The 52,720-nt window shown below is 67.9% G+C and carries 62 protein-coding genes and 1 pseudogene (1 of these 63 cut by a window edge); 31 read left to right on the forward strand and 32 right to left on the reverse strand.

What is annotated here, in order from left to right:
* The 3 genes from LY44_RS17980 to LY44_RS12270 all read left to right on the forward strand — a co-directional run.
* The coding region (locus tag LY44_RS17980) for a hypothetical protein (protein WP_161805953.1) at positions 1-390 on the forward strand (390 nt) is incomplete at its 5' end.
* Positions 390-2,474: a recombinase family protein gene (locus LY44_RS12265; RefSeq protein ID WP_170126690.1), complete on the forward strand. Its 2,085-nt coding sequence runs from the start codon at positions 390-392 to the stop codon at positions 2,472-2,474. The genes LY44_RS17980 and LY44_RS12265, both read left to right, overlap by 1 nt.
* Positions 2,471-2,689, forward strand: coding sequence for a DUF3734 domain-containing protein (locus tag LY44_RS12270; protein WP_055212746.1), 219 nt, complete (start codon positions 2,471-2,473; stop codon positions 2,687-2,689). The genes LY44_RS12265 and LY44_RS12270 overlap by 4 nt, the downstream gene beginning before the upstream one ends.
* A 73-nt stretch (positions 2,690-2,762) precedes the next feature.
* Here LY44_RS12270 and LY44_RS12275 read toward each other — a convergent pair whose 3' ends face one another.
* Positions 2,763-3,476, reverse strand: a complete 714-nt coding sequence (locus LY44_RS12275; protein ID WP_201778597.1) for a LuxR C-terminal-related transcriptional regulator — start codon at positions 3,474-3,476, stop codon at positions 2,763-2,765.
* Positions 3,477-3,783: 307 nt separating this feature from the next.
* Between LY44_RS12275 and LY44_RS12280 the strand changes: the two genes are divergently transcribed.
* The gene (locus LY44_RS12280) at positions 3,784-4,329 is read left to right on the forward strand and encodes a DUF1269 domain-containing protein (protein ID WP_055212748.1); all 546 of its coding nucleotides are present in this window, start codon (positions 3,784-3,786) and stop codon (positions 4,327-4,329) included.
* Positions 4,330-4,439: 110 nt separating this feature from the next.
* Positions 4,440-6,962 carry a cation-translocating P-type ATPase gene (locus tag LY44_RS12285; RefSeq protein WP_081024521.1) on the forward strand — a complete coding sequence of 841 codons (2,523 nt, stop codon included), beginning with the start codon at positions 4,440-4,442 and terminating at the stop codon, positions 6,960-6,962.
* 88 nt (positions 6,963-7,050) lie between these two features.
* Here LY44_RS12285 and LY44_RS12290 read toward each other — a convergent pair whose 3' ends face one another.
* Both LY44_RS12290 and LY44_RS12295 read right to left on the reverse strand, forming a co-directional pair.
* Positions 7,051-7,446 (reverse strand): PRC-barrel domain-containing protein, encoded by a 396-nt coding sequence (locus tag LY44_RS12290; protein WP_055212749.1) that lies wholly within the window; start codon positions 7,444-7,446, stop codon positions 7,051-7,053.
* Positions 7,447-7,602: 156 nt separating this feature from the next.
* A complete protein-coding gene (locus LY44_RS12295; protein WP_055212750.1) occupies positions 7,603-7,998 on the reverse strand; it encodes a hypothetical protein in 396 nt (131 codons plus the stop codon).
* A gap of 422 nt (positions 7,999-8,420) precedes the next feature.
* Between LY44_RS12295 and LY44_RS12300 the strand changes: the two genes are divergently transcribed.
* The 10 genes from LY44_RS12300 to LY44_RS17985 all read left to right on the forward strand — a co-directional run bounded on the left by LY44_RS12300 (position 8,421) and on the right by LY44_RS17985 (position 13,323).
* A complete protein-coding gene (locus LY44_RS12300) occupies positions 8,421-8,585 on the forward strand; it encodes a DUF3309 family protein (RefSeq protein ID WP_065118429.1) in 165 nt (54 codons plus the stop codon).
* 47 nt (positions 8,586-8,632) lie between these two features.
* Positions 8,633-8,911, forward strand: a complete 279-nt coding sequence (locus LY44_RS12305) for a hypothetical protein (protein WP_055212751.1) — start codon at positions 8,633-8,635, stop codon at positions 8,909-8,911.
* Between the two features lie 10 nt (positions 8,912-8,921).
* The gene (locus tag LY44_RS12310; RefSeq protein WP_055212752.1) at positions 8,922-9,533 is read left to right on the forward strand and encodes a DUF1523 family protein; all 612 of its coding nucleotides are present in this window, start codon (positions 8,922-8,924) and stop codon (positions 9,531-9,533) included.
* Between the two features lie 22 nt (positions 9,534-9,555).
* On the forward strand, positions 9,556-9,768 hold the full coding sequence (locus LY44_RS12315) for a hypothetical protein (protein ID WP_055212753.1): 213 nt from the start codon (positions 9,556-9,558) through the stop codon (positions 9,766-9,768).
* 317 nt (positions 9,769-10,085) lie between these two features.
* Positions 10,086-10,277: a hypothetical protein gene (locus tag LY44_RS12320; protein WP_055212754.1), complete on the forward strand. Its 192-nt coding sequence runs from the start codon at positions 10,086-10,088 to the stop codon at positions 10,275-10,277.
* Between the two features lie 72 nt (positions 10,278-10,349).
* Entirely contained in the window at positions 10,350-10,856 is a 507-nt protein-coding gene (locus LY44_RS12325; protein WP_055212755.1) for a hypothetical protein, read from the forward strand.
* Positions 10,857-10,979: 123 nt separating this feature from the next.
* Positions 10,980-11,639 (forward strand): BON domain-containing protein, encoded by a 660-nt coding sequence (locus LY44_RS12330; protein WP_055212756.1) that lies wholly within the window; start codon positions 10,980-10,982, stop codon positions 11,637-11,639.
* A gap of 223 nt (positions 11,640-11,862) precedes the next feature.
* A complete protein-coding gene (locus LY44_RS12335) occupies positions 11,863-12,696 on the forward strand; it encodes a DUF481 domain-containing protein (protein WP_055212757.1) in 834 nt (277 codons plus the stop codon).
* A 212-nt stretch (positions 12,697-12,908) separates the two neighbouring features.
* Entirely contained in the window at positions 12,909-13,082 is a 174-nt protein-coding gene (locus LY44_RS12340; protein WP_055212758.1) for a CsbD family protein, read from the forward strand.
* Between the two features lie 100 nt (positions 13,083-13,182).
* Positions 13,183-13,323 (forward strand): hypothetical protein, encoded by a 141-nt coding sequence (locus LY44_RS17985; RefSeq protein WP_162838701.1) that lies wholly within the window; start codon positions 13,183-13,185, stop codon positions 13,321-13,323.
* A 381-nt stretch (positions 13,324-13,704) separates the two neighbouring features.
* Here the strand turns inward: LY44_RS17985 and LY44_RS12345 are convergent, their stop codons facing one another.
* The 3 genes from LY44_RS12345 to LY44_RS12355 form a co-directional block, all read right to left on the reverse strand.
* Positions 13,705-13,917, reverse strand: a complete 213-nt coding sequence (locus LY44_RS12345; protein ID WP_146707236.1) for a hypothetical protein — start codon at positions 13,915-13,917, stop codon at positions 13,705-13,707.
* A 29-nt stretch (positions 13,918-13,946) separates the two neighbouring features.
* A complete protein-coding gene (locus LY44_RS12350; RefSeq protein ID WP_055212760.1) occupies positions 13,947-14,153 on the reverse strand; it encodes a cold-shock protein in 207 nt (68 codons plus the stop codon).
* Between the two features lie 226 nt (positions 14,154-14,379).
* Positions 14,380-15,636 (reverse strand): MgtC/SapB family protein, encoded by a 1,257-nt coding sequence (locus LY44_RS12355; protein ID WP_055212761.1) that lies wholly within the window; start codon positions 15,634-15,636, stop codon positions 14,380-14,382.
* Between the two features lie 126 nt (positions 15,637-15,762).
* On the opposite strand from LY44_RS12355, the gene LY44_RS12360 reads away from it, so the two are divergent.
* Genes LY44_RS12360 through LY44_RS12370 form a run of 3 tightly spaced genes read left to right on the forward strand, consistent with a single transcriptional unit; the run spans position 15,763 to position 18,712 of the window.
* Positions 15,763-16,839 (forward strand): efflux RND transporter periplasmic adaptor subunit, encoded by a 1,077-nt coding sequence (locus tag LY44_RS12360; RefSeq protein WP_111396023.1) that lies wholly within the window; start codon positions 15,763-15,765, stop codon positions 16,837-16,839.
* Positions 16,839-18,041, forward strand: coding sequence for an ABC transporter permease (locus LY44_RS12365; RefSeq protein WP_055212763.1), 1,203 nt, complete (start codon positions 16,839-16,841; stop codon positions 18,039-18,041). The genes LY44_RS12360 and LY44_RS12365 overlap by 1 nt, the downstream gene beginning before the upstream one ends.
* Positions 18,038-18,712 carry an ABC transporter ATP-binding protein gene (locus tag LY44_RS12370; RefSeq protein ID WP_055212764.1) on the forward strand — a complete coding sequence of 225 codons (675 nt, stop codon included), beginning with the start codon at positions 18,038-18,040 and terminating at the stop codon, positions 18,710-18,712. The genes LY44_RS12365 and LY44_RS12370 overlap by 4 nt, the downstream gene beginning before the upstream one ends.
* Before the next feature lie 79 nt (positions 18,713-18,791).
* Here LY44_RS12370 and LY44_RS12375 read toward each other — a convergent pair whose 3' ends face one another.
* Positions 18,792-18,983 (reverse strand): hypothetical protein, encoded by a 192-nt coding sequence (locus LY44_RS12375; RefSeq protein ID WP_111396024.1) that lies wholly within the window; start codon positions 18,981-18,983, stop codon positions 18,792-18,794.
* 534 nt (positions 18,984-19,517) lie between these two features.
* Between LY44_RS12375 and LY44_RS12380 the strand changes: the two genes are divergently transcribed.
* Positions 19,518-19,754: a hypothetical protein gene (locus LY44_RS12380; RefSeq protein ID WP_055212766.1), complete on the forward strand. Its 237-nt coding sequence runs from the start codon at positions 19,518-19,520 to the stop codon at positions 19,752-19,754.
* Entirely contained in the window at positions 19,747-20,322 is a 576-nt protein-coding gene (locus LY44_RS12385; RefSeq protein ID WP_055212767.1) for a sigma-70 family RNA polymerase sigma factor, read from the forward strand. Before LY44_RS12380 ends, LY44_RS12385 begins: the two co-directional genes overlap by 8 nt.
* Positions 20,323-20,395: 73 nt before the next feature.
* Here the strand turns inward: LY44_RS12385 and LY44_RS18450 are convergent, their stop codons facing one another.
* The 4 genes and pseudogenes from LY44_RS18450 to LY44_RS12400 form a co-directional block, all read right to left on the reverse strand.
* The gene (locus LY44_RS18450) at positions 20,396-20,530 is read right to left on the reverse strand and encodes a hypothetical protein (protein ID WP_262985642.1); all 135 of its coding nucleotides are present in this window, start codon (positions 20,528-20,530) and stop codon (positions 20,396-20,398) included.
* A gap of 76 nt (positions 20,531-20,606) precedes the next feature.
* Positions 20,607-21,413, reverse strand: a complete 807-nt coding sequence (locus LY44_RS12390) for a transglutaminase-like domain-containing protein (RefSeq protein WP_055212887.1) — start codon at positions 21,411-21,413, stop codon at positions 20,607-20,609.
* A 101-nt stretch (positions 21,414-21,514) separates the two neighbouring features.
* A pseudogene (locus LY44_RS18565) lies at positions 21,515-21,761 on the reverse strand (DUF1003 domain-containing protein).
* Positions 21,762-21,939: 178 nt separating this feature from the next.
* Complete coding sequence (locus tag LY44_RS12400) at positions 21,940-22,467, reverse strand: DUF1269 domain-containing protein (protein ID WP_055212768.1); 528 nt, start codon at positions 22,465-22,467, stop codon at positions 21,940-21,942.
* Positions 22,468-22,899: 432 nt separating this feature from the next.
* Between LY44_RS12400 and LY44_RS12405 the strand changes: the two genes are divergently transcribed.
* Entirely contained in the window at positions 22,900-23,253 is a 354-nt protein-coding gene (locus LY44_RS12405; protein ID WP_055212770.1) for a hypothetical protein, read from the forward strand.
* Between the two features lie 77 nt (positions 23,254-23,330).
* Complete coding sequence (locus LY44_RS12410) at positions 23,331-23,648, forward strand: hypothetical protein (RefSeq protein ID WP_055212771.1); 318 nt, start codon at positions 23,331-23,333, stop codon at positions 23,646-23,648.
* A gap of 127 nt (positions 23,649-23,775) precedes the next feature.
* Here LY44_RS12410 and LY44_RS12415 read toward each other — a convergent pair whose 3' ends face one another.
* Both LY44_RS12415 and LY44_RS12420 read right to left on the reverse strand, forming a co-directional pair.
* Positions 23,776-24,594, reverse strand: a complete 819-nt coding sequence (locus LY44_RS12415) for a DUF6544 family protein (RefSeq protein ID WP_055212772.1) — start codon at positions 24,592-24,594, stop codon at positions 23,776-23,778.
* A complete protein-coding gene (locus tag LY44_RS12420; protein ID WP_074552604.1) occupies positions 24,591-25,004 on the reverse strand; it encodes a cupin domain-containing protein in 414 nt (137 codons plus the stop codon). Before LY44_RS12420 ends, LY44_RS12415 begins: the two co-directional genes overlap by 4 nt.
* Positions 25,005-25,193: 189 nt before the next feature.
* Here LY44_RS12420 and LY44_RS12425 point away from each other — a divergent pair, with 189 nt between their 5' ends.
* Positions 25,194-25,427: a hypothetical protein gene (locus LY44_RS12425; RefSeq protein WP_074552605.1), complete on the forward strand. Its 234-nt coding sequence runs from the start codon at positions 25,194-25,196 to the stop codon at positions 25,425-25,427.
* On the opposite strand, the gene LY44_RS12430 is transcribed toward LY44_RS12425, so the two are convergent.
* Positions 25,394-26,125: a Crp/Fnr family transcriptional regulator gene (locus LY44_RS12430; protein WP_055212775.1), complete on the reverse strand. Its 732-nt coding sequence runs from the start codon at positions 26,123-26,125 to the stop codon at positions 25,394-25,396. The genes LY44_RS12425 and LY44_RS12430 overlap by 34 nt on opposite strands.
* Before the next feature lie 171 nt (positions 26,126-26,296).
* On the opposite strand from LY44_RS12430, the gene LY44_RS12435 reads away from it, so the two are divergent.
* On the forward strand, positions 26,297-26,530 hold the full coding sequence (locus tag LY44_RS12435; RefSeq protein WP_055212888.1) for a hypothetical protein: 234 nt from the start codon (positions 26,297-26,299) through the stop codon (positions 26,528-26,530).
* Positions 26,531-26,839: 309 nt separating this feature from the next.
* Here LY44_RS12435 and LY44_RS12440 read toward each other — a convergent pair whose 3' ends face one another.
* The 6 genes from LY44_RS12440 to LY44_RS12465 are packed head-to-tail and all read right to left on the reverse strand — an operon-like array spanning position 26,840 to position 34,036.
* A complete protein-coding gene (locus tag LY44_RS12440) occupies positions 26,840-28,432 on the reverse strand; it encodes an ABC transporter ATP-binding protein (RefSeq protein WP_055212889.1) in 1,593 nt (530 codons plus the stop codon).
* Position 28,433: 1 nt separating this feature from the next.
* Positions 28,434-29,543, reverse strand: coding sequence for an ABC transporter permease subunit (locus LY44_RS12445; RefSeq protein WP_055212776.1), 1,110 nt, complete (start codon positions 29,541-29,543; stop codon positions 28,434-28,436).
* On the reverse strand, positions 29,536-30,459 hold the full coding sequence (locus tag LY44_RS12450) for an ABC transporter permease subunit (RefSeq protein WP_055212777.1): 924 nt from the start codon (positions 30,457-30,459) through the stop codon (positions 29,536-29,538). Before LY44_RS12450 ends, LY44_RS12445 begins: the two co-directional genes overlap by 8 nt.
* Before the next feature lie 57 nt (positions 30,460-30,516).
* Positions 30,517-32,100 carry a peptide ABC transporter substrate-binding protein gene (locus LY44_RS12455; protein ID WP_055212778.1) on the reverse strand — a complete coding sequence of 528 codons (1,584 nt, stop codon included), beginning with the start codon at positions 32,098-32,100 and terminating at the stop codon, positions 30,517-30,519.
* Entirely contained in the window at positions 32,097-33,116 is a 1,020-nt protein-coding gene (pip, locus tag LY44_RS12460; protein ID WP_055212779.1) for a prolyl aminopeptidase, read from the reverse strand. The genes LY44_RS12455 and pip overlap by 4 nt, the downstream gene beginning before the upstream one ends.
* Complete coding sequence (locus LY44_RS12465; RefSeq protein ID WP_055212780.1) at positions 33,113-34,036, reverse strand: serine hydrolase; 924 nt, start codon at positions 34,034-34,036, stop codon at positions 33,113-33,115. The genes pip and LY44_RS12465 overlap by 4 nt, the downstream gene beginning before the upstream one ends.
* Before the next feature lie 98 nt (positions 34,037-34,134).
* Between LY44_RS12465 and LY44_RS12470 the strand changes: the two genes are divergently transcribed.
* Positions 34,135-35,001 carry a LysR family transcriptional regulator gene (locus LY44_RS12470; RefSeq protein WP_055212781.1) on the forward strand — a complete coding sequence of 289 codons (867 nt, stop codon included), beginning with the start codon at positions 34,135-34,137 and terminating at the stop codon, positions 34,999-35,001.
* Between the two features lie 52 nt (positions 35,002-35,053).
* On the opposite strand, the gene LY44_RS12475 is transcribed toward LY44_RS12470, so the two are convergent.
* Complete coding sequence (locus LY44_RS12475; protein WP_055212782.1) at positions 35,054-35,845, reverse strand: helix-turn-helix transcriptional regulator; 792 nt, start codon at positions 35,843-35,845, stop codon at positions 35,054-35,056.
* 122 nt (positions 35,846-35,967) lie between these two features.
* On the opposite strand from LY44_RS12475, the gene LY44_RS12480 reads away from it, so the two are divergent.
* From LY44_RS12480 to LY44_RS12500, 5 genes are read left to right on the forward strand one after another with little or no spacing between them, the layout of a single operon-like run.
* The gene (locus LY44_RS12480; protein ID WP_055212783.1) at positions 35,968-37,095 is read left to right on the forward strand and encodes an ABC transporter ATP-binding protein; all 1,128 of its coding nucleotides are present in this window, start codon (positions 35,968-35,970) and stop codon (positions 37,093-37,095) included.
* A gap of 24 nt (positions 37,096-37,119) precedes the next feature.
* Positions 37,120-38,274 (forward strand): ABC transporter substrate-binding protein, encoded by a 1,155-nt coding sequence (locus LY44_RS12485; RefSeq protein ID WP_055212784.1) that lies wholly within the window; start codon positions 37,120-37,122, stop codon positions 38,272-38,274.
* Positions 38,275-38,284: 10 nt separating this feature from the next.
* Positions 38,285-39,142 carry an ABC transporter permease gene (locus LY44_RS12490; protein ID WP_055212785.1) on the forward strand — a complete coding sequence of 286 codons (858 nt, stop codon included), beginning with the start codon at positions 38,285-38,287 and terminating at the stop codon, positions 39,140-39,142.
* A gap of 7 nt (positions 39,143-39,149) precedes the next feature.
* On the forward strand, positions 39,150-39,956 hold the full coding sequence (locus LY44_RS12495) for an ABC transporter permease (RefSeq protein WP_055212786.1): 807 nt from the start codon (positions 39,150-39,152) through the stop codon (positions 39,954-39,956).
* Between the two features lie 10 nt (positions 39,957-39,966).
* On the forward strand, positions 39,967-40,731 hold the full coding sequence (locus LY44_RS12500; RefSeq protein WP_055212787.1) for an SDR family NAD(P)-dependent oxidoreductase: 765 nt from the start codon (positions 39,967-39,969) through the stop codon (positions 40,729-40,731).
* Between the two features lie 25 nt (positions 40,732-40,756).
* Here LY44_RS12500 and LY44_RS12505 read toward each other — a convergent pair whose 3' ends face one another.
* Genes LY44_RS12505 through LY44_RS18295 form a run of 7 tightly spaced genes read right to left on the reverse strand, consistent with a single transcriptional unit; the run spans position 40,757 to position 46,566 of the window.
* On the reverse strand, positions 40,757-41,701 hold the full coding sequence (locus LY44_RS12505) for a glycoside hydrolase family protein (protein ID WP_055212890.1): 945 nt from the start codon (positions 41,699-41,701) through the stop codon (positions 40,757-40,759).
* A gap of 11 nt (positions 41,702-41,712) precedes the next feature.
* Positions 41,713-42,621: a glycosyltransferase family 2 protein gene (locus LY44_RS12510; protein WP_055212788.1), complete on the reverse strand. Its 909-nt coding sequence runs from the start codon at positions 42,619-42,621 to the stop codon at positions 41,713-41,715.
* Positions 42,618-43,604, reverse strand: coding sequence for a hypothetical protein (locus LY44_RS12515; RefSeq protein ID WP_055212789.1), 987 nt, complete (start codon positions 43,602-43,604; stop codon positions 42,618-42,620). Before LY44_RS12515 ends, LY44_RS12510 begins: the two co-directional genes overlap by 4 nt.
* 4 nt (positions 43,605-43,608) lie before the next feature.
* The gene (locus LY44_RS12520; RefSeq protein WP_055212790.1) at positions 43,609-44,268 is read right to left on the reverse strand and encodes a sulfotransferase family protein; all 660 of its coding nucleotides are present in this window, start codon (positions 44,266-44,268) and stop codon (positions 43,609-43,611) included.
* Positions 44,265-45,176, reverse strand: a complete 912-nt coding sequence (locus LY44_RS12525; protein WP_146707237.1) for a class I SAM-dependent methyltransferase — start codon at positions 45,174-45,176, stop codon at positions 44,265-44,267. Before LY44_RS12525 ends, LY44_RS12520 begins: the two co-directional genes overlap by 4 nt.
* A gap of 51 nt (positions 45,177-45,227) precedes the next feature.
* On the reverse strand, positions 45,228-45,878 hold the full coding sequence (locus LY44_RS12530; RefSeq protein ID WP_055212792.1) for a WbqC family protein: 651 nt from the start codon (positions 45,876-45,878) through the stop codon (positions 45,228-45,230).
* 19 nt (positions 45,879-45,897) lie between these two features.
* Complete coding sequence (locus tag LY44_RS18295) at positions 45,898-46,566, reverse strand: acetyltransferase (RefSeq protein WP_223230668.1); 669 nt, start codon at positions 46,564-46,566, stop codon at positions 45,898-45,900.
* A 15-nt stretch (positions 46,567-46,581) separates the two neighbouring features.
* On the opposite strand from LY44_RS18295, the gene LY44_RS12540 reads away from it, so the two are divergent.
* Complete coding sequence (locus LY44_RS12540) at positions 46,582-47,721, forward strand: DegT/DnrJ/EryC1/StrS family aminotransferase (RefSeq protein ID WP_223230667.1); 1,140 nt, start codon at positions 46,582-46,584, stop codon at positions 47,719-47,721.
* Between the two features lie 23 nt (positions 47,722-47,744).
* Here the strand turns inward: LY44_RS12540 and LY44_RS12545 are convergent, their stop codons facing one another.
* The 4 genes in view from LY44_RS12545 to kdpB are tightly spaced (at most 12 nt apart) and all read right to left on the reverse strand, a layout consistent with a single transcriptional unit that may run on beyond the window.
* On the reverse strand, positions 47,745-48,437 hold the full coding sequence (locus LY44_RS12545; RefSeq protein ID WP_055212794.1) for a response regulator: 693 nt from the start codon (positions 48,435-48,437) through the stop codon (positions 47,745-47,747).
* The gene (locus LY44_RS12550; RefSeq protein ID WP_055212795.1) at positions 48,434-51,136 is read right to left on the reverse strand and encodes a sensor histidine kinase; all 2,703 of its coding nucleotides are present in this window, start codon (positions 51,134-51,136) and stop codon (positions 48,434-48,436) included. Before LY44_RS12550 ends, LY44_RS12545 begins: the two co-directional genes overlap by 4 nt.
* Positions 51,137-51,148: 12 nt before the next feature.
* Entirely contained in the window at positions 51,149-51,709 is a 561-nt protein-coding gene (gene kdpC, locus LY44_RS12555) for a potassium-transporting ATPase subunit KdpC (protein ID WP_055212796.1), read from the reverse strand.
* A 10-nt stretch (positions 51,710-51,719) separates the two neighbouring features.
* Positions 51,720-52,720, reverse strand: the 3' portion of a protein-coding gene (kdpB, locus tag LY44_RS12560; RefSeq protein WP_055212797.1) for a potassium-transporting ATPase subunit KdpB. The gene runs 1,048 nt beyond the window's last position; only the last 1,001 of its 2,049 coding nucleotides appear in the window; the start codon falls outside the window, past its right edge — the gene reads right to left on this strand; the stop codon is at positions 51,720-51,722.

The raw sequence follows: 52,720 nt of genomic DNA on the forward strand, positions 1-52,720 counted from the left end.
CGAACGAAGGTGTTTGGGGATACCCCCTTTGGTGATGCTGACGAATCTTTTCCAGAGGAGGTTCAGGTCCTTGATCCGCGCCATCCGCTCTTTGGGCGCAGGTTCCAAGTTCTTGGCCGATCGTTGTTTCGCAGGGGCAGTTCTTTGCCGTTCTACGAGGTCGCGTATCGCGATGGCGTGACACTGAATGTTCCGGTGGCGGTGACCGAGCCGTTTGCCTTGCTGACTGCCCCCACCAAACTGAGCGTGGAAGCTTTGCTGGATTTACTAAATGTGGTAAGTTTGGATCATGAGCACGGCACCCGAAGATCTTTGGACGACGCTGCCGGTGACGCTGAGGCGCCAGATCGTCGACGATATTGCCGTGGTTCTGGCGGAGGTCTTTCGTGATGTCCGAGTTGATCCAACTGGCGCATCTGAAGCGCAAGGCCGTCGTCTACATCCGGCAATCGACGCCGCATCAGGTCGTGAGCAACCAAGAGAGCCTGCGGCTGCAATACGCGCTCAGCCAACGCGCCCGCGAGCTTGGATGGCATGAAGCCGACATTGACGTGATCGACGCCGATCTCGGTCTGAGCGGCGCCTCGGCCGCACATCGCAGCGGGTTTCAGGAACTTGTCGGTCGGGTCGGGCTCAGCGAAGTGGGGCTGATCCTGTCTGTCGACGTGACGCGGCTCGCGCGCAACTGCTCGGATTGGTATCCTCTTCTGGACATCTGCGGGCTGCGGGGGTGTCTGATCGCCGATCGCGATGGCGTTTATGACCCCGGCAGTGCCAACGGACGCCTTCTGCTGGGCCTCAAGGGCACCATCTCCGAACTCGAACTGCATACGATCCGCAGCCGCCTGACGACCGGCTTGATGGCCAAAGCACAGCGCGGGGAGCTCGCCCTCACCTTGCCGGTCGGCCTCGTCCGGGAGACCGGCGTCGTGCTGAAGGATCCCGACAGGAGTGTTCAGGACCGGCTTGGTCTTGTGTTCGACCTCTTTCTGAAGCTGCGCAGCATCGCCAAGGTGATGCGCATACTGAATGCGCGTGGTCTCGACCTGCCACGCAGGGACCGGCACGGCGCGTTGCACTGGGCGCGCGCGACGGTTTCCGCGGTCGCTGCGATCTTGAAGAATCCCGCCTACGCAGGCGCTTTCGTCTATGGCCGAACCCGCATGCGGGACACCGCGCCGGACAGCCGGTCTGCGGCAAAGGCGAAAGTGGCGAGACCTCTCGAGGAATGGCGTATCGTCGTGAAGGACCGATATCCGGCCTATATCGATTGGCAGACCTATGAGAAAATCCGCAGCATCGTGAGCGACAACCGGGCCGAATACATGCGCACCAAGACACGAGGCATCCCCCGCGACGGCGACCTGCTCTTGCATGGCATCGTGTGGTGCGGGCGGTGTGGCCACAAGATGTATGTGCGATACAAGGGCGGCGGCGAATATGTCTGCAACCACTTGCGCACCCACTCCGGGTTGCCCGCCTGCCAGCACATCCGGGCCGAGGCAGTGGACGCCGCTGTTGCCGAGGCCTTCCTGTCCGCGCTGGCCCCTGCGGAACTCGATGCCCTGTCGCGCGCCCGCCAGGCTCAGAGCAAAGTCGACAGCGCCTTGCTTGCAAACGCAGAACGCGAAGTCGAGCGCAAACGCTATGCGGCGGCCCTGGCGCAGCGACAGTATGACCGCGTCGATCCGGACAACCGTCTTGTCGCCACCGAACTTGAGCGCCGCTGGGAAAGCGCGCTGATGGAGGTTCGCGCGGCGGAGGCCGCGCTGGCCGAGCAGTCCGCACAACAGCCGACCGCGCCCATGGCAATGGGCAAGGCTTTCACGGGCAAGGTGGTGGCCCTGGCGGGACGCCTGCCGCAAATCTGGGCGGATCCCGCCACCACCGACGCACATCGCAAGTCGCTCCTGCGCTGCCTGGTGGACAAGGTGGTGCTGGACCGGACGCCCGAGAGCGCGCTGGTCCGCATCGTATGGCGCGGCGGGGCGGTGACCGAACTTGACGTCAAGATGCGGGTCACTGCGATCACGAAGCTCGCACGGGGCGCCGAAATGCGGGTGCGCCTGCTTGAATTGGCAAAGACAGGCATGCCCGACGATGAAATCGCCCGTCTTCTCACCACCGAGGGACATCGCGCGGCAAACTGTGCCGACAAGGTTCTGCCTGTCACCGTGCAGCGCATCCGGCTGGCCGAGGGCATCAAGGCACCTCCCTCGTGTCGGCGGTGGAACCACGACCCCGGCTACCTGAGCACAACGGCTCTTGCTGCAAAGCTGGGGATCCCGGTCAACTGGCTCTATGTCCAGATCAGGGAAAAGCGGCTGCTCATCAACCCTCAGCCAACCGGTGCCTATCTGTTTCCCGACACGTCAGTCGTGTTGGACGGGGTGCAGAACCTACGAAATCACGTGATCGGCGAACTGGATTTGAGAATCTGTCAGCCTGACAATGGGGGGTATCAACATGGGTGATCGATCGCTTTCGGCAGTTGCAGGCGATCCGCGCCGAGACCTTCGAAAGCCATTCGAAAGACTATGATTTTTCGCGGCTGACGATGCTGGGCCATTGGGTGGCGGGCTGCGGCTATGTCAGCCAGACCTTCTCGCGCAAGGCCTGGAAAGCGCGCGGCGCGTCCCCGTCCGGCTTGCGGATCTTCGATCCGGGGATCGGCAGCAAGGAGATCTGACCGGCGCCTTGCCGCCGCGCGCGGGCCGCTCCGGGGCCGTTAGAGGCGCGCGATCGGGGCTTTTGCCGTGCGCTCACGGCTCCGGTGCAGAGCCGGAACGGAAATCCGTGCCGCGCGCCGAGCCAAGCGCGATCCGGGCCAGGGCGGGCAGGGAGGTGGCGCCGGTCTGCCGCATCACCGCGGCGCGGTGGTTTTCGACCGTGCGTCGGCTGATGCCCAGATCCTCGGCGATGTTCTTGCTCGGATACCCCGCCAGAACAAGCTCCATCACCTGCCGTTGCCGTGCCGTCAGCCCCGACAGACGCGGCGACGCCTGCCCGGCCTCGGCGGTCGGGCCCTGCGGCAAGAGCAGCACGATCACCCCCGACACCGTCCCCGCACCGCTCGGATGCGGCTGCAGGTTGCACCGCCAAAGCGCCCCATCCCGGCCCGCGGCAAGCCTTGTCCGGGGCTTGCCCGCGCGGCAAACCGCCGCCAGTTCGGCAAGGGGAACCGTCGGTCCGTGGGCCTGCGGCCCGAGCATTGCGGCGCTCCGCCCCAGATCGGCCGCGCCGATGCCCCAGACCGGCATGGCCGCCGTGGTGAAGTCGCGCAGCCGCAGGTCGCGACCGAAGAGCAGGATCGGCAGGTTCAGGCTGCGCAGGACCGAGGTCATGGCCTCGGTCGCGGCGATCTGGCGGGCCAGCAAGCTGCGCAGGATCAGGTTCTGCTCGGCGATCCGCGCGCCCTCGGCCTCGGCGCCGCCCACAGTGCCCCGGTCGGTGGGATGCGATGTGACTGGTGACATGACTTTGCCCTTTTCTGCGCGAAGCCCCGGCTCGAGGCCTGGCGGCAAGATAGCCCGGTTGCGCCAAGGCGTCTTAACGTGGGTCAGCCCGGTGCTGAGTAGTTTCCGACCCTGCCCCCGCGGGCGGCGCCGCGCTACGCTTCCGACCGGGGTGCCTGTGTCCCTTCGCGCCCGCCCCGTCCGTCGCAAGATCGTGGCCGACACGGGCTGCGCCCCGGCGATCCCGTTGCCCAAGGCCGCAGGCCGAAGAGATGTTGTCAACCGTCCGCCTTGCCGGAATGGCGGCGGGCCAGCCAAGGAGCGTAAAATGTCGGAACTCATCGTCATCGGTCACGACAGTGTCGAACAGGCCGAAGCCGCGCGCACCGCCCTGTTCGCCATGGTGCGTGAAGACCTGCTGGAGGTGACCGATGCGGTCGTCGCCACGGTGGATGCCAAGGGCACGATCCGGCTGCATCATATGGTCGATTTCTGGACGCTTGGCGCCGGTGGCGGCGCGTTCTGGGGGCTTCTGGCGGGGCTTCTGGTCCTGCAGCCGATCGCGGGCATGCTGCTTGGCGCGACCGCGGGGGCGCTCTCGGGGGCGATGACGGATTTCGGCATCAGGGACGAATTCATGCGCGAGGTCACGGCGACGCTGGCGCCCGGCAAGGCGGCGCTCTTCGTGCTGCTGCGGGTTTCGGCCTCGGACATGGTGATCGCCCGGCTTGGCGAAAGCGGCGGCAAGATCCTGCGCACCGATCTCGACCCGGCCGCCGAAGACCGCCTGCGGGCGACCTTTGCCCTGGCCCATGCCGAAGCCGCCAAGGTCAAGACCGCAAACCCGGTCCCCACACCCGAGCCCGCGGTCTGAAAGACCCGCAAACGGCCCGCAGGCCGCCGAAGCTGCGGCGGGGCTGATGCAGGTCAATGTCGGCGCCTCCGGCGGATCGCAGACTGACGGACCGCTGAAAGGTCCCGCCCATGCGCAAGCGTTCCTCTGACGACCTGTCCCGAAACCTGCGGCCCGAGGGTCCGCCTCTTGCGGCCGGGTTGACCGCGGCCGAGGCCGCCCGGCGGCTGCGCGCCGAAGGGCCGAATGCCCTGCCGCGCCCGAGACCGCGCGGGGCGGTGCGTCTGGTTCTGGATGTGCTGAAAGAGCCGATGCTGAGCCTGCTTCTGGCGGGCGGGGCGATCTATCTTCTGCTGGGGGATCGCGCCGAAGGGGCGATCCTGCTGGCCTTTGCCGGGCTTTCCGTCGGCCTGACCGTGGTGCAGGAGGCGCGGACGGAACGCGTGCTGGACGCGCTGCGCGATCTGACCAGCCCGCGGGCGCTGGTGATCCGCGACGGGCAGCGGCGGCGCATTGCCGGGCAGGATCTGGTCCGGGGCGATCTGATCGCGCTGAGCGAAGGCGACCGGGTGCCCGCCGATGCGCAGCTGCAATCGGGGGCAGAGCTGACCCTCGACGAGTCGCTGCTGACCGGCGAGGCGGTGCCGGTGCGCAAAAGCGCCGCCCGCGCCACAGCGCGGGTGTTTTCGGGCACGCTGGTCGTGGGCGGCAGCGCCGAGGCGCGGGTGATCGCCACCGGCGCGGCCAGCGAGATCGGCCGGATCGGCACCTCGCTGGCGCTTCTCGATCCCGAAACCCCGCATCTGCAACGGCAGATGCGCGGGCTGGTGCTCTGGTTCGCGCTGATCGGCGGGGCGGTCAGTCTGGGGGTGGTGGCGCTTTACGGCCTGACCCGGGGCGGCGACTGGTTGCAGGCGCTGCTGGCCGGGATTGCCGTCGGCATGTCGATGCTGCCCGAGGAATTCCCGATGGTTCTGGCGGTCTTCATGGCGATGGGGGCGTGGCGGATCTCCAAGGCGGGGGTTCTGACCCGCCGCGCCAGCGCCATCGAGACCCTGGGCGCGGCCAGCGTGCTGTGCACCGACAAGACCGGCACGCTGACGGAAAACCGGATGGCGATCGCCAGCCTGCAGCTGGCCGATGGCTGCGCATGGGAGGCCGGGGCCGCGCTTGCGCCCGCCTTTCAGGGGCTGGCGCAGGCGGGCACGCGGGCCTCGGCGCCTGCGCCCTTCGACCCGATGGAGGCGGCCTTTCACCGCCTTTCGCCGCCGGGTGCGGGCAAGCTGATCCGCTCCTATCCGCTCGGGCCGGAGCTTCTGGCGATGACGCAGGTCTGGCGGCAGGGCGATGCGGTCACCGCCTATGCCAAGGGCGCCCCCGAGGCGATCGCGACGCTTTGCGGTCTCGCCCCCGAGACCCTGCGCGCGCGGGTGGACCGGCTTGCCGCGACCGGGCAGCGGGTGCTGGCGGTGGCGCAGGCCGAGACCGAGGCGGCCGATCTGCCCGACCGGCAAAGCGGCTTTGCGTTTCGATTTCTGGGGCTGGTCGGGCTGATCGACCCGCTGCGCGCCAGCGTGCCGCAGGCGATGGCCACCTGCAAGACGGCCGGGATCCGGGTGATCATGATCACCGGCGACCATCCCGCCACCGCCGAGGCGATCGCCCGACTTGCGGGGCTGGGCGATCACCGGGCGCTCACCGGTGACGATCTGGACGGGATGACCGATCCGGCGCTGCAAAAGGTGCTGGCGGGCGCCGCCGTCTTTGCCCGCATCCGGCCCGAGCAGAAGCTGCGCATCGTGCAGGCGCTGAAAGCCTGCGGCGGGATCGTGGCGATGACCGGCGACGGGGTGAACGATGCGCCCTCGCTCAAGGCGGCGCATATCGGCGTGGCGATGGGCGGGCGCGGCACCGATGTCGCGCGCGAGGCCGCCGCGATCGTGCTCTTGACCGACGATTTCGGCGCGATCGTCCGCACCATCGCCTTGGGGCGGCGGATTTACGACAATCTGCGCAAGGCGATGAGCTTCATTCTGGCGGTGCATGTGCCGATTGCCGGTCTGGCGCTTCTGCCGCTGATCCTTGGCACGCCGCTGCTGTTCGGGCCGCTGCATATCGCGCTTTTGGAAATGATCATCGACCCGGTCTGCGCGCTGGTCTTCGAGGCCGAGGAAGAGGAGGCGGGCCTGATGGCGCGTCCGCCCCGCCCGGTGGCCGAGCCGCTGTTTTCCGGCCCGACGATCCTGTGGAGCCTGACGCAGGGCGTCGTGGCCTTTGCCGCGGTGGCCGCGATCCATCTGGCCGCGCCGCAGTTCGGCATGGCCGAGGCGCAGACCCGGGCGCTGAGCTTTGCCGCCCTGGTGATGACGATCCTGGCGCTGATCCTGGTGAACCGGGTGCGCTCGGCCTCGGTCCTGACCGCCCTGTCCAGACGCAACCGGGCGCTTGGCGTGATCCTGGCGGCGGTGACAACGGTTCTGGCGCTGGTCTTGGGCGTGGCGCAGATCCGCGCCCTGTTCGGCTTCGAGCTGCCGCCGCCCGTGGCGCTGGCGGTGCCTTTGGCGGCGGGGGCGGCGGTGCTGGTGCTGCTCGAGGCGCTCAAGGCGCTGTGGGCGCGGTTCGGCCCGGCAAGACCCGCCCCGGCGGCAGGCTGACCCAGCGGCGGCCGCCCGTTCCCGCATGACGCATGACGCTTGGCGCGCATGGGAAAGGCCCCCCTTTCGGGGGGCCTTTCGTCTTGTCTCAGGAGCCGAAGGTGAAATTCGGCAGGGCCTTGAGCGACTCCTTGGTGGCGCCGTGCAGGGTCAGTTTCTTGCCCATCAGCTGCAGCGCGCTGCCCGCGACCACGACGTGATGCGCGTTCATCCCCAGAAAGCCGCCGACCGAAACCACCGCATAGGGCACGGTGCCCGAGGTGGTGACGATCATGTCCTCGAGCGTGCCGACCTTTTCGCCCGCATCGTTGTAGACATCGGCCTTGAGGATCTCCGAGGCGCGGTAGCCGGTGGCCAGCACGGTCGGATCGACCTCGGTCAGGGTGACCGTCGTCGGCATCGGGGTTTCGGCGCGGGCGGGCAGACCGCCCGCAAGGCCGGTGGCCAGAACGGCGGTCGTCAGCAAAATCGCACGATACGTCATGGGGGTATCCTTCATGAAAGAGAGAGGGATCGGGCAGAGATCCTCCACCCGACGGGGTCGGCGGCAGGCGGTCGGGGCCGCCGCAGTGTCCGGCAAGGCCGGAGAGGGACCACGCTGCCCGGGACGCAACTGCGGGCGGCGTGGCCAGGGATCCGGTCAGACCGGTTCCTTTTTCGGCGCGATCGCCGCCGCCGCCCGGGTGCGCAGATCCGAGATCGTCTCCTTGGTGGCCTGCGCCGCGTGCTGGGCGCCCTCGCGCAGCGATGCCCCGGCCGCGTTGATCCCCTCGCGGACCTCGCTCACCTTGTCTTCGGCCTGCAGGGCGGCGACGCCCATCCGATCCTTGGCCCGGTCGATCTCGGCCCGGACTTCCTGGGTCCGGGTCTCGACGACGGTCTGCATCCGCGTGACGAAGCCTTCGGCCTCGACCTGGGCTTCGGCCAGCTCCGCCTTGGCGGAACCTTGCATCTTTTCAATGTAGTCGCTGATCTGGTCGTGAAGGTCCTGCACCTCGGCGCGGATCTGCTCCAGACGGGTCGCGGGATCGCTCATGGGTATCACCTTTCGCAGTGAGGGGGGATCGGGCGCTTTGGCCCGGCGCGAACAACGACCGGCCCGGCGTCACGCGGATCAGGAGGGATGCCCCTGACCGGCTGCCTCGTTCCGGTCCGATCGTTGCCGCTGACACGCCCGCCCCCGATGGGTCCGATCTTGCGATGCGGGGCGGGAACGGGCGCTCGACACAACCCTAGCGAAAACCCGGGGCGCGGCCATTACCCATGTTAGTGCCGCCGGTCGCTTTTCGGATCACAAGGGAAAACACCCCCGTCCCGTTGCGCCCTGCGCGCCCGGGCCGGGTCCGATCCGTCGGAAACGGGCGCATCCCGCGCCGCGACGGACCCCGAACACAGGGTCGAAGCCGACCCTTTTCCCATCATGCAAGCAGGCTGCAAAGCCTGACTGGAGGCACGATCATGTCTGTCGGAACCCTTCTGATCATCGTTCTGGTCATCTTTCTGCTTGGCGGTTTTTCCGGTCGCTTCGGCGGCTACGGCTATGGCTTCGGCCATGGCGGCATCGGCGTGCTCGGCGTGCTGCTGGTCGTGCTGGTCGTGCTCGTGCTGACCGGGCGACTTTGACCCCATCGCGTCCGCCATCGGACGGAAACCTGCCGGGAGGGCATGGAATGTATGGATTTTTCACCGGAACGATCGTCGGATTTCTGGTCCTCTCGGTCGCCTATGTGCTGGTGTCGGCCTATGAACGCTCGCTCAAGCGGCAAAGTCTGGAAGGCGATTTCGACGCCGCCGTGACCGCGGGCGCCGATGTCGACAGCCGCTCGGCCTTCATCGCCGAAGGGATGGCGGATTACGACGTCAGCCTGAAGAAGCGGCTTTTGCTGCTGATCTACATCATCCCGATGATCGCCGTCGCGGTCACCGCCTATGTCGTCAACCTTCTTTAGGAGCAAACCCATGTGGACAAAGCTCAAATGGTCCCTGCGCGGCGGGGTGGCGGTGCTGCTCATCGCGGTGCTGCATTACAACCTGCCGCATCACGACGTGGTGCGGATCACCAACACCTACAACCGCCAGACCACGATCGGCGCGAACTGGCTGTTCTTCGCCCAGGCTGAAACCGCGGCGAGCGGGGTGGAAAAACGCGACATCCGCTTCATCGAGGCGGTCCGCCCGAATGGCGAGGTCAGCGTCTATCGCAACGAGGACACCGGCTGGGTCTGGCCGCCCTATTTCAAATACGACAGCTCCAACCTGCAGGCCGAGGCCTCGAACGCGGTCTCGACCGAGGAGGCGCCGCGATGGGTGGTGATCACCCATTACGGCTGGCGCACGCCGTTCTTTTCGATCTACCCGAATGCCGTCAATCTTTACCCCGTCGCCGGACCCGAGGTCACGGTCTTTCCCTGGATCAATCTGATCCTGCTCGGGCTGCTCGGGCTCGGGGCGGCGATGATTGTGCGGATGTGGCGGCAGTTCAAGCGCCGCATGTTCGGCCCGAAGCCCGAAAAAACCGAGGATTCGGACGTGCTTGCGCCGATCCCCTCGGCCCTGCCGCCGCAGCTTTGACCCCCTTGAAGGAGATGATGTCATGTCGATCCGATCCAGCCTGCTGACCCTTGCTCTGGCCTTCGCCCTTGCCGGATGCCTGGAGAACGACGCGCAGCGCGGCCTTGCCGGGGCGGCCGGGGGCGCGGTGATTTCCGGCGCCACGGGCGGCAGCCCGGTCACCGGCGCGGTCGTCGGCGGCGCCGCGGGCTATTTCTGCCGCGATCTGAACGTGCCCGGCTGCCGCAACGGCTGACCCCTCCGGCCGACCCTCGGCGACGGGCCCCTCTTGCCCTGCCCGGATGCGTTCGGGCGCTCCCCCCGCAGCTTGCTGCGGGGGGAGATGTTTTGGGCGCAGGCTCCGCGGAAAGCCGCCCATCGCGCCCCGGGGCAAACCTGCATCAGGATGCGACTCGGGGGGATGGGGCAGGGTGCGCCATGGCAATCGAATACCCGCTTGCCATGGTCTCTGTCCAAAGCCCTGCAGGCTGCACTCCGTGACGGATAATTCCATCACCTTGCGGAGATCTGCGCAGCCTGTCGCCGCGGCAGATCGCACAAAGGACCAAGCCGATGAACGCCAACACCACCTCGAACAGCGCCGAACGCATCAAGACCGTCAAGGCCGCCTGGGACAAGGCGCCCGACGGCCCGAAGAAAGAGGCCGCGCTGAAGCATTATCAGGCCGCCGAAAAGGCCCAGACCGCCAAGGATGACGCGGGCGTCACCAAGTCGCTCGACGCCGCCGTGGCCGCGCTGGCCTGACCCGACAGGTGCCACCCCGGTGCAAACTGCCCGGGGTGGCGCATGTGTCCCCTTAGAGAACCGGAGAACCCCATGTCACGCCCTCTGCCTGTCCGCCTGCTGACCGTTGCCGCGCTGATCGGGATGGCCCTGTCCACCGCGGCCCAAGCCATGGATGATCGCAAGGTGAGCGCGATCGACGTTCAGATCGATCTGGCGGCGCTGTCGAATGCCGCCGCCGCCAGGCATTATGCCACGATCGAGGCCGATCTTGAAAACGCGCTGACCAGCCGTCTTGTCGATCGCACCGACAAGGACGGTCTGAAGATCACCGTCGATCTGTCGGAATTCGAGCTGAGCAATTCCTGGAAGGAAGCGATGAACCTGGCCGACACCCGGCTGGTGGGCACGGTCAGCTTCACCGATGCCAAGGACAATTCCAATTTCGACAACTGGCAGCAGACGGTCGACGTGAATGCGACGGCGAAATTCCTGCCCGAGGGGACGGAGCTTGCCAAGCTGAAACCCGACAGCGACGTGTACTACAGGGCGATGATCGCGTCCTTCGCCGATGCGGTGGTGCAGCGTCTCGACCAGTGAGGATACCCCCCCGGCCGGCCCCGCGCGGACGCGGCGCCGAAGCCGGGGGACGACATGATCTGCGGCGGCCGTGACCCGCGTGATCCCCGGGCGCCCGGGCCGCCCCTTGCAAGGAGCGATGCGATGACCTTCGATCATACCGTGAAAACCGAGGTGCTGGCGGAACTGGCCTGGGATCCGATGGTGCGGGAGGACCAGATCGGCGTGACCGTGCGCGACGGTCTGGTGACGCTTTCCGGCCATGCCGACAGCTATTGGCAGAAGCGCGCGGCGGAAACCGCGACCGCGCGCGTCAAGGGCGTGCGCGCGATCGTCGAGGAAATCGAGGTGCGGCTGCCCGTGCATGTGCAGCGCAGCGACGAGGAGATCGCCGCCGCCGCGGTGAACCGGCTCGACTGGGACGGTGCCGTGCCGACGGGGGCGGTCAGGGTTCAGGTCGAAGACGGGGTGATCACGCTCAAGGGCACGGTCGATCACCAGTATCAGCGCGCGGCGGCGGTGCATGCGGTGCAGCCGCTCTGGGGCGTGCGCGGGGTGGCCGATCAGATCCTGATCCGCGAGGCGCAGCGCAAGCGCGCCGACGCGCAGCAGATCAGCGATGATATCCGGAAGGCCCTGAACCGGGGCTGGTTTGCCGCCGATACCGTGCATGTCGAGACGAAGGACGGCACGGTCACGCTGTCGGGCCGCGCCACGACGCTGCGCGACCGCACGCTGGCCGTGTCCACCGCCTGGGCCGCGCCCGGCACCGTGGCGGTCGAGAACCACATCCGCATCGGTTGAGGTTTCCGGCCGATGCGATGCCCCGTCCGCCCTGTCATCCGGGGCGGGCGGGTCGCGACGGCCGGGCGGGCAGGGGATCTGCGCCGCCTTCCGGCACGAATAACGATCCGGCCCCGCTTTTCCGCCGCGGCACTGATGCACGGCAGCATCGGCGGGGGCGATTCGGGGCAGGCTGCGGCAAGCGCCCAGCCCGGGCGTTCCGATTTTCCGAAAGGTTCAGACCATGACCCGAATTCTTCTTCTGGCAGGCACGACGATTGCCGCGCTGGCGCTTGGCGTGCCTGCGGCCCTTGCGCAAACGGCGCTGGTTGGCATCGATTCGGTTGACGACCGCATCGACGACATCGACCGCGCCGCGCAGATCGACCTCGATCGCGGCAACGATGCCTTTCGCTACGGCAGCCCGGACTATCGCGAGGGCATGTCGGGCAGCGCCTCGCTGAGTTACGCGGGCAAGACCGGCGCCACGGATTCAAGCGAATTCAGCCTGGGCGCGCGGCTGCGTTTTGCCAATGGCCCGTTCGTGCAGAACCTCGGCATGGTGCTGGACTTTGCCGAATTCGACTCGGACAAGACCAAGGAAGACACCTTCTTCATCTATGACGCGAATTACTACTTCAACGACTCGTTTTACGGCTTCGTGCTTGGCCGGGTGAAGACCGACGGGCTTGCCGACACCGCCGAAGACGTCAAGACCGACGCCTTCCTCGGGGTCGGCCCCGGCTACCGCATTGTCAACACCCGCGATCTGAGCTGGCGGGTGCAGGCGGGCATCGGGGTCAGCTATCTGCAGGACGGTCTTGAGGACTCCGTGACCGAAACCGGCTACATCGCCTCGTCGCGGCTGTTCTGGCGGCTGAACGACAAGCTTTTCGCCACGAATGACACCGATATCCTGGAATCGGACACCGCGACGCGGGTGAACAACGATCTGGGGCTGAACGTGAAGATGACCGACATGTTCGCCACCCGCATCAGCTACCTGACGGAGTACAACGACTCGCGCGCCGTCAAGACCGAGAACAAGCTGGGGGTCTCGCTCGTCTATTCCTTCTGACGCGTCCCTGCCGGCCAGAGCGGAGCGGGGGAAATCCGCTCCGCTCACTGCCGCGCGGATCGGGCCGGGCCGATACATCCCGCGCTTCAGAAGGCACGACCGCGCTAACCTGCGTCAATGCCGACCGGACGGGATGGCCTCATAGTTCGGAACGGTCGTCAGGATCGCGCGTGACCCTGCCGCCCGGATGAACCCCCTGAAAGGAAAACATCATGGACAAGGATCGGGTTGTCGGTTCCGCAAAGGTCGTCAAGGGCAAGGCCAAGGTGGCGATCGGAAAGGCCATCGGCGACAAGAAGCTTGAGACGGAAGGCGAGGCCGAAAAGGTCGCGGGCAAGATCCAGAACGCTGTGGGCGGCATCAAGGACACGATCCGCGACGCGTAGAATCTGAGAAACGGGGCGCCGCGGAATGGTCCGGTGCCCTGTCACATCCGCGCGGGCTTCACGCATGGCCTGAAGCCCGAAACCCGCTGAAGGACGCATCATGAGCCGCAATTTTCTTTTTCTGCTGATCGGTGTTCTGGCCGTGGTCGCGGCGGGGACCGGCTATCTGTATTATCAGGAACGTCAGAGCGGCGTTGACATCAAGATCAACGAGCACGGCGTCACGATCGACGGAAATTGAACCGAGGCCCGGCACCAGAGCGCGGGACCTCTCCGCGCGGCCAGGGCAGGCGCCGCGGGCGCGACAAGGACGGCCGCTGCCGGTTGGCTCCGGTCGGCGGACGGGTCTGGAAAAGCGCTCGGATCCGGCGTTTTCGGTGTCGCGTGACCGGTGTGGTCGCTTTTGGCGCGGCCTGACATGGGAAAGGCGGCGTGGGTTTCCCCGCGCCGCCCCCCTCCCGGCTGAGTGGGTCGGCGGAGGCGGCTTGCCTGCGCAAGCAGCCTGGCCGCCTCGACGCCTTTGCCGGGAAAGCGGGACCATCGCCCGCAGGTCGAGCGACCGGAGCGGGCGTGTCGGGAACCGACCCCGTTCGGGCCGCTCTCCGGGGATGGGGATGGGTCGTCAGCGCGACGGTTTTACGCCGCGGGCGACGGGGGCGGCGGCGTCACGGGCAAGGCGTTGCGCCTTCAGCGTGGCGCTGCGGTCGGCCCGGCTGGCGGCTTCCGTCTGGACGATCAGTTTCGCCGCCGCGGCCGTGATCTCGAAATAGGTCTGCGGCGGGCGGGGGATCTCCCGGAACAATCCGGGAGAAGGTGTCGTGCGTGTCATGGACATGTGCCGGCCCCCGAAGGGGCCTGTCCGGATCAGGCCAGAGCCAGATCGCAGGCCGATTTGCGGCCGTCACGACCGGATTCGATCTGGAAGGTCACCTTGGCGCCATCGGCCAGGTGCGAGATCCCGGCGCGTTCGACCGCCGAGATGTGGACGAACACGTCCTGCGCGCCGCCTTCCGGCTCGATGAAACCGAAACCTTTGTTCTGGTTGAAAAACTTCACGGTGCCATTGGCCATCGTGATCACTCCTGCATGGGGTGCTGCCCACGGAATGCGGCAGCTCGGCTTGGTCAGAACTAAGAGCAGACTGAAGCCGATGAAGGAGACAGGGTGCGGTCAGAGAAACTTCGCACCTCCCTGCATAAAGGAATTTGCAGATTTTGCAAGGAGTCTTTTCGGGTTTTCAAAACAACTCCGGCGGGATCTGCCTCGGGGGGGCTTCCCGCCTGACGCGATGGTGCCGTCAGCCCGGCAGGGCGAGGGTGCCGATCCAGGCGGCAAGGACGATCAGCACAAGGCCGGGCACCACCCGCAGGGCGAAGGCGCGCCCGCCCGCCACCGCCGCCACAAGGATCTTGCTCAGCGTGTTCGAGGTCACGGCGGCCAGGATCGGCACCACCGCATCGGCCGGGGCGACCTTGCCCGCGGCGACAAGCGTGGCGACCGAGATCGCCGCCGCATGGGTATCGACCAGCCCCGCCGCCAGCGCGGCAAGCAGCACGCCCGAGCCGCCGAACTGCGCCTGCAGCCCGGCCGAGACGACCAGCACCAGCGCCAGGATCATGCCGAAGGCCAGCGCCGCGCGCAGGCTGAAGGCGCTGCCGCCGCGCGTGCCCTCGCCCGCGGGGTGGCGCAGCGCGACAAGCGTCAGCGCCAGCCCGTAGACCGCCGCGGCGGCTCCGGCGCAGACCAGCGGCAGGGTCAGGGCGGACAGCGTCGGCAGGCTGATCGCCGCCACCACCAGCGCCAGCTGCGCGATCGTCGCGACCGAGGACAGCACCGCCCCGGCGACGCAGGCCGGGCGCAGCTCGGGCGATTGCAGCGCGCGCGCGCCCATCGCGCCGATCGTCGCGGTGCTGGAAATGAACCCCGACAGCGCCCCCGACAGCGGCAGCCCGAACCGCGCCCCCAAAAGCCGCACCGCCAGATAGCCCGCCGCGCCGATGCCCATCACCAGCACGATCACGATCCAGACCGCATGCGGGTTGAGCGCGAGCCAGGGGCCCATCGGCCGATCCGGCACCAAGGGCAGGATCACCAGCGTCGCCGCGGCAAAGATCAGCCCATCGTCCAGTTCGTCCTTGGAAATCAGCGTCGTGACCAGATTGTGCAGCCAGGCCTTGATGTAAAGCAGCCCGGTGATCGTCACCGCGATCGCTGCCGCCATCTGCGGCGAGGGGAGGCACAGCCCGCCCAGAAGCACGGTCAGGATCAGCACGATCTCGGTGGTCAGGCCGGGGTCGTGATGCGGCCGCTTGCTGTAGGAGACCGCCAGCATCGCCGTGACCGAGGCCGCCACCACGGCAAGCAGCACCACCCCGCCAAGCGCGAAGCCGACCGCCCCCGCGCTCGAGGCGATCGCGAAGGTGCGGATCCCGGCGGGCGCGCGGTCCGGGCCCGCGCCCTTGCGCCGCTCGCGCTCGGCGCCGATCAGCGCGCCCACGGCCAGCGCGCTGACCATGTTCAAAACGGGGGGAACCAGGATCGGGATGCTGTCCATCGGGGCCTCGGGGTTGCGGGGGCGGGGGCATCAGGCCATGTCCCGCGCGTGCTGTCGCTGATCCAGGTCAGCCCGGCTTCGACCGGGGGCGCTAGACTGCGCGGGATCCGCCACAAGGTCCGCCCGATGCCCGACCCCGCCCCCCGACATCCCGACCGGCCCCGATGGCGCCGTTCCGGCGCTTTGGCGCTGGCGGCGCTGGTCTGTGTCGGGGCCTTGCTGGGGTGGCGGCTCGGCCCCGCGCGCCCGCCGGTGGTGGCGGTGGAGATCATGGCGGCGGGGCCGGTGACGCGGGTTCTGGCGGTGAACGGCAAGATCGCCCCGCGCGAGCGGCTGGCGATCCGCGCCGCGGTCGGCGAGGTCGTGCTGAGCGTCGCGGTCGCGGCGGGCGATGTGGTGACGGCGGGTGCGGTACTGGCGCGGCTCGATGACCGCCAGCAGGCGGCGGCGCTGCGGCAGGCCGAGGCGGCGCTGGCGCAGGCGGTGATCTTGCAGGCGCAGGCGGCGGCCGAGTTCGGGCGCGACCGCGATCTGGGGGCGCAGGTGTCGCGGATGAGGCTTGACGACGCCCGCCGCAGCCTTGCGGGCGCGGCGCAGGAGGTGGCGGGCCGCGCCGCCCTGCGCGATCAGGCCCGGATCGCGCTTGACCATTACGCGCTGCGCGCGCCGGTCGCGGGCACGGTGCTGACGCGGGCGGTCGATCCGGGCCAGCGCGTCGACATCGCGACGACGCTTTTCACCCTGGCCGATCTGGCGCGGCTGCGCGTCGAGACCGACGTGGATGAAACCTATGCGTTGCAGATCGCGCCGGGGCAGCGGGTGCGGCTGCTTCTGCTGGGCAGCGCCGAGACCCGGATGGGCACGGTCGAGGTGGTCGCGCCGCGGGTGGACCCGGACACCGGCGGGCTGGCGGTGAAGATCGGTTTCGATGCGCCGGTCCGCGCCCCGGTCGGGCTGACCGTCACCGCGAATGTGGTGATCGACAGCCGCAGCGCATTGACGGTGCCGCGCACGGCCTTGACCGGCGAAGGGGGGGCGGTCTTCGTGCTGCGCGCGGGGCGCGCGGTCGCAACTCCGGTCCGCGTGATCGACTGGCCCGCCGACCGGCTGATCGTCACCGCGGGGCTGGCGCCCGGGGACCGGGTGATCAGCGACAGCACCGGCCTGCACGACGGGCAAATCCTGCGCGAGGAGGGCGAGTGATGTTGTATGCTATCAAGATCGCGGCGCGGTATCTGAGCGCCTCGAAGGCGCAGACGGCGCTTCTGGTGGTGGGGGTGGCGGCGGGCGTCTTCGTCTTCATCTTCATGTCGGCGCTGATCGGGGGGCTGGCCGAATTCATCCTGGCGCGCACGGCGGGCGACATGGCGCATGTGACGATCGAGGCCGAGGCCCGCCTCCCGGCCCGGCTGGCGGTGCCGCCGGGCCGCGTGCTTTGGGCGGACCAGGCGACGCGCGAAACCGCCACGCTGCGCGCGGCGGAAAACTTCCTGCCGCTGATCGAGACCCTGCCCGGGGTCAAGGCGGTCTCGCCGCAGATCATCGGCTCGGGCGTCTTGCGCCGCGGCGGACAGGCGGCGCAGGTCTCGATCGTCGGGCTGGAGCCGGGGCGGGAAAGTGCGATTCTGGATCTGGCGCGCTATCGGGTGGCGGGATCGGTGCGGCTGGGCGCGGGCGTGGTGGTGCTGGGCAAGGGGCTGGTCGAGGATCTGGGCCTCGCGCTCAATCAAAGCGTGGTGCTGCAATCGAGCCATGGCGTCACCATGCGGCTGACGCTGGGCGGGATCTACGAGATCGGCGCGGGCGGGGCGGACCGGCGCATGGCCTATGTCAGCCTGGCCACGGCCCGCAGCCTGATGGCGCTGCCGCAGGGGCTGAGCCGGATCGAGATCAAGCTGTTCGACCTTTATGCCGCCGATGCCAGCGCCGCGCGCCTGCGCGGCCTGACCGGCCTGCCCGCGGTGTCCTGGACGCGCGAGGGGGCGCGGCTGCTTGAAGCGCTGAGGGCGCAAAAGCAGACCGGCTATTTCCTGAAAAGCTTCGCGATGATCACCATCGTCATCGGCGTCGCCTCCTCGCTCATGCTCTCCACCTATCGCCGCCGCCCCGAGATCGGGATCATGCGGGCGATGGGGGCGTCGCGGCGCTTCGTCGTCGGCGTCTTCGTGCTGCAGGGCGGGCTGATCGGCGCGATGGGCGGGCTTTTGGGTGCGGCCACCGGCTATGGCGCGCTTCTGCTGTTTCCCACGCGCGAGAATTTCCGCTCCGGCACCTTGCCGATGGACATCACCCAGGGCGCCTATGGGCTGGCGATCACGCTGACGGTGCTCTGCGCCATCGCCGCCGCGATCCTGCCCGCGCGGGCGGCGGCGCGGCTCGATCCGGTCACGGCGATTGGCCAATGAGCCTTGTCACCGTCACCGATCTGGTCAAGACCTTCGGCACCGGAGAGGCCGAAACCCGGGTGTTGCGCGGCGCCAACCTGACGCTGGAGCGCGGCGCGCGGGCGGCGCTGATCGGCCCCTCGGGCTCGGGCAAAAGCACGCTGCTGACGATCCTGGGCACGCTGATGCGGCCGACCTCGGGCGGGCACGAGATGCTGGGCGTCGATCTGACCCGGGCCAGCGATGCCGAATTGACCGCGTTTCGCAACCGCCACATCGGCTTCGTGTTTCAGTTCCACAATCTGCTGCCCGATTTCACCGCGCTGGAAAACGTGGTCTTTCCGGCCGCGATCCGGGCCGGGCGCGAAACCGCCGCGGCGCGGGCGCGGGGGGCGGATCTGCTGGACAGGATGGGGCTTGCGGCGCGGATCCAGTTTCCCGCCGCCAATCTCTCGGGCGGGCAGAAGCAGCGCGTGGCGGTGGCGCGGGCCTTGATGAACGCGCCCGAACTGGTGCTGGCGGACGAGCCCACCGGCAATCTCGACCGCGCCGCGGCGGCGCAGGTGATGGCGCTGATCGGCCAGATCAACCGCGACGAGGGCACGGCCTTCCTGATCTCGACCCATGACGAGACGATCGCCGCCAGCTGTCCGCGCCGGATCGTGGTGGGCGAGGGCAGGTTGACCGGCTGACAGCAAAAAGGGGGCCAAGGGCCCCCGGTCGCCGGTCGACTGCGCCACCCCGGCCGAAACCGGGGCGGCACCTGTCGGATCAGGCCAGCGCGGCCACGGCGGCGTCCAGCGCCTTGCCGACGGCGGCATCATCCTTGGCGGTCTGCGCCTTTTCGGCGGCCTGATAATGCGTCAGCGCGGCCTCTTTCTTCGGGCCGTCGGGCGCCTTGTCCCAGGCGGCCTTGACGGTTTTCATGCGTTCGGCATTCGACGCCATGGTATTGAGATTCATTGGTTTCATCCTTGTGCGGTCTGCCGCGGCGACAGGCTGCGTCGATCTGCGCGAGGGGATCGGAGGATCCGTCGCGCGGGGCAGCTTGCAAGGCTTTGGGCAGAGGCGATGGCAAGCGGACATTCGATTGCCATGAGACATCCTTGCCGATCGGTCCGAGTCGCATCCTGATGCAGGTTTGCCCCGGGGCGCGATGACAGCCTGACGCCGCGGAAGGTGAGATCCCGCGGCGGGCGGTTTGGACGCGGCCTTGTTCGGCCCTGAAACCGACCCGCCTGAAACCGACCCGCCTGAAACCGACCCGTGGCGCTAACATGGGTCAAGGCCGCGGATCGTCCCTTTGCTAGGGTTGCAGGGACCGCCCGTTCCAGCACGCGATCGCAAGAACGCGCGTCCCCCCCTGGCTCCGGGCAGTCGCGTGGCGGCGACCGGAACGAGGGTCGGATCGGCATCTCCCGCCGGTCCGCGGAACACCGGACCCGGTCGCCGCCGCGGGCGGAACAAAGCGCGCCTCCAACCCGAAAGTGGACCCAGATGAGCGATCCCGCGACCCTGCCGAACAAGAACCGATCCGACCGGCACCGCCTTGCGGCCCAGAGCGGCGCCGATGCGGACCGGGCCGAGGCCGCGGTTGCGGCGGCGCTGACCGTCGAGCAGGCCGAGACCGAAGCCTTCATCCAACGGATGCGCGCGATCGTCGAGAACCGCTGCCACGGCACCGAGGCAGGCCGGACGGAACATCGCCGGTCGGACAGGCCGTGCGATGACTGACGAAAGCCCCTCCCGAGTCGCGCCCCGGGCCGCGCCCCGGATCGGCGAGCACATCGTCGCGCTGCGCCGCTTCGCGCTGTCCCTGACCCGCGATTCCGACAGGGCCGATGATCTCGTGCAGGATACGATGCTGCGCGCGGTCCTGCATTTCGACCGCTTCCAGCCCGGAACCAACCTGCGCGCCTGGCTTTTCACGATCGAGCGCAACATCCATTATTCCAATCGGCACAGGGCCCTGCGCGAGACGGCCGTGATGCGTCAGCTGAGCGCAACAGGCGCGGTGGCGCTGCCCGCGCATGACGGGGTGCTGGCGCTGGAAGAAGTTCTGGACGCCTTTCGGCAGCTTTCGGCGCCGCACCGGCGCGTGCTTTTGCTGGTCGGCGCCTTGGGCTATACGCATCGCGAAACCGCCGAGACCATCCGCATGTCCCCCGAGGCGGTGCGCGCCCGCATCACCCGCGCCCGCGGGCTTCTGCGCAAGCGGCTGGGCCTTGCCGGAAGCGAGACCCCGATGCCGCATCCGGATTTCCATGCTCTTGCGGTGCGCCCCGAGCGGGCCCCGTGCTGAAAGGCGCGCCACCGCATCGATGCGCTCGAAGCGCGTCATCGGGGCCGGGCATCTTGTCCTTTCGGCCGGGGGCTCAGGGCTTCTTCTTCTCGCCCAGACCGGGTTGCGCGCCCTTGGCGAACAGATCGGCCGGTTTTGCCGCCGCCGGTTTCTTCGGCTGCTTCGGTTTCTTCGCTTCGCGGTTCGAGTGGCTCTTGCCCTTGGGCATCGGATCTCTCCTTGATGGCCCTTTCGGACCGGGTGGAGCCGGGGCGGTTGCCCGGGCCCGTGATGATGCGGTCAGCTCATTGCAGCGGCTCGGTGCGGACCTGAAAGCTGGTCAGCTGGTGCAGGCCGAAGCTGTGGACCATCGCCACATCGGCCGCGTCGCGCCCGCGCGCCACCAGCACCCGGCCGATGCGCGGGACATTGTTGCGCGGGTCGAAGAGCCGCCAGTCGCCGTCGAGCCAGACCTCGATCCAGGCGGCGAAATCGCCGGGCGCATCGGGGGTCGCGGTGCCGATCTCGGACAGGTAGCCGGTGCAGTAGCGCGCCGGGATGTTCATGCAGCGGCACAGCGTGATCGCCAGATGCGCAAAGTCGCGGCACACGCCCACGCCCTCGGCATGGGCCTGGGCCGCGGTGCGGGTGGCGCGGGCCTGCAGGTAGTCGAAGCGGATCTGCGCCTGGACGTAATCGCAGATCTCCTGCACCAGCGCCTGCCCGCCGGGCCTTGTGCCGAAACGCGCCCAGGCGATCGGCGCCAGCAGATCGGTGTCGCAATAGCGCGAGCCGAGAAGATAGCCCAGAACCGCCTCGGGCAGGTCCTCGACCGGGGTGCCCGGGCAATCCGGATGTGTCGGATCGGGCAGGCCGGAGTTGCGGATCACGGCTGCGACCTCGATGCCGAAGCGCCCGGCGGGGGCGACGAAGCGGGTGCAGGAATTGCCGAAATCGTCATGAAACGCCTGCAGCGGCACCGGCGGATCGGTGCGCAGCTGGTCCGGGCTTTCCAGATCGGCCAGACGGCTTTGATGGATCCGGAGCCGCGCGATCATCGGCGTCGGCTGGGGCAGCTCGAACTGGAACTGGCACCCCAGCGCCAGTCGCAGCACGGGGGCGCAATCGGGTCTTTCATCGCGGACAAGCTGGTTCATCTGTGACGCTCCTCGAGCAATTCGATCTGGATCTGCGGCCTCTCGACCAGCCGCTGTCATTGATGCGTCAGCTGATGGTCGATCTTTTCGTGCAATTGCCGGATTTCAAGTTCGGCCTTCGGGTTCACCCGGTCGTCGTTCCTGCCGCGCAGCCGGTCCCTGGTTTCCTGTCGCCGCTGGCGCATCATGATGACCTGCGCCTGCAGCGCCGCAGGACAAGAGCAGATAGAGCAGGATGAACGGATAGGGCTCGAAAGGCGGGCGGTGCAGCAGCGCGCTGACGTTCAGGCCTATCCAAAGCACGAGCAGCCCCGGAAAGATAGAGATGAACGGCCAGCTGCCGCCGAAACGTGCCGCCGAAACGTGCCCCCGAAACGCGCCACCGCATCGGCCATCCGCTCGCCAAGGGTCAGCCGGGGGCCTTGGCCGCGATCAGCGCCCGGCACCGGGCAGGCGATCTTCCGGCGCAGGCTGCGTTTTGTCACGCACGGTCAGCGTCTTGCAGGGATTTGCCAAGCCCGTCGCGCGCTGTCGCGAAAGCCTCGCGCAGGGCGACCTCGGCCGCGGGGTCAAGGTTGGTGCGCAGGATGTCGCCCCCCTTCGCGCCGAGCCGCGTCACCATCCGCTCTGACGCCGGGGCCTTCAGCAGCAGAAACAGCGCCGCATGTCCCGGTTTCAGCATCGCCGACACCTTGCGCATGAAGGCATCATCGATCCCGTAATCGCTCAGCGCCCCCGAGACGGCCCCGGCCGCGGCGCCGATGAACAGCCCGATCAGCGGATTGAAGAACAGGATGCCCGCCAAAAGCCCCCAGAACGCCCCGCCGGTCGCCCCCACCGCCCAGAGATCGACCATCTGCGCCAGCCGGATGCCGCCCGCGTCATCCACGGTGGCGACCACGGCATCGGTCACGTCGGCAAGGTATTCCCTGGCCATGCCAAGGACTTCGGCGCGGGCGGCCTCGGCCGCCGCGGGAGTTTCATAGCCGATGACGATGAGTTCGGGCATGACCCTCTCCTTTGATGAACGGGCCGCAAGACCGCCCCGGGGCGATGACACGGCAGGCGAAAAAGATCTCGGCACAGAACCGGGCCCCGGCGGCGTCCCCGATCAAGGGCGAATGGACATCGCCCTTGATCGTTCTGGCGCCCTTCCCGGACGGACCCCGGTTCTGGCCGGGTGACTCTGGCATGGCCGGTGGCAAGGCATACTGATCCATGTTGGTCCGCGGGGCCGCAATCGGGCGGCGTGCCCCGCGGCACGGGGCGCGGCGCGCTAACCCCGATCAGCTTCCCCTGCCCGGGGCTGGGCTATCGTGTGGCGGTGCATGGGATCGCAGGAGACGAACGCGCCCCGCAGCCCTTGAGGGGCGCCTGCTGCCCGCTTCCCGCCTGCGCGCCCGTGCCGATGCCGGAAGTCCCGGACGTGAAAGGAAATCTCATGGTGAAACCGGAGTGGATCGTGCCAGCTGCGGTCGGTGCCCTTGCCGGAGCGCTGCGGACGGCGGCGGGCGGGGGGGGCTGGGCGGGCCGGGAACTCCGCTCCGGCGTGCGGCGCGCGGTCGAGGCCGAGCCGGTGCGGGCCCTTGTTCCGATCTGCGTCGATCAGGCGAGGACCGACCCGGAGCGGCAGGCCAGGCTGCAGGTCAGGCTGGCCGCCCTGCGTCCGAAGACGCCCCTCGCACAGTTCGAAATCATGTTCGAGACCGGCTCGCTGCCGGGCGCGCTGGCGGAAGCGGGCGGCCGCGCCGTGACGAAAGGCTGCCTTGCCGCGCTTCGGAACCGGGGGGTGTGATGACAGGCGAATTGCCCCCTGACAATCTTGATCGTCCCGCGACCGTAAAGCCGCCGCAGCCTTGCGGAGCGGATCCGGTGCCTTGCGCGGCGTCGCGCAAGGTGATCCTGCTCGATGACCGGCGCGACCCGGAAGACCGCTTTGCCGTGCTTGTGCGACGTGCGATCTGCGGCCGGTCGCACGCCGGGCGAGGCGCCGCCGGGCCGCGCGATGGCGTCGATGCGCTGCTTCTTCTGGGACCGGCGAAGACCTGGCCCGAGGCGGCCGAGCGGCTGCGCTATCTGGTCGAGCAATTCGCCCAGACCTTTCCGGGTCAGCAGGCACGGCAGCAAAAGCTGATCCGCCGCGCCCTGCGCGACATATCCTACCTGCTTGCCAGGCCGCACGACAGCTGAACACGCCGAAGCGGGCCCCGGTCACGAGATCCCGCTTCGCCGTCCAACCCGTGATGCCGCCGTCCATCGTCCATCGTCCTGCGCCTTGCCAGGGTCGCCTTTGTCGCGTGAGCGGGATTTCACCGGGTCAAGCCCCCCGGCTTCCCGGGCCGGCGCGTGAAGAACCTGCCGTCTCGGCGCGGGATCGGACATCATCGGGGTGTTCCTTGCAACGGGTGGGGGGCGGCCGCATCCGGGGTGCCGCATGGCCCGGCGCCAGGACGCAGTCACCCGACAGCTGCCAGTCGACGAGCGTCGCGACCCAAAGACCGATACTGCGATCGGCGTGCCTGTGACGGACATCGGTGTGAAACGGGATCCAGCGGCCGCGGATGCGGTCGTACTCCGCATAGCTGCCGAACCAGCCCGCGGCAGCGTCCCGGCGTTGCGGAAAACTCCGGGGATCGGGCAGGAAGACGCTTGCCACGCGGCCATCGGCGTCCAGCGTGAAGGTCGCCTCGACCGTCTCGACGCCAAGCCCCGTGGCGACGCGCAGATGGCTCTCGTCGATCTCTTCCCAGCGCAGGGCGCGGTTGTGCAGCATCGCATCGGGCGCAAGCGGCAATTCGGTCAGATAGCGCAGCCTCTGGCTGCGGGGCAGCGCCTGCGGGCGGGGGGCGAAGGGAAGGGGCAGGCGACCGAAGGCGCGGACGGAGAATTGACCCGGTTGGCCGGTATCAAGACTGTCGTGCATCACGACGGCATGGGCGGGGCCAAGCCGCGCCCGCCAGGAATAGGCGCAGGCGGTGACGGACAGGGTTTCCTCGGCGGTGAAGGCAAGCCAGGCATCGTTCGGCAGCCCCAGGTTGATGCGGCCGCAGTGGCGCAGATGCACCGGCCCGCCCGTCCGGTCCGGGTCCGCCCCAAGGCGCAGCGCAAGGGCGGTGACGGCGGCAAGACCGGTCATGGCGTGGAAAGATCCGCAGGCCCGCCTTCCGAGATCATGTCCTGCCGGGCCCGTTCCGTGCCGGCGCGGCCGCCGTCGGGCGTCGCCCGGGCTGCGCCGCCATGCGCCTGCAAGGCATGGAAACGCAAGCGCTTGCGGCCGATGTTGTGCAGCGCGAAGCCCATGCCCGCCGGGATCAGGATCGCGTCCTTTGCCCTGACGCGAAAGCTGGTGGCGCCGATCGTCATCCGCCCCTTGCCGGTGACGATGCGCAGGAACTGATCGCGCGCAGAGCCGTCGCCGACGCCAAGGCTGTCCTTGCGGCGCAGCGAAAACAGCATCAGATCCATCTGCGTCGCGCCGAACAGGACGCGGCGGAAGGCGTCGTTGTCCTTTGTGAGGCGGTCAATCGGTCCGACAAATCCGTGCATGGCCTTCTCCCTGTTGCCTCTCCAGACTACCAGCGCGCCCCCGATGCCGGGCTGATCGAGATCAGCGCCCGCATGCGACGGCGGCGGCATCGACGCGCAAGGCCGATCTCGATCAGTCTGACGCTTGGCCCGACGGGCTAGGCTGACGGGAATCGGCAGGCTCCCGCCTTGTCCGGGAAAGGACATCCCATGGCGTCCAGACCGAGATTTGCCAGCACCGTCGAAAAGATGCGCGCGATCCGCGCGACCTGCGCGGCCGCCCCGGCGGGCCTGGCGAAGACCACGGCCGAGCGGCATATCCAGGCCGCCGAAGCGGCGCAGCGCCGGGGCTGGGAGGGCGAGTGCAACCGGCGGCTCGATTCCGCCGCCCATGCGCTTGCACGGGCGGCTCAATGCAGCAGCGGCCCCTCGTGGTCGAGATAGCCGGTGTCGAAACGCGCCAGCGCCCGCAGCCGGTCGAAATCGTCAAACAGCACGCGGCCCTTCTGAAAGGTGATCAGCCCCTGTTCGCGCAGATGCCGCAGCACGCGGTTGACATGCACCGCGCTCAGCCCCAGCGCATCGGCCAGATGATATTGCGTCAGCGGGCAATCGAAACCGGAGCGGTCGCCCACCCCCACCAGCATCAGCCGTGCCCCGAGTTCAAGAAGGAAATGCGCCGTGCGCTCCTCGGCGTTGCGTCGCCCCAGATCAATCAGATGCTCGACCACCATCGCCTCGTCGCGCGAGGCGGCCCAAAGCACCGCGGCCGCCAGCCGCGGCGCTTCGGCAAAAGCGTCCAGAATGTCGGTGGCGAGGACCTCGGAGGCCTCGATCTGCGTCACCGCCTCGATCGAATGGTCGGAGGTGCGGAAAAGGATGCTGCGCAGGCCCAGAAAATCGCCCGGCACCTGAAAATCGACAACCTGCCGGTCGCCGTCGGGCAGCATCTTGAACGAACAGGCCCAGCCCTTGGCCAGAATGAAGGCCGAGGCGTTCATCTGCCCTTCGTGGATCATCTCATGGCCGCATTGAAAGACCCGTCGCCGTCGATGGAACCGTTCGAGCGTGGCAAGATCGCGATCGGAAAGCGCGACGAAGACCGAAAGCTTGCGGGTGAGCGGGCTTTGAAGGATCGACATCTCGGGGTCCTTCCTGACGGATCGGCAGCGGTGCATCTGTCGGGACTCATATCAGGAATAGAGCTTTGCCGCGCTGCTCTGGATCAGTCTTGCGACGCGAAATGAGCCTAGAGTCCTTCCGTGCCGACCAGGTTCTGGCCGTGTGTCTCCCCAATGAAAGTGAAGCCCACCATGTCAGACCAGGATGAAATTGCCGGAACTGCCGCGCTGACGATCTGCGAATCCCTGCTTTTGGCCCTCAACGATCACAAGATCCTGCCGGAAGCCGAGGTCGTCGGGATCTTGCGGGATGCCGCGGCGGCGCATGAAGTGCCGCCCGACGATGGCAAGGCAAAGATGCATGCCGAGGTGGCGAAGTTGATCAACAGCATTCTGGCGGGCGGCAATTCGGTGCGCCGACGCTGATCCGGGAACGGCGGCATGTCAGGTTGCGGCTTTGCGGCGAACCGCATCCTGTCCGCCCTTGTCGCCGGGCCCGCTGCGTCCTTCGCGGATCCGTGTCAGGGACTGCCGTTCCCGGCTGGCCCGCGCGGCGGTGATTTTCTGCCGCCGGTTGATCTCTCCGGCCAGGCACCCGGCTTCGGGCGCGGTTGCCCGCCCCGCGTCTGGCGGAACGCCGTCATCCCGGTGCGGATCACCTTGCGCATCCTGCGGCGGCCGGGCTTGACCGGTGTCGCCCGCGTTTTCGGCGCCGCCAGCCGTCTCCGCCCCGCCTCAGCCCAGCAGCGCGGCCTGCACCAGACGGCGGGTGTAGTCCTGCTTCGGCGCGCCGATCACCTCGGCGCAGGGGCCCGCTTCGACCAGCTCGCCCGATTTCAGCACCATGATCCGGTCCGAAAGCGCGCGCACGACGGCCAGATCGTGGCTGATGAAGAGATAGCTTAGCCCGTGTTCCGCCTGCAGCCGCCGCAGCAGATCGACGATCTGCTTTTGCACCTGACGGTCGAGCGCCGATGTGGGCTCATCCAGAACGATGATGCTGGGCTTGAGCACCAGCGCCCGGGCAATCGCGATGCGCTGGCGCTGCCCGCCGGAAAATTCATGCGGATAGCGGTTGCGAAGCGCCGGATCGAACTGACATTCGGTCAGCGCCTCGGCCGCGGCCCGGTCGCGCTCGGCGGCACTCATCGCGGGGTGATGCACCAAAAGCCCCTCGGCCACGATCTGCCCCGCGGTCATCCGCGGCGAGAGGCTGCCGAACGGGTCCTGCATCACCACCTGCATGTCGCGGCGCAAGGGCAGAAGGGCGCGCGGCGCAAGATCCTCGATCGCGCGGCCATGCAGCCGGATCGTGCCGGTCGCGGGCAAAAGCCGCAAGATCGCGCGGGCAAGCGTGCTTTTGCCCGAGCCGGATTCACCGACGATGCCGATGGTCTCGCCGCGCCGCAGGGTCAGCGACAGCCCGTTCACCGCGCGAAACCCGGGCTCGGCAGGCTGAAACAGCCGCCGCCGACGCCCGAAGGTCACGGCGGCGTCGCGCACCTCCAGCACCACCGGGGCATCGAGCGCGACGGGGGGCTTGCGCCCCTCGGGTTCGGCGTCGATCAGCGCGCGGGTATAGGCGTTTTGCGGCGTGGCAAAGACCGTTTCGACCGGGCCTTCCTCGACCTTTTCGCCGCGGCGCATCACCACCACCCGGTCGGCGATGCGGCGCACCACATGCAGATCATGGGTGATGAAGAGGATCGCCATCCCCAGCCGCTCCTGCAGATCGCGCAGAAGCGTCAGGATCTCGGCCTGGATCGTGACATCAAGCGCCGTCGTCGGCTCGTCGGCGATCAAAAGCTCGGGGTTGTTCGAAATCGCCATCGCGATCATCACCCTTTGCCGCTGCCCGCCCGAGAGTTCGTGCGGATAGGCCGCCATCCGCCGCTCGGGTTCGGGGATCTGCACCAGCTGCAACAGCTCGATCGCGCGGGCATGGGCGGCCTTGCGCGACAGGCCCTGATGGTGGCAGAGCGGCTCGATCAGCTGCGCGCCGATGGGGAAAAGCGGGTCCAGCGAGGTCATCGGTTCCTGAAAGATCATCGCGATGCGCTCGCCGCGGATGCGGTTCAGCGCCCGGCGCGGCAGGCCGATCAGGTTCATGCCGTGGAATTCGGCGATGCCGGTGATGCGGCCGTTTTGCGCCAGAAGCCCCATCACCCCCATCATGATCTGGCTTTTGCCCGAGCCGGATTCGCCGACCACGGCGACGGTTTCGCCCCGCCTGATCGAAAAGGAGACGCCCCTGACCGCCTCGACCGCGCCATCAAGCGTGGCAAAGCGCACATGGATGTCGCGCAGCTCCAGAATGGGTGTGGTCATCTCAGCGGTCCCTTGGGTCGAGGGCGTCGCGCAGCCCGTCGCCAATGAAGTTCAGCGCGAACAGGGTGGAAATCAGAAACAGCGCCGGAAAGGCCAGAAGCCAGTTCGCATGGGGGATGTTCTTGGCGCCCTGCGAGATTAGAACGCCCCAGGAGGACATCGGCTCCTGCACGCCAAGGCCCAGATAGGACAGGAAGCTTTCCATGATGATGACGGTCGGCACCAGCAGCGTCATGTAGATGATGACGGGGCCCAGCAGGTTCGGCAGGATGTGACGGCGCAGGATGCCCGCCCGGCTGACGCCCAAAGCCTCGGCTGCCTGCACGAATTCAAGCCGTTTCAAGGCCAGCGTCTGGCCGCGCACGATCCGCGCCATGTCGAGCCACATCACCGCGCCGACGGCGAGGAAGGTCAGCAGGAAATTGCGCCCGAAGAAGACGACCAGCATGATCACGAAGAAGATGAAGGGCAGCGAATAAAGGATGTCGACGACACGCATCATCGCCTCGTCCACCTTGCCGCCGATGAAGCCCGAGGTGGCGCCGTAAAGCACCCCGATCACCACCGCGACAAGCCCGGCCATCAGCCCGATCGCCAGCGACACCCGCCCCGCAACCAGCGTGCGGGCGAGCAGGTCGCGGCCATTCGCATCGGTGCCGAAGAGGAACCATTTCCGTTCCACCCTGGCGGTGAGGGTGGCGGTCGTCACCTCTGCGCCGGGGGTGATCGTGGCGCCGTCGAACAGGTCCGAGCGGTCGAAATAGCGCGCGGCGCGGTCATCGACGCCGCGCGGGGCCGTCAGCGTCGCGGTGATTTCGCCGCCCGTCTCGTGCCAGTCGCGGATCTCGACCCGGGCGCGTTTGGCCACCTGATCCAGCGCCGGGCCGATCATCTCGGGCGTCGGATAGGCGGACAGCCGCGGCGGCACCTTGGTGTAGCTTTGATGGATCGTGGTGTAGTCGTTCGGCACGACAAAAGGCCCGATGCCGCAGCAAAGCGCCATCAAGAGCAGGTAAAGCGCCGAGAGGCTGGCGGCGCGGTTCGCCCGCAGCCGCGCCCAGGCGTCGGACCAGAGCGAGCGGCCGGGGGCCAGGGGGGCAGTCTCAGTCATGGCGCACCCGCGGATCGACGATGGCGTAAAGCAGATCGACGATCAGGTTGAAAAGAATGGTGAAAGCGGCCAGCACGACGACCGTGCCCATGACGACGGTGTAATCGCGCGCCAGCGCCGCCTCGACGAAATAGCGCCCGATGCCGGGAATGCCGAAGATGGTCTCGACGATCACCGATCCGGTCAGAAGCGAGGCCGCCGCTGGTCCGGCATAAGAGATCACCGGCATCACCGCCGAGCGCAGCGCATGACGGCACACCACCGAAACCTCCGAAAGCCCCATGGCGCGGCAGGTGCGGATGTGATGGGCGCGCAGCGCCTCGATCATCGCGCCGCGCATCAGCCGCGCGACGACGGCCAGTTGCGGCAGCATCAGCGTCAGCACCGGGCCGATCTTGTTCACCAACGCGCCGCCGCCCCAGCCCGCGACCGGCACAAGGCTGAGTGAAAGCGCGAAGGTCAGCTGGTAAAGCGGCGCGATGACGAAGGTCGGGATGGTGCTGCCCGCCGTGGCGGTGGCGACGACAAGATAATCCAGCCCGCGGTTCTGATTGAGCGCCGCGATGATGCCCAGAACCGAGCCGATCGTCAGCGCCAGCAAAAGCGCCAGCGTGCCGATCTGGATCGAGATCGGCAAAGCGGTCGCGAACATCTCGGTCACGGTGAAATCGGGCCGGGTGTAGCTTGGTCCCAGATCGCCGTGCAGCAGATTGGACAGGTAGTGCAGATACTGGCTCCAGAGCGGCTGATCGAGCTGATAGACGCGGTTGAGGTTCTCGATCACCGCGGGGTTGAGCCCCTTTTCCTGATTGAACGGGCCGCCGGGGGCGACGCGCATCAGGAAAAAGGAGATCGTGACGATCAGAAAGAGCGTCGGGATCGCTGTCAGCAGACGTCGCAGGATGAAACGTGTCATGGTCCCGGCCTTGTGCAGGAAAGCCCGGCCAGGCGGAAGCCCGGCCGGGACGGGGGATCATTCGGTCGGCGACAGGAAGCGGCTCGGATGCACGTCAAGACTGTTGGCCTGCCAGCCCGCCAGCTTGTCCGAGACCAGGCCGCGGTAGCTGTAGAACATCAAGGGCATCACGCAGTGATCCTCGATCACGCCCTTGGTTTCGGCTTTCGCCAGCAGCTCCATGCGTTTCGCCGCATCGGGCTCGACCGCGGCGGCCTGCAGCATCGCGTCATATTCGGCGTTGGAGTAAAGCGAATAGTTGTTCCCCGCGCCGGTCGTGCACAGCGACAGGAAGTTCTCCGGGTCCTTGTAATCGGCAAACCACGCCGCCCGGGCGGCGTCGAAATCGCCCTTTTGCTCCAGATGCGCGTAATGGGCGGCGATATCAAGGTTGACCATCGTCACCGCGATCCCCATCGGTTTGAGCAGTTCCTGCAGCGCCACCGCGGTATTGGCGTTGTTTTCATTGGTGTTGAAGCGGATTTCCATCTTCAGCGGGTTGGCCTCGGTGTAGCCATGCTTTTCAAGGATGGCGCGGGCCTGATCCTCGCGGTCGATCTGGCTCAGCCCGGCCCAGTCGGGGGCCGCGACCGTGTAGCCCGCGATGCCCGGCGGCACCAGCGTATAGGCGGGGATCATCGTGTTTTGCCAGACTTCCTCGGCCAGATAATCGCGGTCGATCGCCATCGAGACCGCCTTGCGGATCTCCAGCTCCGACCACGGCGCCTTGTCGAGCTTGAAGCCGTAGTAATAGGTGGCGAGCGTCGGGCCGATCTTCACCCTCTCGCCCAGCGTCTCTTTCAGCGCCGCGGTCTGCTCGGCCGGGAAATCAAGCATCATGTCCAGCTCGCCCGCCTCGAAGCGGCGCACGGCGGCGGTGGCATCCTCGGTCGGGTAGAAATTCACCCGGTCAAAGGCGACATGTTCGGCGTCGTAGAACTTCGGGTTCTTCACCAGCGAGATGTGATCGTTCGGCACGAAACTGTCGAGCTTGTAAGCGCCGTTCGACACCAGATTGCCGGGCTTGGTGAAATCGGCGCCGTATTTTTCGACATCGGCGCGTTGCAGCGGATAGGTCGCCTGATGCGTCAGCATTTCGAGGAAATAAGGCGTCGGCGCCTTCAGCGTGACTTCGAGCGTCGTCGCATCGACCGCCCGCACGCCCAGATCCGTCGCCGGTTTCTCGCCCTTGGTGATCGCCTCGGCGTTCAGCACCGGCGCCAGCATATAGGCATATTCCGCCGCGGTGGCGGGCGAGACGACCCGCTGCCAGGACCAGACGAAATCCGCGGCGGTGACGGGCGTGCCATCCGACCAGAGCGCACCGGGACGCAGCTTGAAGATCCAGACCTTGCCATCTTCCGACACGCTCCAGCTTTCCGCCGCGCCGGGGATCAGATTGGCCGCGCCGTCATGCATGGTCAGCCCCATGAAGAGATCGCGCATCAGGTTCGCCTCGGGGATGGTCGAATTCTTGTGCGGATCAAGCGTTTCGGGGTCACCATTGTTGCCGCGGTCAAGCACGGTTTCAGCCAGCGCGCCGCCCGCCATCAGGGCGATCAGCGAGGCGGCGGTGAGCAGGGTCTTGAAGCGAAGGGTCATGGGTGGCGTTCCTCTGTGGACTTATGGGAGGGCAGGGAGGACCCGTCTTGGCGCGGGTCTTGATCGGCAAGGGCGGTGGCGGCGCGCACCATCGCATCGGCGATGCCGGGTTCGGTGCCGGAATGCCCGGCATCGGGAACAAGGGTCAGGGTGGCTTCTGGCCAGGCCTCGGCAAGGGCGAGCGCGGTGGCGGCGGGGGTGACCAGATCGTAGCGGCCCTGAATGATGTGGCAGGGCAGGGCGCGCAACGGGCGCGACGCGCGGACCTGATCCAGCAGCCAGCCATCGGTCGGAAAGAAGCAACCATGCGCGAAATAATGGCATTCGATCCGGGCAAAGGCCTCGGTCTCGCGCGGGTCTTCGGGGGCGGAGGGGCGCGGGATCAGCCGCAGCGCGGCTTCTTCCCACGCCGCCCAGGCCTGCGCCGCGGCAAGGCGCGCGGGACCTGCGGGGCCGGTCAGGCGGCGGTGATAGGCGGCGATCATCGCATCCTGTTCCGCGGCCGGGATCGCGGCGCGATAGGCGGCAAAGGCCTCGGGCAGGATCATCCCGGCGCCGTGCTGGTAAAACCAGTCCAGTTCCACCCGCCGCCCGGTGAAGATGCCGCGCAGGATCATCCCGGTGATCCGCCCGGGATGGGCCACGCCATAGGCCAGCGCCAGCGTCGAGCCCCAGGAGCCGCCGACGATCTGCCAGCGCTCGATGCCCAGATGGCACCGCAGCGCCTCGATATCGGCGACCAGATCGGCGGTGGTGTTTTCGGTCAACTCGCCCGGCGGCGTCGATTGCCCCGCGCCGCGCTGATCGGCCAGAAGGATGCGATAGCGCGCCGGATCGTGGCTGCGGCGCAAAAACGGCGCGATGCCCGCCCCCGGCCCGCCATGCAGGATCAGGACTGGCTGGCCTGCGGGATTGCCGCAGTCCTCGTAATGGATCTCGTGCAGCGCGGAGACGCGCAGCCGCCCGGTCTTGCGCGGGGGGATCTCGGGGAAAAGCGGCCGCAGGGATGGGGTCATGCGCTCTGCCCGTTCAGGGCGTCGAACAGGAACCGGCCGATGCGCGGGAAGGCGTCGGGCACCTCGTTTGCCAGCCGCTCGCCCTGCGTCATCAGAACGAAGATCAGCGGCTTTTGCCCCGGCGCGGCCAGCCGGATCATGTCATGCTTGAACCACGAGGCCTTCGGATCGCCGGTCCACAGATTATGCCCGGCCTTCGACCAGATCCGCACGCCCTCAGGCATCTGCCCGCCAAGGTATTCCGAGAGCTGATAGTTCGGATTTGCGGCGTCGGGCCCCTGCGGATCGCGCGCCAGAAGCGCCTGCGCCCGGGCCTGCGCGCCGGGGGAAAGCGGCAGGCTGCCGTCAAAGATCGCCGCCATCAGCCGCGCCGTGGAGAGCGGTGTGAGCTGGTTCAGATAACCGCCCCGCTGCGCGGCAAATTGCGCCTCGCGGCCATAGCGGGTGTCATCCATCAGCTTTTGCGTCAGGTTGCAGCCCGCCATCTCGGGCCAGTGCAAAGGGTCGAACCAGCGGTTCAGCCCCTCGCGCGCGGCCATCCAGTCGGCCAGCGCGTTGCCGTCCAGAAGCGTGTCGCCCGTGGTCCCGGTCAGAAGGTCGATCAGGTAATTCGTCGCCGTGTTCGAGGACCACAGGATCATGTCGCCCATCGCCCGGTCGAGTTCGGGATGGGGGGCAAGCCGCCCCGCGTCCAGCGCGGCGAGCGCATGCACCAGATGAAAGCTTTTCACCAGCGAACAGGGGTAGCAGTGCCAGTCACCACGCAGGGCGTAACCGCTCGGGCGGCCGGTGCCCTCCTCGCGCAGGGCGACGACGGCGTGATTGTCCGCCCGCAGCCCGTCGGCCGCAAACCGCGCGGGCAGCTCTGCCACCACCCGGGCCGCGCGGCGCGACCAGTCGTTGTCGGGATCAAAGAACACCGAATCCGCTCCTGTCCTGGTTCTGTCACGATCAGGCTAGAGCCTGACGCACAATCGGGATAATGAGAAATAATCGAGGTAGTATCGGAAAACTGATAATGGATCTGGCGGAAATCGAGCTTTTCGGCACGCTGATGCGGGTCGGCACCACGATCGAGACGGCCCGCGTGCTGGGCTTGTCGCAGCCCGCGATCAGCGACCGGCTGAAGCGGCTGGAAAGCCGTCTGGGCTTCTTGCTGTTTCAGCGCCGGGGCAACCGGCTTGAACCCTCGGCCGAGGCGCTGGAGCTTTATGCCCAGACCGGCGCCGTCTTTGCGGCGCAAAAGGACATCCGCGCGCGGATCGAGGCGATCCGCGGCGATCAGAGCCGCCCCGTCACGATCTCGGCCACGCCCGCGGTGGTCGAGGGCTATCTGGCGCCGCGGCTGGCGCGGGCGGGCTATCGCGGCTGGGCGCGGTCGTTGCGGCTTTGGGTTGGCGAGCCCGAAGACGACGTCGGCCGCGGGCGTGCCGATATCGGCATGCAGCTGGCGGTGCCGCCCCGCCCCGATCTGGCCGAGGAAACGCTGTGCGACGTGGCTTTGGTCGCGGTGATGCTGCCCGATCATCCGCTGGCGGCGCGCGCCTCGCTGGTCGTCGGGGATTTCCGCGATCAGCCGCTCGTCGGTTTCGATCCGGACTGGTCGCCGATGGGCGCGGTGATCCGTAGGGTGTTCCGGGCCGAGGGGCTGGCCTATCAGCTGGCCTGTCAGGTGCCCTACAGCTCGACCGTCTGTCACATGATCACCGCTTGCGGCGGCATCGGCATCATCGACGCGATGACCGCCGAAAGCCTGCTGACGACGGGGCTGGTCACCCGCCCGATCGACCATGTGCCGACCCTGCCGCTGCGGGCCTTTTATCGTCGCGACACGCCGTTGCGGGCCCGCGCGCAGCAGCTTTTGCGGGCGCTGGCAGAGGTCTGAGCCGACCTTGCCGCCGGTCTTGTCGCGCCGCCGCCGCCTGCGCGTTGCCCGGTCAGTCCAGCTCTGCCAGCGCCGCGATGAAATGCGAAAACAGCTCGCCCTGCGAGCTGATGCGCAGCTTGCTGTAGATGTTGCGCTTGTGAATCCGCACCGTGCCCGGCGAGATCGCAAGCGCCTGGCTCGTCGCCTCGGCGGAATAGCCCTTGAGCGCGAATTCGACGATTTCACGCTCGCGCGGGGTGAGCAGGTTGCGCCCGACGTTGCGAAAGGCGCGCTCGATCAGCTCGGCCAGCTGCGGCCCGGGCGAGGGGGCGGTCTCGGCGGAAAACCGGCTTGCAAGCCCCTCCCAGTTGCGCCGCGCGGCCGCCGCGACGAACGGAAAAACCTCTTGCAAGGCCTTGAATTCCCGCACGGAAAAGGCCCGGCTTTCGCGCATGGCCGAAATCACCACGCTGACCCCGCCGCCTGCATCGAGCATGAAGCCGATCTCCTCGGCCAGCTCGGTCCGGACGTAGTAATTGCGGAAATATTCGCCCTGATAGAAGCGGTCGGGCGCCAGATCGCGCAGCCGCACCAGCCGCGGCACCAGCGGCGCCATCGACTGCAGATAGAACGGATCGAGCAGATAGGGCCCGGCCTGATAATCCGCCACCATCACCTGCCGCTTCCAGTCCGGAAAGTCGTCATGGAGCGCGATGGGGCGGAAATCCCGGTAATAGGCAAAGGTGACGCTATGTTCGAACGGGGTCACGCTGCGCAGCGCCGCCACCAGCGCGGGGGCAAACTCGGCGCTGCCCAGCAGCTCGACCACACGGGCGCTGCAGGCGATCCATTCCCGCTCCATTCGGTCTTCCCTCTGCCGGTATGCTTTTTGTGATATATACAACGCCTGCAGTGTTGCTTAGGATTTTTCTCAAATCAAGGGATAGCCCGCCAAAGGGTTGACCGACAGGGAAAGACGATCACATGACAGATGCGACGGGGCACCACACCGTCAGCGCCGGCGAGGCCATTGCGGAATTCGTCAATACGAGCAAGCGCTTCGGCGCGGTTCTGGCGGCTGACAGCTTGAACCTCCGGATCCGGAAGGGGGAGTTTCTCTCCTTCCTCGGCCCCTCGGGCTGCGGCAAGACGACGGCGCTGCGGATGCTGGCGGGCTTCGAGACGCCGACCGAGGGCACGATCCTGATCGACGGGCGGGAACTGGCCAGCGAGCCCGCCTATCGGCGCCCGGTCAATATGGTGTTTCAGCATTACGCGCTGTTTCCCCACATGACGGTGGCCGAGAATGTCGCCTACGGGCTGCGCCAGCGCCGCCCGAAACTGCCCGGGGCCGAGATTGCCCTGCGGGTGGCGAAGGCACTGGACACGGTGCGGCTGGGCGATTTCGGGCCGCGGCGGATCTGGCAGATGTCGGGCGGCCAGCAGCAGCGCGTGGCGCTCGCCCGGGCCATCGTCAACGAGCCGAAGATCCTTTTGCTCGACGAGCCGATGGCGGCGCTTGATGCGAAGCTGCGCGCCGAGATGCAGATGGAATTGCTTGGCCTGCAGCGCAGCCTTGGCATCACCTTCATTCTGGTCACCCATGACCAGCAGGAGGCGCTCTCGATGTCGGACCGGATCTGCATCATGGGCAAGGGCCGGATCATGCAGATCGGCACCCCGCGCGAGCTTTATGACCTGCCCGCCAACCGCTACGTCGCCGATTTCGTCGGCCGCGCCAACATCCTGCCCGCCCGCGTCCGCGCGACGACCGGGGCGCGTGCCGAGGTCGCACTGGCAGACGGGCTGAGCGTCGAGGTCACCGCGCCCTTCGCCGTTCCCCCGGGCGCGGCGGTCGAGGTGGCGATCCGCCCCGAGGCGCTGCGGCTGGCGCTGGCGCCAGAGCCGGGCGTGCCCGCGATCGCCGCGACGGTCACGCATATGACCTTTTTTGGCGAACATATCGAATATCTGCTGGCGCATCCGGTGCTCGGGGCGTTGCAGGTCATGCTGCCCAGACAGGCCGAAAGAGCACTGCCGGGCGCAGGCGTGGGCGCGATGCTCCACGTTCTCTGGGATCCGGGCGCGGGCCTGATCCTGGGCCAGGACTGACCTCTCCAACAAGGGATCCGACACATGAAGAAGGACGAGACGCCGATCACCCGGCAGAAATTCATCGAGGAATTGCACCGTTACCGCAAGGGATCGGTCACCCGCCGTCACTTTCTGGGCGTGACCGGGCTGGGCACGGCGATGGCGGTTCTGGGCGGCGCGCTGCCGATGCTGCGCCCCGGCCCGGCGCTGGCCGGCGACATCGGCGACCGCGTCATCCTGGCCACCTGGCCGAACTATCATGACGTGGCGAATTTCGACCTTTTCCGCGATCAGACCGGCGCCGCGGTGCAGGTCAATGTCTTCGGCTCGAACGAGGAGATGCTGGCCAAGCTGCAGGCGGGCGGCTCGGGCTGGGATCTGTTCGTGCCGACGAATTACACCCTCACCACCTATGTCGAGGCCGACCTGATCGAACCGCTCGATCTGTCGAAACTGCCCAATTACGACGCGGCCGCCTTCGAGGCGCGGTTTGCCGAGGCGGGGACCGTCGGCGGCAAGCTTTATGCCGTGCCGAAGAACTGGGGCACGACCGGCATGGCCTGGGATTCGGGCAAGGCGAAGGCGCCCTTCACCAGCTGGAAAGAGTTCTTCGATGTCACCCGAACTGATTTTTCGGGGCGCACGATCGTGCATGACTATCAGCTGACGACGATCGGCAGTGCTTTGAAATATTTCGGCTATTCCTTCAATTCGGTCGATCCGGCCGAACTGGCCGAGGCCGAGAAGCTGCTGATCGAGGTGAAACCGCATCTGTTCGCGATCACCTCGGATTATCAGCCGCCGATGCGCAATGGCGATGCCTGGCTGACGATGTGCTGGACCGGCGAGGGCAAGCAGCTGAACCGCGACCTGCCCGAAATCCGGTTCGCGCTGGGCAAGGAGGGCGGCGAGATCTGGTCGGATTACTATGCGATCCCGAAGAACGCGCCGCATCGCGACGCCGCCTATGCGCTTTTGAATTTCCTGATCGATCCGCAGGTGAACACGCGCGAGGCGCTGGCGCATGGCTTCCCGGTGGCGGATGCCCGGGTCAATGCGCAGCTGCCCGCCGAGTTGCTGAACGATCCGATCCTGCATCCGGCGGCCGAACTTCTCAACGCGCTCGAATTCGGCGCGGCGGCGACGCTGACCGACCCGAACCGCGCCGAGCTGATGGCGCGCTTCAAATCGGCCTGAGGGGGAGAAGATGGCGATCTCGCAACGAATGGCGCGCGCGATCCTGCTGGCCCCGGCGGGGCTTTGGTATGCGGTGCTGCTGGTGCTGCCGCTGATCGTCGTTCTGGTCTATTCCTTTGGCGAAAGGGGGGCTGCGGGCGGCTACGCCCCGGCCTTCACCCTGGCGCAATATGCCAATCTTGGCGCGCGCTGGACGGCGTTTCAGAACACGCTGCTCCTTGCGCCTGCGGGCACGCTGGCGGCACTGCTGATCGCCTATCCGCTGGCCTATTTCCTGGCCTTGCGGGTCTCGGCGCGCTGGCGCACGACGCTTCTGGTGCTGGTGATCGTGCCGTTCTGGACCTCGATCCTGATCCGCAGCTATGCGTGGATCTTTCTTCTGGGCGGGCGCGGCATTCCGCAGCTTCTGTCCGATCTGGGGCTGGGCGATCTGCGGCTGATCAACACGCCTTTCGCGGTTCTGCTCGGCATCGTCTATGGCTATCTGCCGCTGATGGTGTTTCCGATCTATGTCAGCCTGGAAAAGCTTGACAAGCGGCTGCTGGAGGCGGCCGGGGATCTGGGGGCGCCGCCCTGGCGCAGTTTCCTGCAGATCACCCTGCCTTTGTCGCTGCCCGGGGTGGCGACCGGCTCGATGCTCGTCTTCATCCTGTTGATGGGGGAATATCTGATCCCGCAGATGCTGGGTGGCGGCAAGGTCTTCTTCGTCGGCAATGCGCTCGTCGATCTTTTCCTGCAATCGCGCAACTGGGCCTTCGGCTCGGCGCTGGCGGTGACGCTGGTGGCGATCATGCTGGTCACGGTGACGCTTTACATGCGGTTTCTCAAACGCATCGGCGCGGCGCGCGACGATGTCGGTCTGATGTGAGGGCGCCATGAGACTTTACGCTTTCGCCGTCTATGCCTTCCTCTATCTGCCGATCGGCATCATCGCGCTGTTCAGCTTTTCCGCCGGTCGCAACGCCAGCCAGATGCAGGGATTTTCGACCCAGTGGTATGGCCGGGCGCTGTCGAACCCTTTCGTGCTCGATGCGCTGCAGACCTCGGCGCTGATCGCCTTCGCCTCGGCGGTGCTCGCCAGTCTCTTCGGCACGCTGGCCGCGCTGGCGCTGAGCGGGATGAAGGGGCGCCTGCGCACGCTTTTTGATGCGCTGATCTATATCGCGGTGATGATCCCGGGCATCGTCATCGGCATCGCCACGCTGATCGCACTTGTCACCGTTTTCGACGCGGTCAACCCCTGGCTGGAGGGCGCGACCGGCTGGCGGCTCTCGATGGGGGCGGGCTCGCTGATCGCGGCGCATGGGCTTTTCACCATGTCGCTGGTCATCATCCTGGTCCGGGCGCGGATCGAGGGGATGGACCGCGCGCTTCTGGAAGCCTCCGCCGATCTGGGGGCAGGGCCCCTGGCCACCTTCCGGCAGGTGACGCTGCCGCTTCTGGCCCCGGCGATCCTGGCGGGCTTCCTGCTCAGCTTCACCTTCAGTTTCGATGATTTCATCATCGCCTTTTTCGTCGCGGGGTCGGAAACGACGCTGCCGATCTACATCTTCTCGTCGATCCGGCGCGGCGTGACGCCCGAAATCAACGCCATCGGCACGATGGTGATGGCGGTGTCGCTGCTGATGCTGGTGATCGCGCAGATCACCCTGCGCCGCGCCGAGAAGCCCAACCCTCAATAGGAGACAGGAAATGACCGGATGCTTGGACGGGCGGGTCGCGCTGGTGACCGCCGCAGGGTCGGGAATTGGCCGCGCGGGCGCCATCGCGATGGCCGCCGAGGGGGCGCGGCTGGTCGTCACCGATCTCGACGCCAGCCTGGCCGCCGCCACCGCCGCGGAAATCCGCGCAGCGAGCGGTTTTGCGGAAAGCGCCGCGCTCGATGCGCGCGACGATGCGGCGATCGCGGCGGTGGTGGCGGGGGTGCTGGCCCGGCACGGGCGGCTTGACGTGCTGCATTCGCATGCCGGGATCCAGATCCCCGGCAAGCTCGAAGAGGTCAGCGCGGCGCAGATGGATCTGGCCTGGGCGCTGAACGTGCGGGCGCATTTCGTGCTGGCGCAGGCGGTGGTGGCGCCGATGCGGGCGCAAGGCGGGGGATCGGTGATCGTCACCGCCTCGAATTCCGGCTGCCAATATGATCGCGGCATGATTTCCTATGCCACGACGAAACACGCGGCGGTGGCGATGGTGCGGCAGATGGCGGCGGATTATGCCCGCGAAAACATCCGTTTCAACGCGCTTTGCCCGGGTTTTGTCGACACGCCCTTCAATGCCGGGTTCGAGACCCAGATGGGCGGGCGCGCGGCGCTTGAAGCCTATGTGGCCGAAACGATCCCGATGGGGCGCTGGGCCAGCACCGCCGAGATCGCCGCGGGCATCGTCTATCTTGCCTCGGATCGCTCTTCCTTCGTCACCGGGCTGGCGCTGGTGATCGACGGCGGCGAGATCTTGTGAGGCGCGGGCCGCGCGCCGCCCGCCCTCAGGCCTGCGCTTCGCGGCTCGCCCAGCCGAAGCCTGCCGCGCCGTAGCCGTTGCCGCAATAAAGCATCACCTGTCGGCCATCCGCCAGCCGCAGGACGGTGGGGTAGCATTGCATCTGCCCGTCCCAGTCGCCGGGCGCGGGCGGGTTGCAAAAGCCGTGCCGGTCGTCCGCGCGCTGCCACTGCGTGCCATCCTCGGATCGGGCATGGCACAGCCGATAAAGCCGCAGGCTCGGGTCCTCCGGCGCATAGGGGCCGCGGGCGCTGAACCACATCTCCAGCCCGTCCGGCCCTTCCAGAACGGTCGGCCGCGCCAGCCCCGCCTCGCCCGGGCCGCGCGCGATCGCCGGGGCCGGATCCACCGTCCAGGCGATCCCGTCCGCCGAGCGCGCCGAGCGGATGCAATAGCGCGCGTCCGGGTTCGGCCGCACCTCGGGACGCCATTCGGTGAAGGCGGTGAACCACATCCGCCAGTCGCCCCCCGCCAGCCGCCGCAGGCAGGGCATCGAGACCGGATAGCCGCCGTTCTCGGCCGGGCCGAGCAGCGGGCGCGGCGGCGTGAAGGTGGTGCCGCCATCGCGGCTGGTCATCACCTCGATCCCGGCATCGTAAAGGCGCCCGCGCAGCGTGACCGAGGAGGTGGCCAGCAGCAGCACCTCGCCGTCCCAAAACGCATCGCAGGGGCCGATCCCCGCCAGCCCGGCCTCGGCGATCGCCTGCAGCGCCACGGGTTCGATCCGCGGCGGCCGCACGATCTTCATGCCCTGCGCCGGGTCGCAGTCCATCACCTGCAGGACCGAGACATTCGCGGCATTGCGGCAGGCGGCGGCGATGCGCAAAAGCCCGTCCGGCAGCTGCCAGGCCGTCGGACATTGCAACAGCCGGACCCCGTCAAGATCCGCGGGGGCGAGAATGCGGCCCTGACGCCGCCAGAGCGAAGACATCTGCCGCGCCATCATGACGCCCGAAAGTCGGCAAGGCGGCGCACGATGCCCGCGCCGCGCAGCGCGTCCAGCTGCGCCTCCGCGGGAAACTGGCGGTGATATTCCTGCAAGATCGCCGCCTCGCTTTCGGTGTCGCCGGGCTGCGCAAGGCCCGCCCAGCGCGACCATTGCCAGCCCTTCGGCGCCTGCGGGTGGCGGCGCAAAAGCGCCTCGGTCTCGGCGGTGAACCGCGCCTTGCGCAGAAAACGGCCCGGCGTGGTGAACCAGAAATGCACCAGCAGCAGCCCATCGGCCACGGGCGCCGCAAGCCGCTTGCCCGCGCCATCCAGCGTGCCGTGCCCGCCCGTCAGATAGGCCGCAACCTGATCGGCGCGGGCGATCACCTTCGGGCCGACCGCGGTCAGGATCAGCGGCAGGCTGTCATCGGTGGCATATTGCGTCCCCGAGGTCTCGACCGGCTGCGCCACGATCTCGAAGGCGGCAAGGGCGGCTTGCGTCTGCGGGATCGGCGGCACCGGCTGCCCGGCGGCGAAGATCACGTTGCGCCGCGCGATCCGGAACGAGGCCTCGGGCCCCAGCGCCGCAAGGCAGGCCCCAAGATCGCCCGCCGGATACAGGAATTCATCCGCATCCATCCGGATCACCCAATCCGGGGCAAAGTGCTCGCGGGCGGCCTGCAGCGTCCAGCGCCCGACCTCGGCGGTGTGCACGCCGCGGGCATCGATCAGCGCGTCCCTTTCGAACTTGCGGATCACGAAGCGGTTGTCGTCGCGGTAGCGTTGCAAGATCTCGGAGGTGCCGTCGACCGAGGCCATGTCCGCGATCACGAACCCGTCCACGCCCAGCGCCAGATGATAGGCGATGTGCTGTTCGATCAGCTCGACTTCGTTGCCGACCTGGATATTGGCCACGACGGTCATGCAAAGTCCTTCCCCGGGGGCACCATGTCAAGCGCATAGCCCTCGGCCTGATAAAGCGGCCGCAGCCCGAAGGCATCCAGGCAGAAGGCGAAGGCCTCCTGCTGCCAGGGGGCCCAGTCGGCAAACAGCGCGGCCGGGTCGGTCGGACGGGGCCGGGCGTTGTGCACATTGCGTCCGGGATCGGCGAAGACCTGATCCAGATAGGCCTCGGGGCAGTCGATGGCGCCCTCGCCGAGCCGCACCAGCAGATCGCGAAAGACGGCCGGATCGCGGGTGACATCCTCTTGCCGGATTGATCCGGCATAGCTTGTCAGTCCCCGGTCCAGCAGCCGGTCGCGGGCGGCAAAATCCGCGGCAAGCCCCTTGAGCGTGGCGCAGGCGCCGAAAAAGGCCAGAACCTCGGGGTCGCCGGGATAGATCCGGTGCCGCGCCGCGATCCGCTCGAAGCTGTCCAGCCCGGTCTCGACGATGCGCCGGGTGATCCACTGCAATTCGTTCAGATCAAGCCGGAAGGTCAGCTCGAACTGGCCCGCCCCCGAATTGACCAGATTGACCGGGTGCCGGATCAGGTTGACGATCCGCAGCCGTCGGTCCGGCGGGGCCAGATCCGGCCCGATCTCTGGCAGATCGCGCAGCCGGAACGTGTGGACCGACCCGATCAGCCGGGCGTCGGACTGCGCCTCCAGCGGGCGGTAAAGATCGGCGGGCCGGGTGGTGCCGCGCGCGCCATAGCCCGCGCGGAACTGCGCGATCATCGCGAAGATGCGGGCAAAATCCTGCCGCGCCAGCAGGTCCGAGACGTCGTAGGGTTCGGTCTGATCCGCGGGCAGGGCAGCGCTGGAATGCAGGCAGGCGATCTGCGGATGACGGTTCAGGTTATGGGCGAGCCAGTGGCTTGCGCTCCAGCCGTGGCTGGTCACGATGAACCAGGCGGGCGCGGGTCGTCCGGGGGCCTGCGTGCTGGCCGTGTCCTTCGGGGTCATCGCATCATCCGGTCTGCGGCACGGCGCGCGGGGCCTTGCCCCGGCCGGGATTTTCATGCGGGAACGGCAGATCCGGCACCGGTTTGTCCAGAAACCGGCACAGCGAGGTCCAGTCCCGTTCCTCGGTCAGGTTGAAGGCGTGAAAATTCGCGCAGCCGTCGAAATGCGCCAGAATGGCGGCGTTCAGATCGTGGTAGTAGCGCAGCAGCGCGTCTTTCTGCGCCAGCGGGTCGGTGATGCCCCAGACCCGGCTGATGGTCATCGTCGCGCCATATCCCCCCGCCGCATGCAGCGTCTCGAGCGGGGCGGCCGTGTTGCCCCCCGCCTTCTCCAGCTGGTTCATCAGAGAGGTGTACCACGGCTCCGGCGCGCGCAGCGTCAGCACGAACCGCGCCTCGGGATAGCGGCGCGAGAGCCACAGATAAAGGTCGGTCCCGCCGAAGGGCATGTCGGCGAAAGCGTCGAAATGGCGGATCACCCGGGCGATCTCGTCGGTGTCGCCCAGCACCTGCAGCGCCATCAGGAAGTTGCTGTGATTGTTGCCCGAGGCGCCGCGGCAGACCTTGTAGCCCAGCTGTTGCAGCGCGGTTTCCAGCGAGGTGGTGCCGGTCTTCGGAAAGCCGAGGCAGAACACCTTGCCGCGGCCCGTGGTCTCGTCGCTCATCCCTCTGCCCCGGTTTCGCGGTGTTGCCGCATCGCCGCGAAGCGGCTGCGGATCGTGCCGCCGCGCAGCCCCTCGTGCGGCAGGTCGAGATCGACCGCGGGCGGCGCCGCCCCGACCCGGAAGTCGAGACAATAATAGGCGTTGCCCAGATGCCATTCGAGCCGGACCTCTTGCGCCACGGCGGGAAGCGCCTGCAGCGGCGGCGCGCAGGCCATCAGCGGATTGTCGTTCAGCACCATCTGCCCGGTCAGCGTCTGCTGCAGCCAGGGCGCATAGCCCTCGTCGGCGATGACGATGCGCCCGCCGGGGCGGGTCACGCGGGTCATCTCGGCGATCGCCCGCACCGGGTCGCCGAACTGGTTGAAGCCGCCGGTGCTCAGCACCGCATCGAAGCTTTGATCCGGGAAGGGCAGATAAAGCGCATTCGCCCCGCACCAGATCGTGCGGCAGCCGGTGTCCGTGGCAAACCGGCCCGCGCCATGCGCCAGCAGCTCCAGCGAAATGTCGGTGCTGCACAAGACGCCGCGCGGCAGCCGTTCCTGCAGCAGCCGCGTATTCGCCCCGCCGCCACAGGCATTGTCGAGCACCACCGCATCCGGCGCCAGATCGAGCTTGTCGATGGCCTTGCGGCGCAGCGCCTCCTCGTCGCCGCCGAAGGCGCGGAAGGTCCAGCGCAGAAAGGCTTCCTCGACCGCGGGCAGGGGCCGGTCGAATTGCGGCGGCGCCGGGTCTGTCGGCTGCGGCCGCGGGTGCACAAGATCGGCAAGCCCCGCGCGGATCGGATACACGGTTCCGCTGTCCGCTGCGATCAGCGAAACGCCGTCGGCGCCGGGCTGCAGGGGCGCAAGCGCGACCGGATCGACGAAGGCGGGCGGCATCACGTTGTCACCGGGGTCGCTTGGGGCCATGGACGCTTCTCCGTTCGGGGATTTTCGGGGGGGGCACACGGATCGGAAGGGTCAGCCTTCCACGATGTCTGCACGCAACTCCGCCACGGTCCGTTCGAACAGGGCGGGCAGAAAACAGGGATGTTTTCCTGTATAGGGGGGCAGGAAATTCAGATCAATGCCCGCGCGCGAAAACACCGCGCGATCGTAAAGCGCGGTGCCGCCCGGCGCGTTGAGGTAGCGGGTTCCGCCCTGCCTGCGCACGATGTCAAGGATGCGCTCTTGCGCGTTCAGCCCCGCGGGCAGGTCAAGGTCGCTGCCGCGGCAGATCCGGCAGCCGAAATCGAGCGCCTCGGCGACGATCCGCAGCGAGCGTTCAAGATAGGGGACAAGCGGTCCCTCGGGGGTCTGCAGCAGATCCAGAACCTGTCGGCGCAAGGGCGTGTCGGCGGGCAGCGGCCCGGGCAGCTTGCGGCATTGCGGCCAGAGCCGGCTGGCCGCATCGGGGGCAAGGCGCATCGCGTCGATCAGGCTGTCGCGCGGGGCGGGGTCGAGCGGCAGGGTGATCCAGCGGCCCGCACCGGGAAGCGCGCAGCGATGCACCCGGCCGCGGCGCGGAAACTGCACGCAATCCAGAATGACAAAGACATCCGCCGCCGCCAGCAGCCGGTAATAGCCGCCATAGGGAAAGAAATAGGGCTGCATCACCGCGATCGTCGTCATGGTGAAGCGCCCCTCCCGCCTAGCCCAGCAGCCGCCGCGCGAACCGCCGCGCCCCGTTGGGCAGGACGCGCGTCCCGCGCGAGATCGCCAGCGCGCCATCGGGGATGGTCTCGGTCACCGCGGTGCCCGCGCCGATGATGCAGCCCGATCCGACGCTCAGATTGTCGGCCAGCCCCGTTTGCCCGCCGAAAAAGGTGCAGTCACCCACCCGCGCATTGCCCGCGATGCCGCAAAAAGAGGCGAAGAAACAGAAATCCCCGATCTGCGCATGATGGCCGATATGGACCTTGCTCCACAGGATCGATCCGGTGCCAAGCTTCGCATAGGGCTGGACGGTGCATTCCTCGAGGATCACCGAATTCTCGCCGATCTTGGCGCCGCTCACATGCGAGGAGGGGTGGATGTAGCTGGCGAAGCTGTAACCCCGTTCTTTCGCCTCGAAATGGCGGTCCCGGCGAAACGTGTTGTTGCCACGATAGCTGACAGGCCCGAGTATGCGAATCTTCCCGGGGGGGAAAAGGGTGCTGGCGTCGTCCCATGCCGCGACGGGCAGGCCCTTGAACTCTCCCGAGGGCGGCAGATAGGTGCGGTCGACGGTGAAGCCCACCAGATTGAGATGCGGATCTTGCTGAACGTAATGTGCCATGACCTCGGCGATCTGGCCGACACCGAACAGAATGATGTCCAATCCAAGGCTCCCCTCATGCTGACCCCGACACCGCCCGGCCCGCCGCCGCCCGACAACAGGCCGCGGCTTCCGGTTGCCCGGCCGACCCTGCCGCGGACAGAAACCCTTGTGCCATATCTGCGCCAGATCGACGAGAGCAGAATTTACTCCAATCACGGCCCGCTGGTGGCGCAGCTCGAAGCCCGGATGGCGGCGCGGCTGGGGCTGGGCCGGACCGGGGTGATTTCCTGCAGCACCGGCACGATGGCGCTGGTCGCCGCGATCCGGGCGGCGCGCGGCCTGTCGCGCTCGCGCGGCGGCCTGTGCCTGCTGCCCGCCTATACTTTCGTCGCGACGGCGGGGGCGGCGCTGTCTTGCGGCTACGACTGCCATCTGGTCGATATCGACCCCGCCAGCTGGGCGATGGAGCCCGCGGCGCTGCGCCGTCATCCGCGGCTGGCCGAGGTCGGGCTGGTGCTGCCGGTGGCGCCCTATGGCCGCGGGATCGACCTGCAGGGCTGGCAGGATTTCCAGGACGAGACCGGGATCGCGGTGGTGATCGACGCGGCGGCCTGTCTGGACGGGCTGATGGCGCCCGGGAGGGATCTGCCGCGCTCGATCCCGCTGGCCGTGAGCCTGCATGCCACCAAAAGCTTCGGCTGCGGCGAGGGCGGGCTGGTGCTGTCGCGCGACACCCTTTTGCTGCAGGAGGCCTACAAGGGTCTCAACAACGGCTTTTATCTGTCGCGCGAGGCGCAGGTCGTCGGGCTGAACGGCAAGATGAGCGAATATGCGGCGGCGGTGGCGCTGGCCGAGCTGGACGGTTTCGCGCAAAAGCGCGCGCAATGGGAGAGGGTCGCGGCCAGCTATGCGCGGGCCGGGGCGGAGGCGGGCGTGCGGCTTTGGACGGCGCCCGAGGTCTCGGCCTGTTATGCGCTGATCGAGGCGCGCGATGCCGGGCAGGCGGCGGCGATGGCAGGGCGGCTGCATGCGGCGGGGATCGACTTTCGCGCCTGGTATGGCGCCGGGCTTCCGGCGCATCCGGCCTATGCCGGGCTTTCGCGCGATGCGCTGCCGGTCAGCGCCGATGTGGCGGCGCGGCTGATCGGGCTGCCCTGTTTCACCGATCTGGCCGAGGCCGATATCGCCCGGGTCGTGGCGGTTCTGGCCGCCTGAGCCGCCGCGTCGGAGCGCGCCCGCTAGAGCGGGCCTTCCGCCAGCCGGTAGCCGACGCCCGGTTCGGTCAGGATCAGCCCCGGCGCGGCGGGGTCGGGCTCGATCTTGCCGCGCAGCTGGCCGATGAAGACGCGCAGATATTGCGTGTCGTCGTGATGCGCCGGGCCCCAGACCGCGGTCAGGATCTGCCGATGCGTGACGACGCGGCCCAGATTGCGGACAAGAACCGCCAGCAGATCGAATTCCTTCGGCGTCAGCCGCACCGGCTGGCCGTCCTTTTGTACCAGCCGCTTGTCAAGATCGACGCTGAGCGCCCCCAGAACAAGCCGCGTCGTTTCCCCCTTTGCCCGCGTCGCATGGCGGGCGGCGGCCCGCAGGCGGGCCTGCAACTCGCCGATGCCGAAGGGTTTTTCCAGATAGTCATCGGCGCCCAGATCCAGCGCCTCGACCTTTTCCGCCTCGCGGTCGCGCGCCGAAAGCACGATCACCGGCACCGCGCTGAAGGCCCGCACCGCCCGCAGAACCTCCTTGCCATCGCGGTCGGGCAGGCCCAGATCCAGCAAGATCGCCTCGGGCGCGATGCTGGCGGCCAGCCGGATCGCCTCCTGTCCGGTCATCGCCGCGACGATCTCGTAGCCCGCCGATTCCAGCGCGATCCGCAGCATGGTCTGGATCTGGTCATCGTCATCGACAACAAGCAAACGGCGCATCCTCATCGGGTCTCCTCGTCCTTTGGCAGCTCTGCAAGCGGCAGCCGCACGATCAGCCGGGTGCCGCGGCGGCGGATCGCGGGGCTTTCGGCCTTGATCGTGCCGCCCATCGCCCGCACGAGGCCGCGGCAGATCGAGAGCCCAAGCCCGGTGCCGGGCTTGCGCCGGTCGGTGCCGCCCGCGCGGAAGAACTTCTCGAAGATCCGCTCCAGATCGGCCGGTTTCACCCCGGCGCCGTCGTCGGTCACGCTGATCGCCACCGTATCGCCCTCGTTGCGCGCATGCACGCTGACCTCGCTCTCGCCGTATTTATGCGCGTTGTCGAGCAGGTTGAACACCACCTGCGCCAGCAGATCCTGATCGCCGCGCACGAAGCCCAGATCGGGGGCCAGGCTGACCCGGGTCTGCCGCCCCGGATGGGTCTTGCGCGCCCGCTCGACCGCCAGCCGGATCGCATCGCCGACATCGACCCAGTCGCGGCGGACCTTGACCACGCCCTGATCGATCCGGCTCATCTCCAGCAGATTGGCCACGAAGCGGTTCAGCCGCGCGGCTTCCTGCCCGATCGTGTCGAGCAGATCGTTGCGCTGATCGTCGCGCAGGTCGGTTTCGTCCCGTTGCAGCGTCGTCACTGCGCCGGTGATCGCGGCCAGGGGCGTCCGCAGATCATGGCCGAGCGAGGCCAGAAGCGCATCGCGGATGGTGTCGTTTTCCTGCATCGCCGCCGCCTTCACCGCCTCGCGCACCAAAAGCGCGCGGTCCAGCGCCACCGCCGCCTGTTCCACCGCCGCCGCCAGCTTCGCCTCGTCGGCGACCGAAAGCGGCTGGTCGCGGTCGGGCGGCTCGTAGCCCAGCACCGCCACCACATGGCGCGGCGTGGCCAGCGGATGAAAGCGCAGCCGCAGGTTCGGCAGCGTCGCGGTGCGCCAGCCCGCGGTTTCGCCCTTCTCCAGCACCCAGCGCGCGGCGGTCATCTCGACCGGATCGGCGATCTCCTCGGGCGGCCAGGCGGCGCAGGGCAGCAACTCCTGGCCCTCGACCAGCAGCAAGATCGCCTTGCCGCCCATCAGCCCATGCACCTGTGTCACCATCGCCCAGGCGACATCCTCGGCCGAGGAGGCCGCCGAGAGCTGGCGCGAAAACGCCGCCTGCGCCTCGATCGCGCGGGTCTGGGAGAGCGCCGCCCGGGCCTGGGCGCGGATCCGCCCGGTCCAGGAGCCGGTCAGGCTGGCGACGACCAGAAAGATCACCAGCGCCAGGAATTCATGCGGCCGGGCGATGCTGAAGGTGTGCAAAGGCTCGATGAAGAAGAAGTTGTAGCCCAGACAGGACAGAAGCGCCGCCAGAACCGCCGCCCGGGTGCCGCGCAACGTGCCGCAGATCAGCACGCCCGCCAGAAAGATCATCGACAGGTTCGGCAGTTCCATCACCGCGTCGAGGGCATGGCCGATCGCGATCACCCCGGTCGTGGCCAGCGTGGCAAGGCCCAGATCGGCGGGCAGGCCCGGCCCCGCGGTGATCCGGCGCAGGGCGTCGAAAGGGGCTTGCCGCACCGCCGGTTCCGGGCTGGCAAGCGGCAGAAGATGCACGGCAATTCCGTCTGCCCGCGCGGCCAGAGCCTCGGGCAGGCTGGGGCGGAGAAGCCGCGCGAGACGGCCGCGCGGCCGATGCGCCAGCAGGATCTGGGTGACATGTTCGCGCCGCGCCACGCGCAGGATGTCCTCGGCAAGATCGGCGCTGGTCAGCCGCAGCGCCTCGCCCCCCAGCGTCTCGACCAGCCGCAGCGCTTCGGTCGCGTGCCGCTCGGTCGCGGACGCATCCGCCGGATCGCCGGGCGGCGCCAGCACCAGCGCGATCCAGCCCGCATTGAGCGCCGAGGCCAGCCGCGCCGTCTGCCGGATCAGCGCATCGCCCGAGCCGTCGGGCAGCAGGCACAGCAAAAGCCGCTCGGCCGAGGCCCAGGGCCCCTCGATCGCCTTTTGCCGCAGGATCTCGGTCATCTGGTCATCGACCCGCTCGGCGGTGCGGCGCAAAGCCAGCTCGCGCAGCGCCGTCAGATTGCCCGGGGTGAAGAATTTCTCCACCGCCCGGCGCGCGGTCTGCGGCAGATAGACCTTGCCCGCCTTGAGCCGCGCGATCAGCTCGTCGGGCGGGATGTCGACCAGCACCACATCCTGCGCCTCTTGCAGCATCACGTCGGGCACGGTCTCGCGCATCGGGGCGCCGGTGATCCGCGCCACCACATCGGCAAGGCTTTCCAGATGCTGGATGTTCAGCGCCGTCCAGACGTCGATCCCGGCATCCAGCAGTTCGCGGATGTCCTGCCAGCGCTTCGGATGCCGGCTTTGCGGCGCGTTGGTATGGGCGAGTTCATCCACCACCAGAAGCGCCGGACGCCGGGCCAGCGCGGCGTCGATGTCGAATTCCTCGAGCCGCTGCCCGCGATAGTCGATCTGCCGCCGCGGCAGGGTTTCCAGCCCCGCCGCCAGCGCCTCGGTCTCGGCCCGGCCATGCGTCTCGATCAGGCCCAGAACCACGTCGCCCCCCTCGGCGCGCAGCCGGTGGGCTTCCTGCAGCATCGCGCAGGTCTTGCCCACCCCCGGCGCCGCGCCAAGGAAGATCTTCAGACGGCCGGGCCGCTCGCGCTGGCTCAGCGCCAGCAACGCATCGGGATCGGGGCGTTTTTCCGGGTCACCGGCGGGCATCGCATCCTCGGGTCATTGCGCGGCCAGTGTGTCCAGCGCGCGGTTCAGCGCAAGCACATTCACCCGCGGCGCGCCGAAGATGCCAAGGATCGGCTGCCGGGTCTGCCGCTCCACCAGCTCTGCCACCCGCGCGGGGGCAATGCCCCGCGCCGCCGCCACCCGCGCCACCTGCGCTTGCGCGTTTTGCGGCGAGATGTCGGGATCAAGCCCCGAGGCCGAGGCGGTCACCGCATCGGCGGGCACGGGCGCGGCCATCCCCGCGGCGGCGACATCGGCCCGGATCCGGTCGATCAGCTTTTGCGACAGCGGCCCGAGGTTCGAGCCGCCCGAGGCCATGGCATCATAGGGCGTCGCCGCGGCCGAGGGGCGGGGGTGGAAATACCCCGGCGCGGTGAAATTCTGCCCCACAAGCTCCGATCCCAGAACGCGATCGCCGTCCCGGATCAGGCTGCCCTGCGCCTGATGCGGCAAAAGCGTGGTGGCAATGGCCGTCATCGAGAGCGGATAGGCGAGCCCGAGCAGGAGGGTGAAGCCCCCGACAAAGACCAGCGCGGGGCGAAGATGAGAGATCATGCAAGCCTCCTCAGGCAAGGTTCAGATGGGTCAGCGCAAGGTCGATCAGCTTGATGCCCGCAAACGGCATCACCAGCCCGCCGAGCCCGTAGATCGCCAGGTTGCGGCGCAGAAGCACCGCCGCCGCGACGGGGCGATAGCGCACGCCGCGCAGGGCCAGCGGGATCAGCGCGACGATGATCAGCGCGTTGAAGATCACCGCCGAAAGGATCGCCGATTGCGGCGAGCCAAGCTGCATCAGGTTCAGCGCCCCCATCTGCGGATAGGTCGCAACGAACAGCGCGGGCAGGATGGCGAAATATTTTGCCACGTCGTTCGAGATCGAAAAGGTCGTCAGCGCGCCCCGCGTCATCAGCAATTGCTTGCCGATGCCGACGATCTCGATCAGCTTCGTCGGGTTGCTGTCCAGATCGACCATGTTGCCCGCCTCGCGCGCGGCCTGGGTGCCGGTCTGCATCGCCACGCCGACATCGGCCTGGGCCAGCGCGGGCGCGTCGTTGGTGCCGTCGCCGCACATCGCAATCAGCCGCCCGCCCGCCTGTTCGCGGCGGATATAGCCCAGCTTGTCCTCGGGCGTCGCCTCGGCCAGAAAATCATCCACCCCGGCTTCCGAGGCGATGGCGGCGGCGGTCACCGGGTTGTCGCCCGTCACCATCACCGTGCGGATGCCCATGGCGCGCAATTCCGCAAACCGCGCCCGGATGCCGGGTTTGATCACGTCCTTGAGGTGGATCACCCCCAGAAGCTGGCCGTCATCGGCGACGGCCAGCGGCGTGCCGCCCGAGCGCGCGATACGGTCCACCGCGGCGCGGAATTCAGCGGGCACCGTGTCGGGGCTGCGGCCAAGGTGGCGCAGCACCGCATCGACAGCCCCCTTGCGGATGCGCCGTTCCCCCAGATCCAACCCCGAAAGCCGGGTCTGCGCCGCAAAGGGCACCAGCACCGCGGCTTCGGGCAGCGCGGGCTCGCTCAGCCCGAAATCGGCCCGCGCCAGCGCCACGACCGAGCGCC

This window comes from Rhodobacter capsulatus (assembly GCF_003254295.1).
Taxonomy (GTDB): Bacteria; Pseudomonadota; Alphaproteobacteria; order Rhodobacterales; family Rhodobacteraceae; genus Rhodobacter; species Rhodobacter capsulatus.

Excerpts from the sequence above, each read along its gene's own strand:
- LY44_RS12265 (WP_170126690.1), top strand. The coding sequence starts at position 390 with ATGTCCGAGTTGATCCAACTGGCGCATCTGAAGCGCAAGGCCGTCGTC.
- LY44_RS12275 (WP_201778597.1), bottom strand. The coding sequence starts at position 3,476 with ATGTCACCAGTCACATCGCATCCCACCGACCGGGGCACTGTGGGCGGC.
- LY44_RS12280 (WP_055212748.1), top strand. The coding sequence starts at position 3,784 with ATGTCGGAACTCATCGTCATCGGTCACGACAGTGTCGAACAGGCCGAA.
- LY44_RS12285 (WP_081024521.1), top strand. The coding sequence starts at position 4,440 with ATGCGCAAGCGTTCCTCTGACGACCTGTCCCGAAACCTGCGGCCCGAG.
- LY44_RS12290 (WP_055212749.1), bottom strand. The coding sequence starts at position 7,446 with ATGACGTATCGTGCGATTTTGCTGACGACCGCCGTTCTGGCCACCGGC.
- LY44_RS12295 (WP_055212750.1), bottom strand. The coding sequence starts at position 7,998 with ATGAGCGATCCCGCGACCCGTCTGGAGCAGATCCGCGCCGAGGTGCAG.
- LY44_RS12300 (WP_065118429.1), top strand. The coding sequence starts at position 8,421 with ATGTCTGTCGGAACCCTTCTGATCATCGTTCTGGTCATCTTTCTGCTT.
- LY44_RS12305 (WP_055212751.1), top strand. The coding sequence starts at position 8,633 with ATGTATGGATTTTTCACCGGAACGATCGTCGGATTTCTGGTCCTCTCG.
- LY44_RS12310 (WP_055212752.1), top strand. The coding sequence starts at position 8,922 with ATGTGGACAAAGCTCAAATGGTCCCTGCGCGGCGGGGTGGCGGTGCTG.
- LY44_RS12315 (WP_055212753.1), top strand. The coding sequence starts at position 9,556 with ATGTCGATCCGATCCAGCCTGCTGACCCTTGCTCTGGCCTTCGCCCTT.
- LY44_RS12320 (WP_055212754.1), top strand. The coding sequence starts at position 10,086 with ATGAACGCCAACACCACCTCGAACAGCGCCGAACGCATCAAGACCGTC.
- LY44_RS12325 (WP_055212755.1), top strand. The coding sequence starts at position 10,350 with ATGTCACGCCCTCTGCCTGTCCGCCTGCTGACCGTTGCCGCGCTGATC.
- LY44_RS12330 (WP_055212756.1), top strand. The coding sequence starts at position 10,980 with ATGACCTTCGATCATACCGTGAAAACCGAGGTGCTGGCGGAACTGGCC.
- LY44_RS12335 (WP_055212757.1), top strand. The coding sequence starts at position 11,863 with ATGACCCGAATTCTTCTTCTGGCAGGCACGACGATTGCCGCGCTGGCG.
- LY44_RS12340 (WP_055212758.1), top strand. The coding sequence starts at position 12,909 with ATGGACAAGGATCGGGTTGTCGGTTCCGCAAAGGTCGTCAAGGGCAAG.
- LY44_RS17985 (WP_162838701.1), top strand. The coding sequence starts at position 13,183 with ATGAGCCGCAATTTTCTTTTTCTGCTGATCGGTGTTCTGGCCGTGGTC.
- LY44_RS12345 (WP_146707236.1), bottom strand. The coding sequence starts at position 13,917 with ATGTCCATGACACGCACGACACCTTCTCCCGGATTGTTCCGGGAGATC.
- LY44_RS12350 (WP_055212760.1), bottom strand. The coding sequence starts at position 14,153 with ATGGCCAATGGCACCGTGAAGTTTTTCAACCAGAACAAAGGTTTCGGT.
- LY44_RS12355 (WP_055212761.1), bottom strand. The coding sequence starts at position 15,636 with ATGGACAGCATCCCGATCCTGGTTCCCCCCGTTTTGAACATGGTCAGC.
- LY44_RS12360 (WP_111396023.1), top strand. The coding sequence starts at position 15,763 with ATGCCCGACCCCGCCCCCCGACATCCCGACCGGCCCCGATGGCGCCGT.
- LY44_RS12365 (WP_055212763.1), top strand. The coding sequence starts at position 16,839 with ATGTTGTATGCTATCAAGATCGCGGCGCGGTATCTGAGCGCCTCGAAG.
- LY44_RS12370 (WP_055212764.1), top strand. The coding sequence starts at position 18,038 with ATGAGCCTTGTCACCGTCACCGATCTGGTCAAGACCTTCGGCACCGGA.
- LY44_RS12375 (WP_111396024.1), bottom strand. The coding sequence starts at position 18,983 with ATGAATCTCAATACCATGGCGTCGAATGCCGAACGCATGAAAACCGTC.
- LY44_RS12380 (WP_055212766.1), top strand. The coding sequence starts at position 19,518 with ATGAGCGATCCCGCGACCCTGCCGAACAAGAACCGATCCGACCGGCAC.
- LY44_RS12385 (WP_055212767.1), top strand. The coding sequence starts at position 19,747 with ATGACTGACGAAAGCCCCTCCCGAGTCGCGCCCCGGGCCGCGCCCCGG.
- LY44_RS18450 (WP_262985642.1), bottom strand. The coding sequence starts at position 20,530 with ATGCCCAAGGGCAAGAGCCACTCGAACCGCGAAGCGAAGAAACCGAAG.
- LY44_RS12400 (WP_055212768.1), bottom strand. The coding sequence starts at position 22,467 with ATGCCCGAACTCATCGTCATCGGCTATGAAACTCCCGCGGCGGCCGAG.
- LY44_RS12405 (WP_055212770.1), top strand. The coding sequence starts at position 22,900 with ATGGTGAAACCGGAGTGGATCGTGCCAGCTGCGGTCGGTGCCCTTGCC.
- LY44_RS12415 (WP_055212772.1), bottom strand. The coding sequence starts at position 24,594 with ATGACCGGTCTTGCCGCCGTCACCGCCCTTGCGCTGCGCCTTGGGGCG.
- LY44_RS12420 (WP_074552604.1), bottom strand. The coding sequence starts at position 25,004 with ATGCACGGATTTGTCGGACCGATTGACCGCCTCACAAAGGACAACGAC.
- LY44_RS12425 (WP_074552605.1), top strand. The coding sequence starts at position 25,194 with ATGGCGTCCAGACCGAGATTTGCCAGCACCGTCGAAAAGATGCGCGCG.
- LY44_RS12430 (WP_055212775.1), bottom strand. The coding sequence starts at position 26,125 with ATGTCGATCCTTCAAAGCCCGCTCACCCGCAAGCTTTCGGTCTTCGTC.
- LY44_RS12435 (WP_055212888.1), top strand. The coding sequence starts at position 26,297 with ATGTCAGACCAGGATGAAATTGCCGGAACTGCCGCGCTGACGATCTGC.
- LY44_RS12440 (WP_055212889.1), bottom strand. The coding sequence starts at position 28,432 with ATGACCACACCCATTCTGGAGCTGCGCGACATCCATGTGCGCTTTGCC.
- LY44_RS12445 (WP_055212776.1), bottom strand. The coding sequence starts at position 29,543 with ATGACTGAGACTGCCCCCCTGGCCCCCGGCCGCTCGCTCTGGTCCGAC.
- LY44_RS12450 (WP_055212777.1), bottom strand. The coding sequence starts at position 30,459 with ATGACACGTTTCATCCTGCGACGTCTGCTGACAGCGATCCCGACGCTC.
- LY44_RS12455 (WP_055212778.1), bottom strand. The coding sequence starts at position 32,100 with ATGACCCTTCGCTTCAAGACCCTGCTCACCGCCGCCTCGCTGATCGCC.
- pip (WP_055212779.1), bottom strand. The coding sequence starts at position 33,116 with ATGACCCCATCCCTGCGGCCGCTTTTCCCCGAGATCCCCCCGCGCAAG.
- LY44_RS12470 (WP_055212781.1), top strand. The coding sequence starts at position 34,135 with ATGGATCTGGCGGAAATCGAGCTTTTCGGCACGCTGATGCGGGTCGGC.
- LY44_RS12475 (WP_055212782.1), bottom strand. The coding sequence starts at position 35,845 with ATGGAGCGGGAATGGATCGCCTGCAGCGCCCGTGTGGTCGAGCTGCTG.
- LY44_RS12480 (WP_055212783.1), top strand. The coding sequence starts at position 35,968 with ATGACAGATGCGACGGGGCACCACACCGTCAGCGCCGGCGAGGCCATT.
- LY44_RS12485 (WP_055212784.1), top strand. The coding sequence starts at position 37,120 with ATGAAGAAGGACGAGACGCCGATCACCCGGCAGAAATTCATCGAGGAA.
- LY44_RS12490 (WP_055212785.1), top strand. The coding sequence starts at position 38,285 with ATGGCGATCTCGCAACGAATGGCGCGCGCGATCCTGCTGGCCCCGGCG.
- LY44_RS12495 (WP_055212786.1), top strand. The coding sequence starts at position 39,150 with ATGAGACTTTACGCTTTCGCCGTCTATGCCTTCCTCTATCTGCCGATC.
- LY44_RS12500 (WP_055212787.1), top strand. The coding sequence starts at position 39,967 with ATGACCGGATGCTTGGACGGGCGGGTCGCGCTGGTGACCGCCGCAGGG.
- LY44_RS12505 (WP_055212890.1), bottom strand. The coding sequence starts at position 41,701 with ATGTCTTCGCTCTGGCGGCGTCAGGGCCGCATTCTCGCCCCCGCGGAT.
- LY44_RS12510 (WP_055212788.1), bottom strand. The coding sequence starts at position 42,621 with ATGACCGTCGTGGCCAATATCCAGGTCGGCAACGAAGTCGAGCTGATC.
- LY44_RS12515 (WP_055212789.1), bottom strand. The coding sequence starts at position 43,604 with ATGACCCCGAAGGACACGGCCAGCACGCAGGCCCCCGGACGACCCGCG.
- LY44_RS12520 (WP_055212790.1), bottom strand. The coding sequence starts at position 44,268 with ATGAGCGACGAGACCACGGGCCGCGGCAAGGTGTTCTGCCTCGGCTTT.
- LY44_RS12525 (WP_146707237.1), bottom strand. The coding sequence starts at position 45,176 with ATGGCCCCAAGCGACCCCGGTGACAACGTGATGCCGCCCGCCTTCGTC.
- LY44_RS12530 (WP_055212792.1), bottom strand. The coding sequence starts at position 45,878 with ATGACGACGATCGCGGTGATGCAGCCCTATTTCTTTCCCTATGGCGGC.
- LY44_RS12540 (WP_223230667.1), top strand. The coding sequence starts at position 46,582 with ATGCTGACCCCGACACCGCCCGGCCCGCCGCCGCCCGACAACAGGCCG.
- LY44_RS12545 (WP_055212794.1), bottom strand. The coding sequence starts at position 48,437 with ATGAGGATGCGCCGTTTGCTTGTTGTCGATGACGATGACCAGATCCAG.
- LY44_RS12550 (WP_055212795.1), bottom strand. The coding sequence starts at position 51,136 with ATGCCCGCCGGTGACCCGGAAAAACGCCCCGATCCCGATGCGTTGCTG.
- kdpC (WP_055212796.1), bottom strand. The coding sequence starts at position 51,709 with ATGATCTCTCATCTTCGCCCCGCGCTGGTCTTTGTCGGGGGCTTCACC.